General features: G+C 58.4%; 53 protein-coding genes (1 of these 53 only partly in view). 19 read left to right on the top strand and 34 right to left on the bottom strand.

Annotated elements, in window-relative coordinates:
* On the bottom strand, positions 1-1,172 hold the 5' portion of the coding sequence (gene groL, locus B5525_RS35040) for a chaperonin GroEL (protein ID WP_079570443.1). Its footprint begins 481 nt before the window's first position; the window shows 1,172 of its 1,653 coding nt (coding positions 1-1,172); its start codon is at positions 1,170-1,172; its stop codon lies off the left edge, out of view.
* A 143-nt stretch (positions 1,173-1,315) separates the two neighbouring features.
* The gene (locus B5525_RS35045) at positions 1,316-1,633 is read right to left on the bottom strand and encodes a co-chaperone GroES (protein ID WP_079570444.1); all 318 of its coding nucleotides are present in this window, start codon (positions 1,631-1,633) and stop codon (positions 1,316-1,318) included.
* Between the two features lie 243 nt (positions 1,634-1,876).
* Here B5525_RS35045 and B5525_RS35050 point away from each other — a divergent pair, with 243 nt between their 5' ends.
* A complete protein-coding gene (locus tag B5525_RS35050) occupies positions 1,877-2,188 on the top strand; it encodes an usg protein (RefSeq protein ID WP_079574204.1) in 312 nt (103 codons plus the stop codon).
* A 1,395-nt stretch (positions 2,189-3,583) separates the two neighbouring features.
* On the opposite strand, the gene B5525_RS35055 is transcribed toward B5525_RS35050, so the two are convergent.
* Positions 3,584-5,077, bottom strand: a complete 1,494-nt coding sequence (locus tag B5525_RS35055; protein ID WP_172900038.1) for an ATP-binding protein — start codon at positions 5,075-5,077, stop codon at positions 3,584-3,586.
* A gap of 182 nt (positions 5,078-5,259) precedes the next feature.
* On the opposite strand from B5525_RS35055, the gene B5525_RS35060 reads away from it, so the two are divergent.
* The gene (locus tag B5525_RS35060; RefSeq protein ID WP_079574206.1) at positions 5,260-6,126 is read left to right on the top strand and encodes a LysR substrate-binding domain-containing protein; all 867 of its coding nucleotides are present in this window, start codon (positions 5,260-5,262) and stop codon (positions 6,124-6,126) included.
* A gap of 76 nt (positions 6,127-6,202) precedes the next feature.
* Here B5525_RS35060 and B5525_RS35065 read toward each other — a convergent pair whose 3' ends face one another.
* The 8 genes from B5525_RS35065 to dps form a co-directional block, all read right to left on the bottom strand.
* Positions 6,203-7,321 (bottom strand): L-dopachrome tautomerase-related protein, encoded by a 1,119-nt coding sequence (locus B5525_RS35065; protein ID WP_197687876.1) that lies wholly within the window; start codon positions 7,319-7,321, stop codon positions 6,203-6,205.
* A 239-nt stretch (positions 7,322-7,560) separates the two neighbouring features.
* A complete protein-coding gene (locus tag B5525_RS35070; protein ID WP_079570449.1) occupies positions 7,561-8,004 on the bottom strand; it encodes a GlcG/HbpS family heme-binding protein in 444 nt (147 codons plus the stop codon).
* A gap of 74 nt (positions 8,005-8,078) precedes the next feature.
* Complete coding sequence (locus tag B5525_RS35075; protein ID WP_079570450.1) at positions 8,079-8,591, bottom strand: cupin domain-containing protein; 513 nt, start codon at positions 8,589-8,591, stop codon at positions 8,079-8,081.
* A 52-nt stretch (positions 8,592-8,643) separates the two neighbouring features.
* A complete protein-coding gene (locus B5525_RS35080; protein WP_079570452.1) occupies positions 8,644-9,657 on the bottom strand; it encodes a zinc-binding alcohol dehydrogenase family protein in 1,014 nt (337 codons plus the stop codon).
* Between the two features lie 62 nt (positions 9,658-9,719).
* Positions 9,720-11,315 carry a benzoylformate decarboxylase gene (gene mdlC, locus B5525_RS35085; RefSeq protein WP_079570453.1) on the bottom strand — a complete coding sequence of 532 codons (1,596 nt, stop codon included), beginning with the start codon at positions 11,313-11,315 and terminating at the stop codon, positions 9,720-9,722.
* A gap of 29 nt (positions 11,316-11,344) precedes the next feature.
* On the bottom strand, positions 11,345-12,751 hold the full coding sequence (locus tag B5525_RS35090) for an NAD-dependent succinate-semialdehyde dehydrogenase (RefSeq protein WP_079570455.1): 1,407 nt from the start codon (positions 12,749-12,751) through the stop codon (positions 11,345-11,347).
* A 67-nt stretch (positions 12,752-12,818) separates the two neighbouring features.
* Positions 12,819-13,928 carry an enolase C-terminal domain-like protein gene (locus B5525_RS35095; RefSeq protein ID WP_244567693.1) on the bottom strand — a complete coding sequence of 370 codons (1,110 nt, stop codon included), beginning with the start codon at positions 13,926-13,928 and terminating at the stop codon, positions 12,819-12,821.
* Positions 13,913-14,407 (bottom strand): DNA starvation/stationary phase protection protein Dps, encoded by a 495-nt coding sequence (gene dps / locus B5525_RS35100; protein WP_079570457.1) that lies wholly within the window; start codon positions 14,405-14,407, stop codon positions 13,913-13,915. Before dps ends, B5525_RS35095 begins: the two co-directional genes overlap by 16 nt.
* Positions 14,408-14,845: 438 nt before the next feature.
* On the opposite strand from dps, the gene B5525_RS35105 reads away from it, so the two are divergent.
* Positions 14,846-15,928: an L-dopachrome tautomerase-related protein gene (locus tag B5525_RS35105; protein ID WP_079570458.1), complete on the top strand. Its 1,083-nt coding sequence runs from the start codon at positions 14,846-14,848 to the stop codon at positions 15,926-15,928.
* A gap of 216 nt (positions 15,929-16,144) precedes the next feature.
* Here B5525_RS35105 and B5525_RS35110 read toward each other — a convergent pair whose 3' ends face one another.
* Complete coding sequence (locus B5525_RS35110) at positions 16,145-17,701, bottom strand: winged helix-turn-helix domain-containing tetratricopeptide repeat protein (protein ID WP_244567694.1); 1,557 nt, start codon at positions 17,699-17,701, stop codon at positions 16,145-16,147.
* A gap of 157 nt (positions 17,702-17,858) precedes the next feature.
* Between B5525_RS35110 and B5525_RS35115 the strand changes: the two genes are divergently transcribed.
* A complete protein-coding gene (locus B5525_RS35115) occupies positions 17,859-18,161 on the top strand; it encodes a DUF1127 domain-containing protein (protein ID WP_079570461.1) in 303 nt (100 codons plus the stop codon).
* A gap of 383 nt (positions 18,162-18,544) precedes the next feature.
* Here the strand turns inward: B5525_RS35115 and B5525_RS44860 are convergent, their stop codons facing one another.
* Entirely contained in the window at positions 18,545-19,132 is a 588-nt protein-coding gene (locus tag B5525_RS44860) for a hypothetical protein (RefSeq protein ID WP_154073628.1), read from the bottom strand.
* A gap of 12 nt (positions 19,133-19,144) precedes the next feature.
* Between B5525_RS44860 and B5525_RS35120 the strand changes: the two genes are divergently transcribed.
* A complete protein-coding gene (locus tag B5525_RS35120; RefSeq protein WP_154073629.1) occupies positions 19,145-20,272 on the top strand; it encodes a squalene monooxygenase in 1,128 nt (375 codons plus the stop codon).
* Positions 20,273-20,475: 203 nt separating this feature from the next.
* Here B5525_RS35120 and B5525_RS35125 read toward each other — a convergent pair whose 3' ends face one another.
* From B5525_RS35125 to B5525_RS35160, 7 genes are all read right to left on the bottom strand, one after another.
* Positions 20,476-20,889 (bottom strand): hypothetical protein, encoded by a 414-nt coding sequence (locus B5525_RS35125; RefSeq protein WP_154073630.1) that lies wholly within the window; start codon positions 20,887-20,889, stop codon positions 20,476-20,478.
* A gap of 365 nt (positions 20,890-21,254) precedes the next feature.
* On the bottom strand, positions 21,255-22,775 hold the full coding sequence (locus B5525_RS35130; RefSeq protein ID WP_244567695.1) for an adenylate/guanylate cyclase domain-containing protein: 1,521 nt from the start codon (positions 22,773-22,775) through the stop codon (positions 21,255-21,257).
* A 939-nt stretch (positions 22,776-23,714) separates the two neighbouring features.
* Positions 23,715-24,116 carry a hypothetical protein gene (locus B5525_RS35140; protein ID WP_079570466.1) on the bottom strand — a complete coding sequence of 134 codons (402 nt, stop codon included), beginning with the start codon at positions 24,114-24,116 and terminating at the stop codon, positions 23,715-23,717.
* 245 nt (positions 24,117-24,361) lie between these two features.
* Entirely contained in the window at positions 24,362-24,784 is a 423-nt protein-coding gene (locus B5525_RS35145; RefSeq protein ID WP_154073631.1) for a hypothetical protein, read from the bottom strand.
* 35 nt (positions 24,785-24,819) lie between these two features.
* Complete coding sequence (locus B5525_RS35150) at positions 24,820-25,350, bottom strand: hypothetical protein (protein WP_079570469.1); 531 nt, start codon at positions 25,348-25,350, stop codon at positions 24,820-24,822.
* Positions 25,351-25,394: 44 nt separating this feature from the next.
* Positions 25,395-25,751: a hypothetical protein gene (locus B5525_RS35155; protein WP_079570470.1), complete on the bottom strand. Its 357-nt coding sequence runs from the start codon at positions 25,749-25,751 to the stop codon at positions 25,395-25,397.
* Between the two features lie 97 nt (positions 25,752-25,848).
* A complete protein-coding gene (locus B5525_RS35160; RefSeq protein ID WP_244567696.1) occupies positions 25,849-26,709 on the bottom strand; it encodes an SDR family NAD(P)-dependent oxidoreductase in 861 nt (286 codons plus the stop codon).
* A gap of 76 nt (positions 26,710-26,785) precedes the next feature.
* Between B5525_RS35160 and B5525_RS35165 the strand changes: the two genes are divergently transcribed.
* Complete coding sequence (locus tag B5525_RS35165; RefSeq protein ID WP_079570472.1) at positions 26,786-27,733, top strand: LysR family transcriptional regulator; 948 nt, start codon at positions 26,786-26,788, stop codon at positions 27,731-27,733.
* Positions 27,734-28,126: 393 nt separating this feature from the next.
* On the opposite strand, the gene B5525_RS35170 is transcribed toward B5525_RS35165, so the two are convergent.
* Positions 28,127-29,452: an MFS transporter gene (locus tag B5525_RS35170; protein WP_079574216.1), complete on the bottom strand. Its 1,326-nt coding sequence runs from the start codon at positions 29,450-29,452 to the stop codon at positions 28,127-28,129.
* A 661-nt stretch (positions 29,453-30,113) separates the two neighbouring features.
* Here B5525_RS35170 and B5525_RS35175 point away from each other — a divergent pair.
* Positions 30,114-31,529, top strand: coding sequence for an adenylate/guanylate cyclase domain-containing protein (locus B5525_RS35175; RefSeq protein ID WP_079574218.1), 1,416 nt, complete (start codon positions 30,114-30,116; stop codon positions 31,527-31,529).
* A 930-nt stretch (positions 31,530-32,459) separates the two neighbouring features.
* Here the strand turns inward: B5525_RS35175 and B5525_RS35180 are convergent.
* The 4 genes from B5525_RS35180 to B5525_RS35195 form a co-directional block, all read right to left on the bottom strand.
* Complete coding sequence (locus B5525_RS35180) at positions 32,460-33,194, bottom strand: DUF4339 domain-containing protein (protein WP_154073632.1); 735 nt, start codon at positions 33,192-33,194, stop codon at positions 32,460-32,462.
* Positions 33,195-33,529: 335 nt separating this feature from the next.
* Positions 33,530-33,922: a phage terminase small subunit P27 family gene (locus B5525_RS35185; protein ID WP_244567697.1), complete on the bottom strand. Its 393-nt coding sequence runs from the start codon at positions 33,920-33,922 to the stop codon at positions 33,530-33,532.
* A gap of 91 nt (positions 33,923-34,013) precedes the next feature.
* On the bottom strand, positions 34,014-35,279 hold the full coding sequence (locus tag B5525_RS35190) for a site-specific DNA-methyltransferase (protein ID WP_154073633.1): 1,266 nt from the start codon (positions 35,277-35,279) through the stop codon (positions 34,014-34,016).
* Between the two features lie 448 nt (positions 35,280-35,727).
* The gene (locus tag B5525_RS35195; protein ID WP_154073634.1) at positions 35,728-36,327 is read right to left on the bottom strand and encodes a hypothetical protein; all 600 of its coding nucleotides are present in this window, start codon (positions 36,325-36,327) and stop codon (positions 35,728-35,730) included.
* 466 nt (positions 36,328-36,793) lie between these two features.
* On the opposite strand from B5525_RS35195, the gene B5525_RS35200 reads away from it, so the two are divergent.
* From B5525_RS35200 to B5525_RS46845, 6 genes are all read left to right on the top strand, one after another.
* Positions 36,794-37,378 carry a hypothetical protein gene (locus B5525_RS35200; protein ID WP_154073635.1) on the top strand — a complete coding sequence of 195 codons (585 nt, stop codon included), beginning with the start codon at positions 36,794-36,796 and terminating at the stop codon, positions 37,376-37,378.
* Between the two features lie 145 nt (positions 37,379-37,523).
* Positions 37,524-37,652, top strand: a complete 129-nt coding sequence (locus B5525_RS48045; RefSeq protein ID WP_425305337.1) for a helix-turn-helix transcriptional regulator — start codon at positions 37,524-37,526, stop codon at positions 37,650-37,652.
* Between the two features lie 220 nt (positions 37,653-37,872).
* Positions 37,873-38,319 (top strand): DUF2924 domain-containing protein, encoded by a 447-nt coding sequence (locus B5525_RS46840; protein WP_079570479.1) that lies wholly within the window; start codon positions 37,873-37,875, stop codon positions 38,317-38,319.
* Between the two features lie 104 nt (positions 38,320-38,423).
* Positions 38,424-39,716 (top strand): recombinase family protein, encoded by a 1,293-nt coding sequence (locus B5525_RS35215; RefSeq protein WP_244568111.1) that lies wholly within the window; start codon positions 38,424-38,426, stop codon positions 39,714-39,716.
* Complete coding sequence (locus B5525_RS35220) at positions 39,713-40,153, top strand: hypothetical protein (protein WP_079570481.1); 441 nt, start codon at positions 39,713-39,715, stop codon at positions 40,151-40,153. The genes B5525_RS35215 and B5525_RS35220 overlap by 4 nt, the downstream gene beginning before the upstream one ends.
* A gap of 2,037 nt (positions 40,154-42,190) precedes the next feature.
* Positions 42,191-42,403, top strand: coding sequence for a hypothetical protein (locus B5525_RS46845; protein WP_079570486.1), 213 nt, complete (start codon positions 42,191-42,193; stop codon positions 42,401-42,403).
* Positions 42,404-42,611: 208 nt separating this feature from the next.
* Here the strand turns inward: B5525_RS46845 and B5525_RS35240 are convergent, their stop codons facing one another.
* The 4 genes from B5525_RS35240 to B5525_RS35255 all read right to left on the bottom strand — a co-directional run bounded on the left by B5525_RS35240 (position 42,612) and on the right by B5525_RS35255 (position 46,136).
* Positions 42,612-44,162: an MBL fold metallo-hydrolase gene (locus B5525_RS35240; RefSeq protein WP_154073636.1), complete on the bottom strand. Its 1,551-nt coding sequence runs from the start codon at positions 44,160-44,162 to the stop codon at positions 42,612-42,614.
* Positions 44,163-44,318: 156 nt separating this feature from the next.
* Positions 44,319-45,131, bottom strand: coding sequence for an ImmA/IrrE family metallo-endopeptidase (locus tag B5525_RS35245; protein ID WP_079570489.1), 813 nt, complete (start codon positions 45,129-45,131; stop codon positions 44,319-44,321).
* Positions 45,131-45,562: a hypothetical protein gene (locus tag B5525_RS35250; protein WP_079570490.1), complete on the bottom strand. Its 432-nt coding sequence runs from the start codon at positions 45,560-45,562 to the stop codon at positions 45,131-45,133. Before B5525_RS35250 ends, B5525_RS35245 begins: the two co-directional genes overlap by 1 nt.
* Positions 45,552-46,136: a hypothetical protein gene (locus tag B5525_RS35255; RefSeq protein WP_154073637.1), complete on the bottom strand. Its 585-nt coding sequence runs from the start codon at positions 46,134-46,136 to the stop codon at positions 45,552-45,554. The genes B5525_RS35250 and B5525_RS35255 overlap by 11 nt, the downstream gene beginning before the upstream one ends.
* Positions 46,137-46,294: 158 nt before the next feature.
* On the opposite strand from B5525_RS35255, the gene B5525_RS35260 reads away from it, so the two are divergent.
* A complete protein-coding gene (locus B5525_RS35260) occupies positions 46,295-47,425 on the top strand; it encodes a hypothetical protein (RefSeq protein ID WP_079570494.1) in 1,131 nt (376 codons plus the stop codon).
* 1 nt (position 47,426) lies between these two features.
* A complete protein-coding gene (locus tag B5525_RS35265) occupies positions 47,427-49,697 on the top strand; it encodes a ThiF family adenylyltransferase (RefSeq protein WP_079570495.1) in 2,271 nt (756 codons plus the stop codon).
* A gap of 12 nt (positions 49,698-49,709) precedes the next feature.
* Here the strand turns inward: B5525_RS35265 and B5525_RS35270 are convergent, their stop codons facing one another.
* Positions 49,710-50,096: a hypothetical protein gene (locus B5525_RS35270; protein WP_079570497.1), complete on the bottom strand. Its 387-nt coding sequence runs from the start codon at positions 50,094-50,096 to the stop codon at positions 49,710-49,712.
* Between the two features lie 198 nt (positions 50,097-50,294).
* On the opposite strand from B5525_RS35270, the gene B5525_RS44865 reads away from it, so the two are divergent.
* Entirely contained in the window at positions 50,295-50,531 is a 237-nt protein-coding gene (locus B5525_RS44865; RefSeq protein WP_154073638.1) for a hypothetical protein, read from the top strand.
* 56 nt (positions 50,532-50,587) lie between these two features.
* On the opposite strand, the gene B5525_RS35280 is transcribed toward B5525_RS44865, so the two are convergent.
* Together B5525_RS35280 and B5525_RS35285 are read right to left on the bottom strand one after the other, a co-directional pair.
* On the bottom strand, positions 50,588-51,799 hold the full coding sequence (locus B5525_RS35280; RefSeq protein WP_244567698.1) for a patatin-like phospholipase family protein: 1,212 nt from the start codon (positions 51,797-51,799) through the stop codon (positions 50,588-50,590).
* Positions 51,800-53,350: 1,551 nt separating this feature from the next.
* Positions 53,351-53,983, bottom strand: coding sequence for a DedA family protein (locus B5525_RS35285; RefSeq protein ID WP_197687877.1), 633 nt, complete (start codon positions 53,981-53,983; stop codon positions 53,351-53,353).
* 259 nt (positions 53,984-54,242) lie between these two features.
* On the opposite strand from B5525_RS35285, the gene B5525_RS35290 reads away from it, so the two are divergent.
* The 3 genes from B5525_RS35290 (at position 54,243) to B5525_RS35300 (ending at position 56,541) form a co-directional block, all read left to right on the top strand.
* The gene (locus B5525_RS35290; protein ID WP_079570500.1) at positions 54,243-55,196 is read left to right on the top strand and encodes a hydrogen peroxide-inducible genes activator; all 954 of its coding nucleotides are present in this window, start codon (positions 54,243-54,245) and stop codon (positions 55,194-55,196) included.
* A gap of 178 nt (positions 55,197-55,374) precedes the next feature.
* A complete protein-coding gene (locus B5525_RS46850) occupies positions 55,375-55,860 on the top strand; it encodes a hypothetical protein (RefSeq protein ID WP_172900040.1) in 486 nt (161 codons plus the stop codon).
* Between the two features lie 423 nt (positions 55,861-56,283).
* Positions 56,284-56,541, top strand: coding sequence for a hypothetical protein (locus B5525_RS35300; RefSeq protein WP_079574227.1), 258 nt, complete (start codon positions 56,284-56,286; stop codon positions 56,539-56,541).
* Positions 56,542-56,702: 161 nt separating this feature from the next.
* Here the strand turns inward: B5525_RS35300 and B5525_RS35305 are convergent, their stop codons facing one another.
* Positions 56,703-56,912 (bottom strand): hypothetical protein, encoded by a 210-nt coding sequence (locus B5525_RS35305; protein ID WP_079570502.1) that lies wholly within the window; start codon positions 56,910-56,912, stop codon positions 56,703-56,705.
* 73 nt (positions 56,913-56,985) lie between these two features.
* Complete coding sequence (locus B5525_RS35310) at positions 56,986-57,330, bottom strand: hypothetical protein (RefSeq protein WP_079570504.1); 345 nt, start codon at positions 57,328-57,330, stop codon at positions 56,986-56,988.
* Positions 57,331-57,671 lie beyond the last annotated feature (341 nt).

Below are 57,671 nucleotides of genomic sequence, written 5' to 3' on the forward strand. Positions count from 1 at the left end.
TCCTTGACTTCGGTTTCAGTGGCGCCGCCGACGCGGATCACCGCGACGCCGCCCGCGAGCTTCGCAAGACGCTCCTGCAGCTTCTCGCGGTCGTAGTCCGAGGTGGTTTCCTCGATCTGGGCCTTGATCTGCGCCACGCGTGCCTCGATGTCGGCCTTCTTGCCGGCGCCGTTGACGATGGTGGTGTTCTCCTTGTCGATCATCACCTTCTTGGCGCGGCCGAGCATGTTGAGCGTGACGTTCTCGAGCTTGATGCCGAGATCTTCCGAGATCGCCTGGCCGCCGGTCAGGATCGCGATGTCCTGCAGCATGGCCTTGCGGCGATCGCCGAAGCCCGGAGCCTTGACGGCTGCGACCTTCAGACCACCGCGCAGACGGTTGACGACGAGGGTGGCGAGAGCTTCGCCTTCGACGTCTTCCGCGATAATAACAAGCGGCTTGCCGCTCTGCGCCACGGCTTCCAGCAGTGGAAGCAATTCATTCAACTGAGATAGCTTCTTTTCGTTGATGAGGACGTAGGCATCTTCCATTTCAACGCGCATCTTGTCGGCATTGGTGACGAAGTATGGCGAGATGTAACCGCGGTCGAACTGCATGCCCTCGACGACCTCGAGTTCGGTCTCCAGCGACTTGGCTTCCTCGACCGTGATGACGCCCTCGTTGCCGACCTTCTTCATGGCGTCGGAGAGGAACTTGCCGATTTCCGCGTCGCCATTGGAGGAGATGGTGCCGACCTGGGCGATTTCCTCGTTCGAGGTGACCTTCTTGGAGTTCTTGACGAGGTCGGCGACCACGGCTTCCACCGCCATGTCGATACCGCGCTTCAGATCCATCGGGTTCATGCCGGCGGCAACAGACTTGGCGCCTTCACGGACGATCGCAGCCGCGAGAACGGTCGCGGTGGTGGTGCCGTCGCCGGCCGCATCGGCCGACTTGGAGGCGACTTCGCGCACCATCTGGGCGCCCATGTTCTCGAACTTGTCGTCGAGCTCGATTTCCTTGGCAACGGTGACGCCATCCTTGGTGATGCGGGGTGCGCCGAACGACTTGTCGAGCACGACATTGCGGCCCTTCGGACCGAGCGTCACTTTTACGGCGTTGTTAAGAATTTCGACGCCGCGCAGCATGCGGTCGCGGGCATCGACGCCGAATTTGACTTCTTTTGCTGACATAATGATCTCCGTTTTGAACTGTCCCAATCCCAAAGGCCGCGCAACCGGGCGGGTTCTTGATGGATGAGATTTGAGCTTGCGGGCCTCATCCTTCGAGACGCCGGCTACGCCGGCTCCTCAGGATAGGGAAAACTGGCTGGCGCTTACGCGACCTTCTTCTTGGCGGCGGGGACGTCGGTCAGAACGCCCATGATGTCGCTCTCCTTCATGATCAGGAGCTCTTCGCCATCGAGCTTGACCTCGGTGCCGGACCACTTGCCGAACAGCACGCGGTCGCCGACCTTGAGGTCGATCGGGATCAGCTTGCCGGCTTCGTCGCGGCCGCCTGGGCCGACAGCGGTGATCTCGCCCTGCGAAGGCTTTTCCTTGGCACTGTCCGGAATGATGATGCCGCCTGCGGTTTTGTCTTCGGCATCGATGCGTTTGACCACGACACGGTCGTGGAGCGGACGGAACTTCATGCGATCCTCCTTGGCTTTTGATTATTTCTGGATTGGCAGTCGCAATGAGCGAGTGCTAGCCGCACTTCACATAAGCCTGTGACACGGGGGCGCAAGGGCTTCGGCCCACGATGTTTGACTGCAACTTGCGTTTTCTTGGGAAGGAACGCTTGCGGCGATTGCTAGCAGGCGCAGTAGCATGCTGCTAGCGCGTTGATTACCATCACCTATTGAACGTTTTCATTTTTGGCGCGAGAATCATGCATTGCTTTTTCAGGTTGGCCTGGAGGTTGGCATGGTCGAGAAAGATGCAGTTCCAAGGATTTCAGCAAGCAGGTCTTAGGCTACGGACTGACAACAGCGGAAATCGTTTATCGCCGTCCGGATCGTCACTGGCTGCTGCAAACTTACGTCTGGCAGGACTACGATCTGTTTCCGAATTTCCCGGCGCTAAAGGATTTCCTCGCATTCTGGGAAACAAAGCTCGAAGGTCCGCTGTTTGCGGTCACCGTCGCGCACTCCATGATCAAGCCTGCAGAACTACGCGCCGTGGATGGAGTCTTCCGGCTGCACTGATCTATTGTCGCTTCGGCAGCTAGGAAAATTTTGCGTATGAACCATCAGCAAACGAGATCACGAACAGTTCTGCGTAGAGAATAAAGGCTTGTCCAGCAACTGTAGCCATGGCGACCTCCAAGGCCGTAGTGGGTAATCACCATTGGCGATTTTGCAATGCGTCGTATTGATCTGGATTAACCCTGATCGGTCGATCTAGGTCAGCACGGCCCACTTGATCTTCCTTGAGCCTCGCCCATTTTTAAGAATGGGAGGTTCGTCAATAAAGAGACTAGCCCATAGTGGCAGTGTCATACGGCCAAAGCAAAGCCCAGCGCATCAACCCACCAACTGTCAACGAAAGGACCGTCGGTCGATCCGGCGATCTTTTTGTTTTAGGTGGCTTCATCGGGCGATCAAGGCCTCGGAATTATTTCTGGGGTTAAGTGGGTTTTGGAACTGGCCGGCACCTGAACCGGCCACAGGCCCCCCGACTAAATCGGCCTCAGATCGCCCCTGCGCTGGGGCCGTTTCTTTGCCAGGCGAGCCGGTTGAAATGAAGATCGAATTGGAGGGGGACGCCAACTAAGGCGGCCTCTTTCCTAGTGCTTTATCTCTCGAATAACGCCCGCAAGGCGAAACGACGAAGTTTTTCACCCAGCGGTCATATGCTGTCAGCAATTCCGCAGTTCGCTGTATTCGTCCGTAACGGCGCAAGCGGCGGTGGGGCCGGGCCGGCAATATTTTCAAACTAAACCATCATGCTGGTTTCCTTCCCTCTGAAGGCAAGACTTCCCGCGGGGCAGGGTGAAGAGGAACCAGCAAAACTAGGAGACGAGCATGGCCGACGTAACGTACTACGTCGCCCTTCCCTTCGTGGTGAGCTAAGACGGCTCCGCGCCTAGTGGAGTGGTCACCATTGGCGATTTTGCCGCGCGCCGTATTGATCTGGATTAACCTGATTGGTCGATCTACGTCAGCCTTGCTCACTTGATCTTGTTTGTGGCCTGCCCATTTCTGGGTTGGGTTTGATCGATAAGGTTCTCGCACCGGCCAGCGTCAAGGAGAGACCAGTCCCAAAGTGGCAGCGTCAGAAGGCCAAGGGCAAAGTCGAGCGCATCAACCCCAACTGTCAACGAAAGGACTGTCGGTCAATCCGGCGGTCTTTTTGTTTGGGTGCTCGACGCAGTCGGCATGTCTCAAACGAGCCACAACCAGACTCATGCACCGCACCAATGACGAAGCGATGTCCTCCGCGTATGAGGCGTTATGGAATTTCGACGGCGACTATTCACTTCGCTGGGTCGGCTTTCGCCTCCAAAACACCCCAAGCGGTCTTCGGCGCGCGGGGTTAAGATTATAATTGGGTTACGGGATAACGGACCGCCCCTGCCGACAAATGCCGAGCGAATAAGCCTATGCTCCAATGCCGTCCTGCTTCGACATACCTTCCCTAAATCTGGCAAGACGCTCGAGAACAATATTCTTTTCCCCGCTCTGTTCGAGTTTTCCTAACGCGTAGGTTCGGGTGACGCTGAGAAGGAGGTGTTTACCTTGCGCATGACCGGTACCGGTTGAGATGATCGACTTCGCCGACAGGCGAGCGATGATGCTGCTCACGTCGCCCGATGCAAGTTGATCGTCACTGACGATCTCGCGGGCAGCATCGAAACCGAACGGTCCTTGAAATACCGACAATCGCCGAAATACAATACTTTCCTCGTCTGTCAGCGTATCGAAGCTCCAATCCAGAGACGCAGCCAGCGTTCGATGACGCGGGAGCGCCGTTACGCGCCCGAGCATGTGCAGGCTAAAATGGCCATCAAGTAGTTCGGTTAAGATCGGCAGATCGAAGGCGTCCAGCCGGCTTGCCGCCAGTTCGATTGCCAATGGAATCCCGTCAAGCTGCCTGCAGATCCTGGCGACAATCGGAGCGGTTGCCTCGGTGAGTTCGAAGCCCCTCACGCGCGCCGCGGCCCGGTCAGCAAACAGCTCAACAGATGCAAAATTTTGCGTCTGGATGGATCCCAAATATGAACTATCTGGCATCGCCAAGGGACCGAGCCGATGAATTCTTTCACCATCGGCCCGAAGTGGTTCTCGACTGGTCGCGAGCACTTTAGCATTCGGCGCCACAGCTAAGACACTCTCGGCCGCATCTGCAACTGCCGCGACTATCTTCTCGCAGCCGTCAAGCACAATCAAGAATCGGCGATTCGACAGTAACGTTTCTATATCTTTTATGGGATCATTGGTCTGACGGCCGATACCGAGTGAAACTCGGATCGCGTCGGGGACGAGGTTCGGATCCTCGACCGTTGACAGATCGACAAGAACCGCCTCGCTGATCAATTTACGGCTTAGCGCCAAATTCCCAGCGGATAGCGCGACCGTGGTCTTCCCGATACCCCCAGGACCAACGACAGTAATGAGTCGATGACAACTGATGTCATCTAGAAGACGAACTATCTCATCGTCACGACCAACAATTTTTGAAAGCGGTGTTCGAAGACCGCGGCGTAAGGCCGATACGCTCGCGAATGTCACAGGCGCTACGAAGCGATATCCTCGTCGCTGATCAGTTGCCACATAAACATGCCCGGTGCTGGCCTTAAGCGCGCGGCGAAGGTTGGCGATCGCTGTCCGGAGGTTGCACTCTTCAACGTGGACGCGGCCCCAAGCCCGGAGCATCAACGTCTCTTTGCTCACAACTTGGCCGGCATTTTCGACAAGCGCGAGCAAGACGCCGTAGGCCCGAGAGCCGATGCGTAACGGTGTGTCGCCGTGCAGCAACAGCCGGCGAGATGGAATAAGCCGAAACGGCCCAAAGGACACCTCGCTGTCGTCGGAGGCTAAGCTCGTCGCTGGGGGAGCGTCGGCCACTGCCCGATTGGAAGTTGCCGATTGCATCTGTACCTGGAGGACCGCGGCCGTCCTAGTCGCCTGCCGGCCCCCAAACGTCCGAGTCATAAAGTTCATGAGAGCTCCGTCTTAAATCGGCTTGATCCAAGATGCCCCAAGGACATATCGGTCCTTGCCCGCAATAAGAGAAGCGCATAGTTTTAATGGACCCAGTAACAAGGCGAATGAATATGCGTTTGCCCGATCTCGACATCGATCTGTTACGCGCCTTCGTTGCCGTCGCTGATTCCGGAAGCTTTACCAGCGCGGCGGAAGCCGTGGGCCGCTCACAGTCGGCGGTAAGCCAGAAGATTCGGAGGCTTGAAGAGATCGTCGAATTTCCAATATTCGAGCGCACGAGTCGCTGGCTCGCTCTCACTAGCGCAGGCGCTCAGCTCTTACTTGGTGCGCGTCGATTGCTGGATCTGAATGACGATGTCATCAGATCGCTTCGTTCCCCGTCTGCTAATGGCAAGTTGCGGGTCGGAATCTGTGAAGATTTTCTTCCTCTGCAGTTATCCCGTCTGTTAGCGCGATTTCTTCGACTTCATCCCGGCGTCCAACTCGACGTAAACACCAGTCTTACCCACGATCTGCTCGTCGCATTCGACGCAGGCGAACTCGATCTCGTTATCGCGATCAGACAGTTCCAGGAGCGTGGGCGAGTTATATGGCGCGAGCCGATGGTATGGTTCGCTGCTTCTGATTATCGCCTCGACCTGACACGGCCACTTCCATTGGTAATGCTCAGAGCCCCCTGCACTTATCGAGAAGTGATGTTCAAAACATTGGATGCTGTACAGCAGTCATGGGAGACCGCCTGTACGGTGAGCAGCTTGGCGGGGGTACAGGCAGCCGTCGCCGGGGGACTGGGCGTCACCACATTGGGCCGCTCGTTTATTCAGGAGGGCATGCAAACCCTGACAATGCCAGCTAACTGGCCGGCATTGCCTATGACTGAGATTGTTCTGATCGGAGATGACACCGCGGAAAAATCGCTAGCGCAACCATTGGTCTCATTCCTATTGGAAGGGCTACAGGCGCCATCAATTCTCTGAGGTTACTTCAAATTGGCGGAGGCATGACCTTCGCCGCGCCGACACTATTAAAAATATCCGACGTGAGCCCTGGACATCATTTCTTGAGAAGGACGGGACCTGCATCAATCTTGATGCGGAAGAGGGCGTATGGCTTTTGCCGCAGATCCTTGCCCTCGTTGAACTGCGCCGAGCGATGCAATTGATTAGCGGTGAAATAGAGGTAACCATTGCTCGCAACTGATAACGTATCGGGCCAGAGGATCCTGGGATCGTGTGCAATGGTCTTCCATTCACCATCGGCCTCACGTTGCCGAACACTGTTGCGCTCGTAGTCACCAGCGTAAATTCGCCCTTTGTCATCCGCTTCGAGACCGTCAGACGCGCCCTTTTCACCTAGATCAACTACAGACTGAGCGACTGCGTCGTCATTGGACGACCGGTCTCGTAGAAGGGCGGTCGAGACCGAAAAAAGGTGGCGGCTGGACAGTGGGCAGTAGTAAAGGGTGTCGCCGTCTGCGGAAATTGCAATTCCGTCCGACGCGACGTTGAACGGCGCTAGTGCCTTGCCTCTCTCGCGGACCGCTAGGCGCTCACCCTCAACAACGGGGATGAAAGCCGGATCAGGCGATGTCGAGGCATGCCCAGTCAATTTGCGCCAGCTTTCACCGCTATCGAGATCGACAACAATGATCCCGCCGGGACCGCTGACCGACGAATCCGTGATATAGGCAACACCGGCTTTTCCCTGGCGCAGATCGAACCGGACGTCGTTTATGTAAGTAGTCGGCAAAATGGTTTGCGGGGAAAGAACGATCGTCTTGACTACTTTGTCGGTGGCGATATCGACAGCGATTAACTTTGCTCCGCCTGCAAACGGCGTCGAGAATTTTGGCGCCGCGGTGTCTAGAATCCAGAGCCGGTTCAGCGCATCGATCACGACGCTCTGCACGCTGCCGAGCGTCTCGCCCGGACGATTCGGGTCGAAGATATTGATCGCGGCATTGGGATACGCAATGACCTTACCGTCCCTAATCTCACCAACGGTGAAGGCAACCTCGTCACCCCAGCGTGGAAAATTGATAAAGATTCGCTCATCTGTCGTGACCGTCACGCCGGTCGGCATCGCGTCATGAAACTCGAAAACCTGTTCAAGTTTTCCGATCGCACGATCGGAAGCTAGCTGTTTAACCGCTGGGGCTGAAGATCTCGTCATGGTCTTTCCGTGAGTTGGAGAAGCGGCCTCGGACAACGGGCCGAGAGCAATCATTGCGCTTACTAGCACTACTAATCTGACCATCACCGCAACAACCGTTGAAGCGTAGCTGAGTACGTTCCAATTACGTTGCGGCTAATCCACCACGGCGAGGTTTTTTGTCTCGCGCTCGAACCGCTCAAAGTAATCGCTATGGCTAGCCAAGCGAGGTCGAGACGGACACATCCCGCCGTGTTCATTTAGCTGTACTCCTTCTGCAGCGCAGCTACGACGGCGTCACGTCCTGCTTGCGCCACGGCGACGTCCTGTTCCGTCGTTCCCGAGCCAACACCAATGGCACCGACAACCTGACCGTCAAAGACTATTGGAAGTCCGCCGCCCAGATTGACAATGCCTCCATGGCTGGCGGAGCCGAGATTGATCCCGAATTCGAACGGAATCGCACCGGTAGGAGCACCGATCGAAGCCGAAGTCTCTGCTTTCGCAATACTGGGCTTTTGGGCAAGCACGGCAGCGCCCTCCACCCTAGCGAAGGCCAGCAGACTCCCGCCAGCATCCACAACGGCGATACATTCGGGCGCGCTGATTTGCCTCGATTTCGCGACCGCCGCCTCGATCGCGACCGCGGCGCCTGCATACGTCAGTTGTCGTTTGTCCTGAACGAGGGACGTTTTCGCAATCATGGAAATTCCTTTCAACGCTTGGGAGAGCCGAAAAGCTCGGGACGTCGTTGCATCGTTTCAGTGAAAAGTCGCAATTACTTCGCTGTCGCTGCGATCGATGGAGCGCCATCGATCCAGTCCTGTCTCTGGGGTGCAAAGAAATCGATATCGATAGTATCCTCGGTGCAGACGAACTCGTGGGGCGTATTTGGCGGGATCACCAGAACCATTCCGGCCGACATCACGAACTTTCTGTTTTGTGAAACCACTTCGCAGCGGCCTTCGGTAATCCAAGTGATCTGTTCATTGGAATGGTGATGCAGCGGAAACACGCCTCCCTTCTTTACCGTCCACTTCACGAGCGTCGATTGCGTGCCATTCAGGTACTGGCGTTGCACCAACGGCGAGATTTGTTCTATCGGCTGGGCACTGAGCTCGTAGAGAGATGGCAGTATTGCGGAGTGGCCGCTGGGAATCGGCTGCGTGCCTTTTCCTGGTGCATCAGTTACCGCTGGCGCTGCGGACAGGGCTCGCGCCGGACCATCCTGCGCCACAGCCGCATAGGGCGCCAATACAGTGGCTAGTATAATACCCAGATGGTATCGCATTCTATTTCCTTTCGGGCGAACGAACCGAGCAGAGCTTCCATTAGCCATTACGTTAAAAACCCGACAACACAACTTTTCCGAACGAACGACCGCTCTCGACCAGAGCGTGAGCCCGCTTGAGATTGGCGACACTCATTCGTCCAGCATCTTCGGTCAGTGTCGTCCGAAGGATGCTTGCATCGACGAGGTCTGCGACCTCATTCAGGAGCCGGTGCTGCGCGATCATATCCGGCGTGTGATACAGAGACCGAGTAAACATCAGCTCCCAATGAATCGAGACGGATTTTCGCTTGAGGCTAACGATGTCAAGTGACTTGGGATCGTCGATCAGCGCCAATCTGCCCTGAGGAGCGATAACCGCTGCGATTGACGAGAGATGCTGACTTGTTGCGGTCAGACCTGCGACATATTCAACCTGATCGATACCAATGCTCTTCAGAGCTTGATTGAAGGGCTGGTGGTGATCAATCACATGGTGTGCACCCATCTCGTGGCACCAAGCGATGGTTTCGGGACGAGATGCTGTCGCTACAATTGTTAGCCCCGTTAACCGGCGCGCGATCTGGGTCAGGATTGATCCGACGCCGCCTGCTCCGTTGATTATCAGTAGAGTTCCGCCCTGCGTCTTGGTGCCATAAGGTACTCCCAGACGATCGAACAGCAATTCCCACGCTGTTATCGATGTGAGAGGCAACGCGGCGGCTTGGCTGAAGGAAAGCGTTGTCGGTTTGCGTCCTGCGATGCGTTCATCGACCAGATGCAATTCGCAGTTTGTCCCCGGTCGATCGATTGCCCCGGCATAGAATACCTCATCGCCCGGCTGGAACAGCGTCACACCTGATCCGACCGAATCCACCACACCGGCTGCGTCGAAGCCAAGAACCCGCGCTTCACCTTTAGGAGGTACCGCGCTAGCCCTGCTCTTGACGTCGGCGGGATTGACTGAGACGGCTTTAACCGCCACGCGCAAGTCAAGCGCACCAGGAAGCGGTGTCGGCAGATCAAGATCGACGAGAGAGTCCTCCGCGGCGATGGGCCGTGGAATCCGATAACCAATCGCCTTCATTTTGAAATTCCCTTGCACTGCATCGTTCGAGCCTTGATCAGCATCGGTGACAACGTATGCGGCTAGATGAGAGGAGGTACCGTCGGATCGATCTCGACCTCTATCAGATGCGGGCCCTTCGCCGACATGCCGCGCCTTAACGCGTCGCTGAGGGCGTCGTGCTCGCTCACCCTCTCGCCGGAACAGCCGTATCCAGCGGCTAGCGAGACGAAGTCTAACCCCGGCAAGTCGAGGCCGGGAACGCCTGGCGTGTCCAATTGGTGCGCAAAGGCCTTCAATATATTATAGGCGCCATTGCGCGGTATGACGAATACGACTGGCAATTTATGCTGCACGGCTGTCCAGAGCGCTTGTATGACGTAGTTGGCCGCACCGTCACCGACGATATTGACGATTTTGCGATTGCTTCCCTTGTCGCGCTCTGCCAGCGCGACACCAACCGCAGCGGGAAGGCCATAACCGAGCACGCCGCTCGACATTGAGTAGAATGACCGCGAACGGCTGGTGGGCAACCGCTGGCGCAGCGCTTTCAGCGTCGACAGCGATTCCTGAACTAGAACACTGTCATCAGGACGCGTCTCATTTATCGCGTGGTAGAGGAAGTCCGCTGTGATCTTCACGCCCCGAACTGGAGCGGCCAGTTTTGGCCGGGCGGGAGGAAGCACACGATCGGACTTGGCGACAAGCTCGGCAAGAACGGCGCAAGCCCGACCCGGATCAGCCAATATGCTCTGCCCAACAGGGGCACGTCCTGCCTCGCTCGGATCGTCCGTGATGTGAAAGAGCCGTGATCCGGCGGGTATATAATCGCCCGCGACATAAGGGTAATACCGAAACACCGGAGCACCTATGACCGCGATTACATCATGACCTTCGAGCTGCTTGCACAGCGGTCCGATCGCGCTGGTGAGCATGCCCTGATAGAGCGGATGGGTTTCCGGGAACCCCGGCCGGCCTTCGGCAGGTGCAGCCCATACTTTGCAGCCCAGGCGCTCAGCTAACCGAACCGCATCGTCCCAACCGCCACTTTGATCGACGGCACCTCCAATGATCAGTACCGGCGAACGGGCTTCCGACATAGCTTCAACCATTGGCGCCAGGTATTTAGGATCGGCGCCCAAGTGCCTACTGACTGAACGGATCTCAGGCAGTTGAGGACAGGGCCGGTCGACGTCGTCCATCGGAATGGAAAGGAAGACGGGACCGGCCGGCGGCTGCACCGACATGGCGTAAGCCCGCATCAGAGCACCCGGGACATCCTCAGGCCGCGCCGGCTCATAAGCCCACTTCACGAAAGGCTTTGGCATTTCGAGCGGCTGCGTGTTCGTGAGATAGGGCTCGATCAGCAGCATTTCTCGCGTCTGCTGCCCAGCCGTAATGATAAGGGGCGCACGATTGTACCAAGCACTTTCGATGTTACCTAACGCGTTACCCATGCCGGCGGCGGTATGCAGATTCACCAGCACAGCTTCGCCGGTCGCCTGCGCATAAGCGTCGGCCATCGCTACTGCGGGAGCTTCCTGCAACGCCAGTACATAGCGAAAGTCCGCAGGAAAGTTCTTCAGCAAAGTCTCCTCGGTAGACCCAGGATTGCCGAATATCGTGGTGAGCTTCAAACGGCGCGCCACCTCGAAGAAAGCCTGTTGAACGGTCAGCATCTTGAAATCTCCAATTCTGGTTCGACGGGCTAACCGCCCTGATTGACCCCGGGTGGCGGGGCGCCGACGGGCGAAACACTGACCAATCGTCGATTGACGAACTCGCCAAAGCCCAGCTCAGACAACTCGCGGCCGTAGCCGGAATTCTTGATTCCCCCAAAAGGAAGTTCGGGCGCCGTCCAAGTGGAATGATTGACAAACACCATCCCGCTTTCGACACGCGCAGCTACTTTCTTCCCTTGTTCGATATCAGCGGTGAAGACCGATCCTCCAAGGCCGAACGGTGTCGCGTTGGCCAACTCGATCGCCTCATCTTCGGTTTTCACCACGTAAACGCTTGCGACTGGCCCAAACAGTTCCTGTGAATAGATCGGGTTATCCTTTGTGATGTCGGTCAGGATCGTCGCTTCGATGTAGAAGCCCGGTCGCGCGATCCTGTTGCCGCCGATGACAACCTTCGCACCGTTCTTTTTTGCGAGGTCGATCTGATGCAGGAGGCCCTTGAGCGCTTTCTCCGAGGAAACCGGACCGAGCTTCGTGCATGGATCGTTGGGATCGCCGACCTTCAACGCACTCATTCGAACCTTAAGCCCCTCTAAAAATTCCTTACCGCGTTGCTTTCCGACAACAATAAAACGCTTTGCCGCAACGCAGCTCTGACCTGTATTGTTCATCCGCCCCCACAGCGCATTGTCGAGAGTGGGCTCCAGGGGCGCGTCTTCGAGCACGATGAAGGGATCGCTTCCGCCCAACTCCATCACCGATTTTTTTAGGTTGCGGCCCGCCCGCTCCGCGACGGAAGCGCCAGCTCTTTCACTGCCAGTGACCGTCACACCACGGATCCGAACATCGTCGATCAGACGGCCGACCTGATCGAAATTCGCAAAGAGATTGGTGTACACTCCGGCTGGAGCGCCAACTTCGTCAAAGAGCCGCGCGAATGCCGTGGCCGATTGCGGGACGCTACCGGCGTGCTTGATCATCACCACATTACCAACCACCAACTGCGGCCCCGCAACCCGCGCGAGTTGGTAGTACGGGAAGTTCCAAGGCTCGATCCCGAGGATGATGCCGAGCGGCAAAGTCTCGATTGCGTTACCTGGCGCATCTGGAACGGCCTGCGGTTTCAAATAGCGGTCGCCATGTTTGGCGTAATAATCAAGAATGTCCGCGGAAAGCGCGATTTCGCCGCGTGCTTCCACGAGCAGCTTGCCCATTTCTAGCGTTGCATATCGGGCAAACTCCTCCGCGCTATCGCGCAGCCTACCGGCAACGGCGGATACTATCCTTGCGCGCTCTACAACGCTCCGATGCCGCCAATCTTGTTCATAGGTCGCTTGTGCGCGCCTGACCGCTATTTCCAGATCGGCGTCCGAAATATCAGGAAAAGTCTTAATTACTTCGCCATTTGCCGGGCTGACAGTCTGATAGGTCATGTCGCTCTCCAGGATCGGGGGCCTTATTCGGTCAGCGAACATTGCTGATCCGCCACTAGCTCGGAGGCTAGATGTCGATGGCGTACTTGCTGACGCCCTTCTCATTCCAATCGATGCCGGTTCCTGAGCGAGCAGATGCCGTCACCTGACCACCTTCCGGCTCGAGCGGCTCGGCGAGAATCGGGTTCGCCCAATCCACCCATTCCAACCAATGTGCTGTTGGTGTCACCCGCAACAGATGAGCGGCGATTTCAGGATAGAGATGATTTGAAAGCTGAATGCCGGCAGCACTGGCTATAGCGGCGGCACGAAGCCATCCGGTGACACCCCCAATTCGCATCAGATCTGCCATGGCATAGTGCACGGCACCGGCAGCCAGGAAGGTGAATAGATCCCGCGGCCCGTAGTAATTTTCACCCATCTGCAAGGGCGTGCGGACCTGATGCGCAAGCTGGGCGTAGCCTCGAACGTTGTCATATGCGATCGGCTCCTCGAACCAATACAAGTCCTCATCATCAAGCTCGTGACATCGCCTTATCGCATCGCCAAGGCCAAGCGCTTGATTGAAGTCCACCATCAGGTCGATATCGGTCCCCACCCCTTCGCGAACCGCTCTAATCGCTGCGAGGTCGTCCCTCACATGGGTGTTGCCAAGGCGGAGCTTCATGGCCGAGAAGCCTCCCTCGGCCTGCAAAGACCGCGCTTCTGCGGCGATAGTGCCGACTTCGTGACGCCAAAGACCATTGCTATTGTAGGCGCGGACGGGGCCCAGCGTACCGCCCAGAAAGACCGCTAACGGCAGATCAGCTGCTTTCGAGAATGCGTCCCAGGCCGCCATGTCGATGGCCGACATCGCGATCGTCGAGATTCCAGAGACTCCAACTACGTTCAGCGCTTTCATGGCGCCTTCAAACGCATCGAATGGCGCGATCGATTTACCGTTGAGGGCTTCGCCGAGGTCGCGCACTTCGGCAACAACGGCCGAAACTGCAGAAAGCCTATAGGGCGCAACATAGCTTCGGCCCACAATGCCGCTGGTGGTCTCTATATCGACGAGAACCAGGGGCCAACGATCAAACCGTCCAATCCCAGCAATCACCGGTCGTCGTAGCGGCACTAGGACGGCGCGAACTTTCACATTCTTGAACAAGATGGGAGCGATCATCTGCTTGCCCACCGATGTTCGCTTTGGAGATGAGCCTCGACGAACCAAAGCCACTTGTCGGTAGCTCGTGAGATCTCCGTGAAGATATCGGCAGAGTCTGCGTCGCCAAACTCTCCACAGAACTCAATCGCCGCGCGCACGTTCTTCCCAAATACAGCTAGCGCCGCACTAAGTGCTTCAACGTGTTCGTGTCCACTTGAGGCGTTTGGGTATTCCGGAAGTGCTGATCGAGCCGCCACACTTCGTGCCGTACCGCTAACAATCCCACCGACCTGAACTCCGCGTTCCGCGATCAGATCGACAAACTCCTCTACCTGCTCGTTGATCCGGTCGAACAGCTCATGCAGAGCAATAAACGACGGCCCTTTAATATTCCAGTGCGCCTGCTTGCACTGAGTTTGGAGATCCACCGCATCGGCTAAACGGGCATTGCACAGCTCTGCAACAGCGGTTCGCGTGTTTTCAGATAGATCGTTCTTGGTTTTGTACACGCTCGTTCCTTTCGGCGCGGAAGCGCGCCCAAGACTTGACGCGCATATCTCAGCCGAACTTGGCAAAGCCGTCACGTGGGTACTTGTGGTTTTATGAGAGGGCATCCGAAGTTCTTATCTGGCCGAATTTCATTTTGATCCACGCGGCGCTGACAGCAAAAACTTCGCGAAGGGCCGTGGCTGTTGCGATACACGTGATTTTACCGCCACGTGAAGTTGCGTCCCCGGATGTGAAGATTTGTGAACGAGGCGTTCACAGACATTTGAGGATCGTTAGCCGCTGCCAATTTATCGGCGCCGCCGAACGGGGCGGCCCTATACTTCGATTTGAATCGCGGTGAAGCTGAACGCGAAGTTATGTCGCGCCCTTGGGCGACGCACAGGCTGAGAGGTCATTGTCATGCCGCCTGGTCGACACCGCGCTGCGGAGATGTGGTCATGAAGAAGATCATGCTTGGGGCGGCGCCATTGGCCGCTAGCGCCGGTCTGGCGACGGCCCAGACGAACGCACCAACCTTATCGCTCGTTGCTGAGAGCCAGGCGATGATTTGGAATGCTGTCACCCTCGACCGGGGCCGCATCTTTGTCAGTGGCCCGCGCTGGACGGGCTCCCGCGGCCCTCAACTGGCGCTGCTCGACGGGAAGGGTAGGGCTGCGCCGTTTCCGGATGTGGCCTGGAACGACTGGAGTCCCGGCAAAGACCCCGCCTCGACCTTCGTTGATGTCAATGCGCTGCACCGTGCGCCCAACGGCGATCTCTTCGTGGTCGATACCGGCAGCCCAACGTTCGGCGGTGCTCCGTTGCCCAACGGAGCGAAGGTCGTGCGTATCGATCTCGGGACCGATAAAGTCATTCGCATCTATCGCTTCGCCGCCGACGTTGCCCTCCCCGGCGGCTATATCGACGATATTCGGATTCATGGCGACACGGCTTATCTTACCGACGCGGGAAGACCCGGGCTCATCGTGCTCGACTTAAAGACGGGAAACGCACGGCGCGTTCTAAGCGGGGCGCCATCCGTGACGGCTTCCAACCGTCCAATCGTCGTCGCTGGTGAAGTGGTGCTTGCGCCGGATGGCAAACCGCTCAAGGTCCACAGCGATCCAATGGAGCTCAGCCCAGACGGTCGCTATCTCTATTTTGGACCGTTGAATGGGCCGTGGTCACGTATCGAGACGCAATGGCTCGATGACCCCCGCGCCAACTCGGCCGATCATGTCGAGCCTTGGGCGGAGCTTCCGCCGGTTGGCGGAACCGCGATGGCGCCGAATGGCGACCTATATTTTACCGATCTGGCCGAAAACGCTGTGAAACGGCGTACTTTCGACGGTCACATCCAAACCATCGTCAGTGATCCGCGTTTGCACTGGGTTGATGCGCCCTATCTGGACAGCGAAGGCTCGCTCTGGCTGCCCGTGCCGCAGCTGGACCGCATCGGCATCTTCCACGGTGGGAGATCGAAGATTGCTTGGCCGACACAGCTGTTTCGCCTCACCTTCAACGGCACCCCGACTAAATGAAATAGAGCTTACGCGGTGACGAACGGATGCCTCAGCTAGCACCTACCCGCCGCCTGCAATCCCATTCGCGGATCAGACGTTATGGAACGTCGATGTCCGCTCTTCTCTCAACAGCGGACGTTGATCCTGGCAAACATTAGGTCCGCTTTGTGCCATAACCGGACTCATGCGCCGCAGCCGAGCGCCGCCATTCGATCCCTCGTGGACGTCGGAGAGCTACTCGGGCAACCCTGCTTTCCGAAGACCCTCAATAAACAGCTTTACGTTTGATTCCCGGGCGACAAACGCCGATATTGTAAAGGCGGGATCGATCTCAAGCACACGCGCCGCCGCGTCGTGCGCCTCAGCGTCACGTCCGAGATGGGCGAAGGCGGACGCGAGGCAGCGGTAAGTTGCCACAAAGGAGGGATTCTGACGAAGGGCTTTCTTCCCTGCCACGATCGCCTCGTCAAAGCGGCGAAGCTCAATAAGGGCCAGCCCAATGCCACTAAGCGTCATGTATAGCCGCGGGTCTACCGGGCTCACGCGAATGGCGCGTTCAAAGCTCCGGATTGCTTCCTCCGGCAGTCCCGCAACTCTATAGACCTCGCCTCTGTTGGTCCATGTGATCCATGAATTTGGGTTGAGCGCGACCGCCCGGTCAGCCATTTCGATCGCGCCTTCACTATCGCCGACCATATGCGCCAAGGTTTGGGAAGCCCTTGCTAACGTTTCCGGATCGCCATCATCGATGCTCAATGCCAAACGAACAAGCCGAACTGCTTCCTTGCGGTCGAACTGGGGATCGTTGCTAAAACCCCAAACGACGTTGAGCAGGTGGCAGATACCTGCCAGAATCGCGGCCGAAGCAAACCCGGGGTCGAGCTCCAAGGCGCGATGAGCCAGCCTTATCGCCTCGGCCATCCCTTCGCGGGTCGCCAGATAGTACTGCGGCATAGCACGGAGATAAAAATCATAGGCGGTGAGGTTCTCCGGTCGCCGCCGCGTCGCAATCGCGATTTCTGTTTGAAGCATCTTTGGCTCGATGGCCGAGACAACGGCGAGCGTTACTTCGTCCTGAAGAGCGAAAATGTCCGTCAGATCACGCTCGAATCTGTCCGCCCATAGATGCGCGCCTGTAATCGCATCAATCAACTGCCCTGTGATCCGAACTTTTCCCGATGCCTTGCGCACAGCCCCCTCAAGGACATAGCGCACGCCAAGCCTGCGCCCGACTTCCTTGATATCGACGGCTTTGCCCTTGAAGGTGAAACTCGAGTGACGTGCGATAACGAACAGAGACTTAAAGCGCGACAGCGCAGTGATGATTTCTTCCACCATGCCGTCGGCGAAATATTCCTGCTCGGGATCGCCGCTCATGTTCTCAAACGGCAGCACGGCGATGGAGGGTTTGTCGGGGAGCGCAAGGTCGGGTTTTTGAAGTTCTACCTGGTTGTCGGCGGCTGCTGCGTCTGCCGGTTCCTGCGCTTCCCGGACTGCTCCGACGAAACGGAAGCCCTTGCGCGGTAGTGTTTTGATGAAGCGCTGTTCCTCGCCGGAATCGCCGATTACAGTCCGGGCGGCATTCAGGCGCGTTGTCAGCGCCGCATCGGACACGATACGCCCATTCCAAATGGCGTTGATGAGGTCGTCTTTACTGACGACACGCTCCCTGTTGCGGATCAGGTAGTCGAGCAAGTCGAATACCTGTGGCGCGACGGAGACGACATCCGTCCCCCGATGCAGCTCGCGCCGGTCGGTGTCGAATGCGTACTCCTCGAAGAGATAGCGCAAGCTTCCAATCCCTTGGGCAGCCTCCGATTGTCGAGGCTCTAGCATCGGTTGCAACGCAAAGAATAAGCCGTCGGTAAGGAAAATGTAAGCCGAATGTCAAGCGCGCCCCCCAATGTCTTGGCACCCTCGTCTGAGTAAAAACCCAGGAGATGCCGCCATGAGCACGACCTATGGTGCGACAGGGTTGGGACAGACGGCGGCATCGACGCGGCGTGTCTCCAGCTTCTTCAAGAGACATTGGGATGCATTTCAGGAACGGCGCAAAGAACGACGCAAACGACAGAGGGAACGCGCCGAGTTGTGCCGCCTGAACGACTGGGAGCTCATGGATATCGGCATGACGCGCGGTGAGATCGAATACGTCGTCTCGAATCGACATGCCCGGACGCACCATTCCTCGGGGCCGACTTCCGCTTTGGGTCGGTCACTTAAGGACCCCTCGTCTGAATGCAAGGGATAGTGCCATGCCAGCCGATTATTCGCACCGCTTTCCGAGAGACCTCGACCTCGCGATGCGCGCCTTTCAAGTCGATAGTTCCTGGTATGAAAACTATTGGCTAAAGGAGCGCAAGCCGCGGCCGGCCGGCATGGTCGCTCGAAATCTTCCGACGGTAGTGTCCTGCCTTCGCCTGGCTTGTGATCGCGTGGCCTCGGTCCGGCGGGCGGTGTTAGCGATTGTCCTCCGACCAAAAACTCATCCTGAAATATAGTACAACAGTACTGAATCTGAATTTCGCTTCCCTAGACCTGGATGGCAACATCACCGCGCGCGGGGAAGGCCTGTTCAGGATGCTGAATGGCATCACCTGAATCATACTCGCGTCCGCTAAGGGTCAAAAAGCGCTACTTTGACCGCGCGCCGGTCAGTTCCGGTCTTCCCCAATGAACAGACATCGGCAGCACCGGTCGGCATGTCTCAAAGGTGCCAGTAACCGACATCAGTACGCGGAAATTCGTCAAGCGGTCGCACTCGTGAAACCAGATCAGGTATAGTTTGCCGCCTCCGCGCGCCGCGCTCCTCGGCAACAAAAGCGCGCGAACATCGGTGTCTTTTGCCAAATCTAACCGACAGCGAGGCGCCAGGTGCTCCGCAGCCAACCACAGTATGGCGGCACTACAATCGTAACACCCTTTGTCCGTGCTGAAATCACAACGTAACGGGTTCGTCCCCCTCATGGGCGGCAACGCCACATGGATGAGGAGAGCGCGATGGCAGCTAGAAAGATCGGTAAGCAAGCCGTAGTGATCGGCGCCGGCATGGCCGGTTTGGCCGCAGCGGGCGCGGTTGCCGACTATTTTGAACGGGTGATCGTGCTGGAGCGTGACCGCCTGCCGAATCAGGCGGTGCCGCGACCGGGCGCGCCGCAATCCCGGCAGCTGCACGGTTTGCTGCCGGGCGGCCAGCGGGCGCTGACCGATCTGTTTCCGCATTTCGAGCGAGAATTGCTGGATGCCGGCTCAGTGCCGCTTCGAATGCTAGGCGAGCTTCGTGTGGAGATGCCGGGTGTCGGTCCGCTCCCGTCGCGCGATTTCGGCTGGCTCTTCTATGGCGCATCCCGTCCGCTAATAGAGTTGATAACGCGCCGACAAACCGAGAGGCTTTCCAATCTGACGGTGCGCTCGGAGTGCCAGGTGCTTGAGATCACCGCTACGCCCGATGGCACCATGGTTACAGGCGTCAGGTATGAATCCGCCGATGGACGGCAGGCAATCCTCGCAGCCGATCTCGTTGTCGATGCGTCCGGACGCGGTGCGCCGACCTTGGCACTGCTCCGTTCATCTGGCCAGCCGGTACCGGATGAAATCGTCATTGGCATCGATCTCCATTATACGACGACCACCTTCGTGATTCCCCAAGACGCATCCACCAATTGGAGAGGCATAGCCACTCACCCCCACGCGCCGGAACGCAGCCGCGGCGGCTATATGTTGCCGATCGAAGGCAATCGCTGGGTTCTGACGCTCACGGGACGGCTCGGCGAACGGCCACCGGCTGAGCCGGACGGATTTATGGACTATGCCCGGCGGCTCGAGACGCAGACGATCTACAACGCCATCAAGCACGCCGAGCGGCAGGGCGGATTCGAACGCTATGCCTATCCGGCCAGCGCATGGCGCCGTTTCGATCGGATGAGCTCGTTTCCGGGTGGCCTGGTGCCGATCGGCGATTCGATCTGCCGCTTCAACCCGGTCTATGGCCAGGGCATGAGCGTGGCGGCGCAGGAAGCTCGCCTTCTGAACCAGCTTCTGAAGGCCCGAGCGACGAAGGCCGATCCGCTTGCCAGGCTGGCACTAGCGTTCTTTTCCGAAAGCGTGCCGTTGGTCGAGGCGCCGTGGAACATGTCGGCGGTCCCGGATCTCATCTATCCAGAGACGCGCGGCGAACGCCCGACAGATTTCGAGAGCAGGCTCAAATACAACGACGCCCTGATTCGGACCGCAATGCACGATGCCGCCGTTCACCGGTTACTGGCAGAGGTTCAGCAACTGCTCAAGCCGCCAAGCGTCCTCCAGGATCCAGCTGTCGACCGGCTCGTTCGGCTTGAGCTGTTCCAAATGGCTCGCGAATAACATTTCTGACCCCGCGCAAGCCAACTTATGTCTGCAACGGGTCAAACTGAGACCTCGGGGCCTATCCGAGCTAGGTCCGCTCTTCCCCCAACAACAGACGTGAGGCGACTATGGCAGCATGTCCGTTTGGTGCCATAAGGCGACGACCCAGAGCAGCATCGCCAGAGATAGAGAGGGCAGGCGGCGATCATCTTGGTCTTTGCTTATTTCTCGAAGCTTCGAACGGCCATTGAGCCTTCATCCATGCGGATTAGGTAGCCCTTCTTATGGTCCTCTGTGACGTACAAATCCCAATGGGTCTGGCCATATGTTAGAAGAGAATCAAATGTCAGCGTTCCGGTGCAGTCACTATCAAGCGTGTAGGTCCCTTGCAGCTTTTCGCGGCCAATTTTGCCACCTCGGCTGGATGACTGTTTGCCGGTGAACTTGCCAGCGCCGTCAAAGACGAACATGCCGTAGTGTACGCGCTGGACGCCGGGCTCAACCGCTTCAATGAAGCCCCGTCCTGTGAAAATGAATCGTCCGTTAAGACTGCCGATAGAGCAGGCTTCTTCAGCGAACGAATCCTGGACCATCAACGAAACAAGGATCAAAACCATCGCGAGAATGATGCGCATTTCGACTCCTTTTGATGGTTCGAAGCATTCCATTCGAAGTGGTGCTGACTTGGCACCGCTGCACGCAAATCCCTGAACGCTCGTCGCAGAGAGCGTTGAGCAGGATAAGGCGGCTCTGCTTCCAGTGTGACTATGATCACGCCCCGATGCCGTCCCCCTGCTCCGGAAAAACCCATCGTAGCGGCTCAAAATCGTTTTCGGAAGTAACGCGCGCGCCAATGTCCGCCTTGCGTGGCGTCGTTTTGACGATGTCCGCGTCACGTCCGCTTTCCCTCTGATAGCGATCGGGAAGCAGACATCGGGGCATGTCTCAAACGTGCCAATAACGGAAGTGGCCTGAAGGCTGGTAGAAACTCGGCATCTTTCTATTGAACGACGAACAACCGCCATTCGCCAGGTACGCCCTTGAGGTTGTACGCGCCACGATCGACGAACTGAAGTCCCGAGCCCGCGACCAGATCTTTGGTCGTGCTCGATACCATCACCTCGTCCGCTCCTGCGATCGCGGCGACGCGCGCCGCGATATGCACCGCGATTCCGCCAACGTTGCCGCCAATCAGCTCACACTCGCCGGTATGCAGTCCAGTGCGGACCTGTAGACCCAGCGGCTGTATCTTTTCGCGCACCGAGCGGGCGCAACGCATGGCGCGCGCCGGGCCGTCGAAGGTGGCAAGCAAACCGTCGCCTGTGGTGTTCACCTCGTGGCCGCGGAATGCAGTCAATTCTTTTCGCAACACCGCGTAGTAGTTGCTGAGCACCTCGTTCCATCGCGCGTCACCCAGTTCGACGGCGCGTTCGGTAGATCGAACAATATCGGTGAACATGATGGTGGCGAGCACCCGGTCAGGTTCGAGAAGCCGGTGTGTGCCAGTTATGAACTCCTCGATCTCGTCTGCAATGAGATCCTGTGTCTCCTGATCGAGCACCAGGTGATCAGTGCCGGGTATCTCGACATACTTGGCACCGGGGATGTGCTCGGCCAGGTAGCGGCCCATGTTCACCGGCACGAGCTTATCACCGGCTCGATGCAGTATCAGCGTTGGGGCTTGGATCGTCGGTAGCAGGTGACGGACGTCTATCTCGTAATTCGCCTCCATTAAGGCGCGAACTGAACCAGGACTCGCTGCTGCACGCTCAATTCTAGCAAACCATTGAAGGAAGACGGGGTCATCGCGCCGGCTCGGCGCGTTCAGGCGTACCAAGATGCCTTCTCCCCAGTGCGCAATTAGTCGGGCCAGGAACTCATCCAACGCCTCGCGGGTCATCATCCAAGGTTCGCTCTTCATCGACGCAAAAGTGCCAAACAGCACCAAGGCGGAGGCTCGCGCCGGATAGGTGGCAGCAAACATCAGGCACATCGGGCCGCCTTCCGACCAGCCATAGATCGTCGCGCTCTCAGAGCCTGCCGCGTCCATCACCGCGCGCACGTCACCGACCCGTTCTTCCAACGACTGCTCGGCGACCCGGTCCGAAAGCCCCTGGCCGCGCTTGTCAAAGGTGATTACCCGGGCGAAAACAGTGAGTCTCTTGAGCAGATGTTCATAGCTCGGCATCTCCCATAGCAGTTCGACGTGCGAGATGGTGCCTGGGACCAGCACAATGTCTCGGGGACCATCGCCAAAAACACGGTAGGCGATGTAAGCATCGCCACTACGGGCATATTTGATCGGGCCTTCCACGGTCATCCCTTTGGCAGCGGCGTCACGCTTGCCGTCCGCCGGAAGCAGTGTAGTCCCAAACCCGACATACAGAAGGCGCTGGGGCGGCCCCAAGGTGCATCTTTTGGTGGTTGCTGACGTCCGCTGGGGGGCAAAAACGGAAGTCGCGGCCTTGCGGCGGGATGTCTGCTTTACCCCGGAGCGGACATCGTCGGGCTGTCTCGGCATGTCCGAAAAGTGCCACTAGGCGACATTCCCGAACGGTATGATGCGAAGTAGGCCGCCAACAAAGCTGGCTGCCGTCAATTCTGCACGTTATTTCGTTACTTCAAAGCTAGGCTGCTGCAGTACCAAGGGATTTCACTGCTTCTCCACCCCATCAGAAGTCCTATCTCTCTGCACTCCTCATAGGTTTTGAAACCAGCGACATTTCTGCAGGTTGGCGACAGCGCCGGCCAGGAAGATACCGAGCAGCCGTGCCAAGGGTCGTTTCCGGACCTAAAGCTTGTAACGCACCCGCCGACACAGCTGCCGGCGATGTTCGCAAGCTTCGCCAGTTTTTCGGAGTCAGAGGTCGATGCCGCCAATATGGTTTGAACGGTCGTTGTCGATGTCCGGTGGTGTACGGCACTACGGGCAACCGCCTGCGGTCTCAACTTTGGCCTGACTGTCGGCGCATCGACAGTGACGCTGGGAAGCGTGCGCGTAGGGTTGGCCGTGGATGTTGCGGTTTGCGACACTGCCGGACCGCCAAATCCGCACATCAACAGGGCAATGCAGAAATTCGCGACAGATACACGCGACGAGAACCACATGACGATGCCTCCCTGCGCTCGGAATTTGATTTTATTCGCTTTCTTTTGAATCTGCAAACTCTGACCCCGGTCGCGGTGGGTTAACCGCAACGCCACTCGGTCCAAGTTCGCACTCTAGCACATCATTGCCGAAGGGGGGCTGCGCGTAGCGGCAAATTCGTGCTGCTCATGTCGCATTTGGGTCAAACTCGGAAGTCGGCCCGCTTGAACGGCATGTCCGTTCTACCCCCAACAGCAGACGTCGTCGGACCACCGCGGCATGTCCGGGTTGTGCAGCCAAAAACGGACATGCCGAGATCAGTGGCGAATGGCTTCCCAACCGACATCGCAGTGAACGGGATCGTCGATCCACCTAATTTGAATATTCCCAGTAATCGTCTGGAATAGCGCTTCCCATGGCAGCGCGCATGGCATCCCGAAAAAGCTTCGCTGCGGGCATTGGACGAAACGCTATTGTACGATCGACAATCAGTCCCTCGTCGTTTTCTTCGATAAGATCGAAACTTTCCAGTTCGTACCCCTGAATTGTTCCTTTCCACCTCAGTAAGGTTCTTCGGTTATCTAGCTTCCACTCGCCCGTATAGGCGCCTTCTCGCAGAGTGGTCGAGGCCGCGAAAATCTTAGCAACTACCGCGCGACCTTCTGCGGTCCGTATCAACACAGGACTGTGAAAAACAACATTTGGAGCGAGAAGTTTTTCGTAGTCAGCTACCGTAGCGTGACCTGACTCACGCAATTTTCGAATCGCATGCATGGTGATAGCTCCTCGGACCGATTGAGACCTGAACCTGCTTCTCCGTGATCTTTGCTGCGCCGCTCCGTCAGCTCGCCTCGTTTATGCCCTTGAGGCAGGGGAGGCACATGATAGCAGTTCAAGCCAGCGAAGAGGATGCCCAATGTTCCCTTTGGGACTGACCGTCCCGAGGGGATGGCGGGCGGCACGCGCGTGACGCGTGCCATCCACCATATAATTCTACCGCACAGTCATGGGATCATCATTTACCCACGCTGCTCACTGTCCTTGCGCCAACCGAGGAATGTCAGGATCCAGCCTATTGTGACAACCGCGCTCGTTGCCAGCAGCGCCGGGTCGCGATACTGGGTGAAGAGCGTCAATAGCGCCGCAATGATGAAAGCGCGCACGAACAACGTTATTACATAAGCGCGCGACACTTCACGGACAATCATGCCGACTACGATCAACCCGAGCGAGAAGAGAAATACTCCACCGATGCGGAGCCCGAGGTCATCATAGACGTGATTGCTGAACAACAGTTGCATCGTCAGCTGTGGTACGAACATCAGAGACAGACCGACCGGAAGCGTATAGCCAGCGAGGTAATACAAGCTGAGACGTGTTCTCGGTAGTTCATAGCGTTTGGCAGACGTAGGGTTCACAGAAGTGCTAGATAGCGCAATCATGGCAGTTCTCCTTGTTTGATCACAGATGCTTGGACTCAAAATCCCGAATTGACACGGTGGACAGATTGCCACTCGCGCGCTCGATCGACGGCCGCCAGCGCATGAGACCGAAACTCTCGAGAGGTGCTCGTAAGGGCTTCGACGGCTTTGACAGAGTTGGTGAATGCCTTTGCCAAGACTCCCCTGCCGACCGTCCCGAGTACAAGACCCAGTAGCCATCCCTTCAGGTTTTTGCCGTCCCGTACGACAACAACATCAATGTCGGTGCTGCCGTCTGCGCGGCGCGTGAAGGTGTAAGTGTGCCCCGATAAGCCACCCCACACATTGGAGTCGGTGGTTGTAAGCACGACACGGTGGGGATCCGACCAGTCGTAGTGCAGGCGTTCCCAGATGCCTCCCGAGCCTTCAGTGACGTCGGCTTCCAACAGGCCCCTCTGATGCACTTTGAGGTACTCGTCGGCACTGTTGCCAAAGAGCTTCGAACGGCCGGGACCAAAGTTGGTGAGCGCAGCGATGTATTGCTCCGCTGTTGTAGTTGTCGTCCGATGGAGATGAATAGTTGACATGCGAGCCTCCTGTTTCGTTTGTTCAAGGCGTGCCCCGATCTCATTTAATTCGAGACAGGATTGCTCCTGTGCACGAGGACGCGATCACCTTCGCGGCTAATTTCGATTCCGCTCACTGGTGCCGGTGTCGAGAGAACCACCCGCTGCCCTGGTGAAAGGATAGACACGACTCGAATTGGCGTTCCGGCTTCGCTCTCTGCCAGCGTCGTGACAACGTGAAAGCCATCACGCTCGACGGTGTAGTAAGCGACACCCGATACCCCGCCGAGGTCGATGCGCTTCGCTTCGATTGGACGCAGACTATCGGCGTGGGCTGGCCCGACGAAAGCAAGTGCGACCGCCGTGGCGAAAAGTGCCTTGCGAATTTGGCTGGTTGTCTGATGAAGGCGGGTCGTAAACATTTGCGTTCTCCTCATTTCAGGTGGTTGATCAAAATCGTTTGCTTAGAGTTTGGAGCCCGCCGCCGTACATTCGCCGAGAGCGGATCTCCGGTGATGGCTACGCGCTCAGGCGTCCGCTCTGACGGGCGTTGTAGCGAGGTGCGGGAATGGAGCTTGAAAGCTTGCCGGACATCGTGCGGCGCGCCTCGTCGAAACGGTCCCACTCGATCTGGTTCGGCAACGACGGAATGGTCACGGCTTCACCAAGGTCGAGACCGGCCAATGCAGCGTCGACCATGTCGTCGGCAGACATCACGATCTGGCCCGGGAGCTGGTGGACGGGCTTGCCCGCTATGTCCCAGAACTCCGTGGCGGTGGCGCCCGGCAGAACGGTTTGAATGCGGAGGCCTTTGTCAGCGAACTCGTGAACAAGCGACTGGCCAAGTGCCAGTACGAAAGCCTTGCTGCCACCATAGACGCCGTTCAACAGTTCCGGCGCGATCGCAACAATCGAGGATACGTTGATCAACGTGCCGCCACCGCGAGCAACAAATCCAGGGACCGCCGCATAGGTAAGGCGCGCGAGTGCGGTGACGTTCAGATGGATCATATCCTCCATCTTGTCGACGTCGGCATCGACCAACGGTAGCGCAGAGCCCACGCCCGCGTTATTGACCAGCGTGGTGATCCGGGCGTCGCTACGCAAGATCTCCTCGATGCGCCGCAGATCAGCCGAAGAAGTGAGATCGGCCTCGACCGTTTGCACGCTTCGGCCGGTTTCATTGCGGAGACGACGGGCCAGCGTTGCGAGCCGCGCCTTGTTGCGCGCGACAAGAATGAGGTCGTAGCCGCGCTTCGCGAGCCGGTCGGCATAGATCGCGCCGATGCCGCTCGATGCGCCGGTAACGAGGGCAGTGCCTTTGGCTTTGGTCGTCGTCATTTTCATCTCCTGTGCATGGACCGTTCCGTGATCGCGCATCGGAGATAGACCCTTTCAAAACGGCTGGGTATCTGGCAAAATCGAGATGTACCCTTCCAGAAAATGGAAACATCCAATGGATCGTTTCGAGGCTATGTCGATCGTTCTGGCGGTTGTCGAAGCCGGCAGCCTGTCGGCAGCGGCGCGCCGTCAGAAGGCGCCGCTTGCGACTGTGAGCCGAAAGGTGTCCGAGCTCGAAGCGCACCTGCAAACCAAGCTGTTCACCCGATCGAGCCGAATGCTCGTCCCCACCGACGCGGGGCGTTCCTACATCGCTGCCGCCAAGCGGATCCTCGCAGATCTAACCGAGGCCGAGCGCGCCGCTTCAGGCGAGTACACGACGCCTCGAGGCGATCTGGTCGTGTCGGCACCTATTGCTATGGGCCGCCTGTATTTGCAGCCGATCATTGTGGAGTTTCTGGCAAAATTTCCCGATGTCGACGTCCAGCTCGGCCTGCAGGATCGCCCGGTCAATTTCTGGGAAGAGCAAATCGACGTTGCCCTTCGGATTGGCGAACTTACCGACAGCAGCCTGATCGCGGTGAAGGCTGGAGAAATTCGTCGCGTGATGTGCGCGAGCCCGGACTATCTGAAATCTCGCGGAATGCCTCGATCACCGGACGACCTCACCACCCACGAATGCATCACCTATCCGGCGATGCATTCCCCCTCACTGTGGAGGTTCAAACGCGACAAGACGGAATATGCCGTGCCAGTACGATCTCGGCTCGTTGTGAGCAACACCGAGTCGGCCTTGGATGCCGCTCGCGCGGGCCTGGGACTCACGGTGGTGTTTTCCTACCAGGTTGCCGAATTGATTAGATCGGGTGGGCTCATACCGGTACTTCAGGACTTTCAGCCGCCGGCGCGACCCGTCAATTTCGTCTATTCGCCAAATCGGTTCATGCCGGTCAAATTGCGCGCATTTCTTGATTTGGCGGTACCGCGCTTCAAGGCTCGTCTCGGCAGCATGCCCAAACAGTTCGAGTTACGCGAGCGCCCGGACCGCACCTCGCCCAAATAAGACAAACGGTCAAGTTCTCCACTCGACGGACGCCGTTGTCGTTTATCCGACGGCTTCAATTGATCTCCTCCAACGTGGGCAGCGCTACCTCGCGCGGCTGAAACGTGCACGGAACACACGCGGTGTGCAGGCTGAAAATGTCTGCTAAGGTCAAACTCGGACCTCAAGACGAGTCGGAGCGAGGTCCGTTCATCCCCGAACAACGGACATGTGGCAACCGCTTCGGTAGGTCCGTTTCGTCCCGTTACTGTTGCAAAAGTCGAAAATCGAACCATGCCAAAAATCTCGCGAAAGCTGATTCTTAGACTCTTCTACCGCTGCAACGCTCGATAGCGCCGATACGGGGAGTCTGTGGTCGTTTTCATGCGAAAAAATATGGTCCCTCATTTACTTCTAGTGCGCTATCGCGATTTCACCCGAAACTTGCTCGCGCCTCGCATCGATCCGCAGCAGCACGACAACGATGGCGCCCACCAGCGCGCAACCCGCGAGCAATAGAAGGCCCGCGGTAAAGCTGCCAGTCAAATCCTTCAGGTAGCCCATCGCGTAAGGACCGGCGAAACCGGAAAGATTTCCGAGCGAGTTGATCGCGGCGATGCCGGCGGCGGCCGATGCTCCCGTCAGAAAACTTGCCGGTAGCGGCCAAAACATCGGGGGTACCGCAGAGACGCCGATCTGTGCAAAACAAAGCAACGCCATGACGATGACGGGGTTGGAAGCGATACCTGCCAATCCGATCCCTACCGTGGCCATCAAAAGTGCTGCGGCGACGTGACCTTTTCGCTCCATGGTTCGATCGGAATGACGACCGAGCAGCACCATGCCCACTGCCCCGAAAACAAAGGGCAGCGCCGCGAGCAATCCTGTCTGGGTATCGCTAACGCCAAAACCCTTGATGATGGTCGGCAGGAAGAACGCCACGCCGTAGCTTGCAGCATTCAGGCAGAAATACACCAGAGCGCACAATAAAATGCGCGGATCCGTGAGCGCCTGACCTAAGGATAGGTGCTCGACTTTCTCCTTGTTTCGCTTCTCGGTGGCCTGCACGTTCTCCAGCCACGCGATCTCATCTCGTTGCAGCCAGCGAGCCTGGCGCGGGTAATCGGTTAGGTAGATCAGGACGCCGATGCCCACCAGAACCGACGGCAACGCCTCGAGAATGAACAGCCACTGCCAGCCTTCTAACCCCCAACCCGTCACGCCGAGCAGCATCCCGGAGACAGGCGATCCGATGATCGACGAAATCGGGATCGCCAACATAAACAAGCTGATGACCTGGGCGCGGTAAACCGCTGGGAACCACAAAGTCAGATAGAAGATGATGCCCGGAAAGAAACCCGCTTCGCAGGCGCCCAGCAGTAAACGGAGAGAATAGAAGGCGCCCGTCGTCGGAATTCCGGTCACTGCCGATATCGATGGGATGAACGCGAACGCCGCAGAAACAATCCCCCAGGTAATCATAATGCGGGCGATCCAAACGCGCGCGCCGACTCTTTCCAAAAAAATGTTGGAGGGTACTTCAAACAGGAAGTACCCGAGGAAGAACAATCCCGCGCCCAGTCCGAAGGCTGCTTCACTCAAACCAAGCGCCTGGTTCATGTGCAACTTGGCGAAGCCGACATTGACGCGATCGAGATAGGCCACAAAATAGCAAACGATCAGGAACGGAATTAGCCGCCACATAACCTTGCCGATGACACGTTTCTCTATGTCTTGCATGGCGCAGCCTCCCGTCATGTGTTTACAGGCCCGTTCAGAAATCCGGGCCGAGTGTGTAAAAATATGATGGTCGCGGACGATTAGTGCAAATGGCTTTTATCTTAAAACCAGAGTGGTGCACTGCGGTCGATGGCGAAATGGCCAGTTCGAACCCAAACAGCGTGCACCCTTCAAATGAAAGGGGTGAAATAACTGCTTCGGCTGGGCGCTCGATGTCGGGTTCGGGTTTCCAGACATCGGCCCGCAAGACCAGGAAGTCCGCTTCACCCTCGGAAGCGGACATCGTCCGCTGGACCGCTCATGTCTGAAAAGTGCCAGAGGCGGACATCACGATGGGCATATTGGTCCACACGCCCCGCGCGATCCCGATGTGCCTCGATCCACTTTTTGATGGCATACCGGAAAGCAGCGATGTACTGCGGCAAACCGCCACGTATGCAGGATCGAGTTAGCCGAAGCCGTCAGCCAAGCATGCTCGTATATTGCCTCTTCCGGACGATTTGACCGAGAGCAAACATCCGTATCTGCGAATCCAGAAACGACGGCGCGAGAGAAAAGCTCACGGAAATGGCACGGCGAATGCCCCGCCGCTGGCATTATCACCGCGTTCAACGAGATCGACGCCGCCCGTGTACTCGTCTGATGGAGATGCACTGTGATGGTGTGCGAAACCCAATCTCTGTTCAACGAGCTGCGGCAGTCGGTTGATGCAAAGGCGATGGACGCCATTGAGTGGCTAGTCGTCGAAGCTCCTGACCACAAGCTATGCCGTATTAACGTGCTGGATTTTGCGTCGAAGGCTGGCCTCGATGAGGAGCGCGCCATTGCAGCGTTTCTACACGCCACGCAGCTGGGCCTATTCGAGCTATCTTGGAATGTACTCTGCCCCGCCTGTGGCGGGGTCATCAACACCCATGCCACGCTGAGGACCGTGCGCCGCGAGGAGTACGTATGTGAGCTCTGTTCGGCGGGGTTCAAACTCTCACTCGATGAATTGGTTGAAGTGGCGTTCACGGTGACCGCGCGCGTGCGTAGGATCGCGGCCCACAGTCCGGATACACTTCCCATCTGGGAGTATTTCCGCCAGGTTCTTTGGAGTTCGGGGGTCGATCTTCCCGAAGCGTTTGAGCAGGCAATGGAGAACGCTATACTTGATTCAGTCGAACTGCCGGCCGGCGAGAGGGCTCAATTATCGGTACCCCTTCCTGCGGCATATGTGGTCGTATTTGAGCCGGTGATACATGCGGCCCAATTTCTCGATGTGAGCGGTGAACCGACGAGCGAGCGCCAGAATGTTTCGGTCGTTTATAACAATGTGAGAGCCCCAACCGAGGCCATACGGCTGCGTCCAGGGACATTGCACCTTTCGTTGGAGAATCGCACCAATATGCGGATATTGCCCACGGTGTGGGTTATGGGTACCGCGGTCCACAATCTTCTTGCCCGCCGCAAACCCTTTTTAACTGCAAAGCGTCTGCTGAGTAACCAGACTTTCCGCGACCTCTACGGCACCGAAACGCTCGATGTCGACCAGCAACTACAAATCACCAACCTCTCGTTTTTGTTCACCGATCTCAAAGGCTCCACGGCTCTCTACAGACGGCTTGGTGACTTGGCTGCCTATCATCTAGTCCGCGCGCACTTCCAGATCCTGACTCGAATCGTCGCCAATCATGGGGGCGCAGTCGTGCGGACAATCGGTGACGCGGTGATGGCAACTTTTCCGACCCCCGACCGGGCGGTCGCTGCGGCGCTCCACATGCGCGAGGCGATGCTGAGCCTTAGTAAAGAGCATAAGGGGGAAGAGCTCCTCCTCAAAATAGGGATTCATGAAGGCCCATGCCTGGCCGTCATCCAGAACGGTCGTCAGGACTATTTTGGCCACACCGTAAATATCGCCGCGCGGGTGCAGGAGCTGGCGGTCTCGCGCTCGATCGTCGTGACTGCACGCGTGGTCGAGAATATGCAGACATCCATGCTGCTAGATGCCAATAAGCTCAAGCCGGTGGCTAAGGGAGCGGCGTTGCGCGGCATCGCTGAGGAGATGATGCTTTATGAGATCCCGTCAGTGGGATGAACGCCTGATCGGCGAGGAACTATCGGACCTATTGCGAAATATACCGAACCGTTGCCGATGTCATAGGAATGACCGCTTCGGGTCAATCGCGCCAGTTTGATCGCGTACCGACAGCGTCAGCTCTACCCCTAAGAACAGACGTCGTCACCGTCCATCGGAACGACCCAATGGGTAGAGTCGAGGATGGGCGCGGTAGCTTGGGCCATTCGGCAACGCTCCGTTTCCCATCCCCGCTCATCGAACCGGACGTGCCCGATTAAGGCATCCGGCTCTCCGACTGGCTTCACCGTGAGGCACACGGAGAGCAAACTAACCGCACGCGGCTTCGGCGCAGTGAGTAACTCTCCTTCGCCCCTCGACACAGCAATCTCCGGCGGCGCCTGTCGTTAATGGTGTTTGCAGGCTCATCGCCAATCACCACGACCTAGCCATCTTCGAAAGCGCACCAGAAGTCGGGGCCCTTTCCTCAGCCAGCATTACCCGGCTTCAACGGTCATACGACCCCGTCCGACTCCCGCCATGGCCGCCGCCTTTCGCGACGTTGAGGCCGCTACCCTCGCCCTTGACGGGTCTCCCCCGATTACCCGAACCACCTTTCCGACGTGCCGTGCCCACTACCCCGGCGGATCGAGCGGGTGCGCGTGTCGATTGCTTCCCCGCTCATACAGCCTTCCCCAAATGGCAGGAGGGTCGGCATCCGCATTGTCACTTTCGAGGCCTGCTCAGGCTTCACTCACGTTACGGCCCGCCGGATTGCTCAACCGCCTAAAGCGGCCTTTGTCACGAGGCTCCAGCCCTGCCGGTTACCCGGCCGAACCGCTCGTCAGCTACCAGATCAATCGACAACTCTCTGGGTGGAATCTTCCTCCACTAGTGATCCGCGCCTTCGGGGCGCACTGCCAACAGGTGACATCGCGCGCCGCCCGCGCTCTACCGGGACTGAACGCGTTCGGTGAGAAGTTTCCAGAGGGCTCCTTCGCCGAGTCGATCGGCAACACCGCGGAAAGTAAAATACGGAATGAGGATCAGCAGCATCAGTATGCTTACGGCGAAGGCCTGCGGCAACGTGCCACCTGCCATTTCGCCCAAGACCTCCTGGCTAGTCCGCCCGTGGAAATAACCGACAATAATTTCCTCGACGACTGTCAGAGCAATTAGAACCACAACGAACAGCACAGATTTCTTGAGGATGTCGGCAAGCAAGACGCTGGCGCCTCCTTTTCGTTCTCCGATCTTCAGTGCATGCAGAACCAGAATGAACTTGCCAAGAACAAGGGCTTTCACGATCGCAATGCCAAACGATGCGAACGCGATTCCATCACTTTGAAGGATGGTCGCCTTATAGAACATCAGTGAGCCAAAACAGACGTATAGATAAGAAGAGATTGTCAGGTATTCGATCAATTCGTTCCGCAAGCGTTGTGAGACCGTCGCTTGTTTCGGAGCCAAGTCCGCTCGACCTGAAACCGCAACCGAGGACGGCTGTGCTGCTGTCCGGAACAGTTGTGAGAGGGCGGGAACTGCTCTTGCGTCCGTCCATTCAGTCATGCCCTCCGTCCAGACGAATCGGGACTGGCCCGCGCGCCTGATCTGTCTAGCAACATCCTCCAACGTCGTTGGGCCGACAGTCTCATCGTCTTCAATATAATACCAGTCGGCTCTCATGGATGGGTCTTTCCTGGCCAGCCAAAAATCGCGACCAACCTGGGCTCTGTATCAATTGCTCACGTAAAAACACGCCCCTAACGTCCGTCGACAGCCTATCGCGGGACCAGGGCCAAGACACCCAAAAAAATTGCGGTGAACCCGCACTGCCGGGCTGGCGTCGATGTTCGAGAAGGGTCAAAGTCGGAAAAGACCGGTGCGAGCATATGTTTTCCGCTGTGCTGCAGAAAGCAGACATTCTGCCGGACATGGGGCTCGGCGCCATTGAACCACCAGAGTAATGGCAATCTGCGACCCGGGATTTGCAATAGGTCTCGAAGCGCCACGTGAAGCAGTCAGTTTTCCTGCCCAGCTCCACCAAAGAGCGGAAGCTGGTCTTGGGGCAGCGCTGAAATCCGGCTCCGGCTTGCGGGCGTGAAGCCGAACTCAGATGCGATGCGCATCATGATCTCCGCTTGCCTGTTGGCGATCGAAAGATATGGCGATTGTATCGGAAACCCGGTGGGCGATTTCACCATGGTCCCATATTTTTGAATCTGTTCCATCGCTTCGGCCCACATCCCGTAGGCCCCGCAGTAGGTAGCGAGGGCCCCGCGGTCGAGATTGGTTATCAGGTTTAGCTTCGACAGCTCGCCCGCCAGGCGCGCCCATTCGCGCTGCGCCGCAGGACTTAGCTCGGGCGGACATTCCGGCAAGGACGGTTCAGGCCGGGGTTCATGCGCGTTCAAAGGACGCTTTCCTGGATTACCGGTCAAAGCCTTGATCCTTGTCGGTTTGGGACGACGACCACGCATCAATAGGCCGGATAGAACGAGATAATCACGACACGGGCTCCGTTCGTTGAGGTGCCTGGTCGAGGGCCTCAAAGTCGGCGCCGTCGCTCTCGCGTTTGGCCGGTTCACCGGTGAAGGCCTGCCAGCGACGGACCGCAAGATCGACAAACAGCGGATCAATCTCGATCGCAAAACAGACGCGTAGGCAGGATTGCGCGGCAATCAGCGTCGTGCCGCTTCCCAGGAAAGGTTCGTAGATCGCTTGGCCGGGGCTCGAATTGTTCAACATCGGCCGGCGCATGCATTCCACCGGCTTTTGAGTGGCGTGCTTCGTCTCGGCGTCCTGGCTGCCGCTCGGGATGGTCCACAGGGTGGTTTGCTTGCGGTCCCCGGTCCAATTGCCCTTCTTCCGGACAGCGTACCAACAGGGCTCATGTTGCCAGTGATAGTCCCCCTGGCTCATGACCAGCCGTTCCTTTGCCCAAATGATCTGCGCCCGGATCGTAAAGCCGCTCTTGAAGAGGCTTTCTGCAACGATGGCGGAGCGTAGGGCTCCGTGCCAAACGTAGGCTATTTCGCCTGGGAATAAGCTCCACGCAGGTGCCCAGTCCGCGATCTCGTCGTTGAGAATCTTGCCCTTCCTGGCCGAGTGATTGACGCCCCGCCGGTGACGCCACTCGGGATCGTATTCCACGCCATAGGGCGGATCGGTCACCATCAGCTGAGGCAACGTTCCCGCGAGCACCGCGGCCACCGTGGCCGCATCCCGGCAGTCGCCGCAGCCGACCCGATGCGGTCCTAGAAGCCAGACATCGCCTGGTCTCGAGATCGCCACTTCCCCGAGAGCCGGGACTTCGTCCTCAGGAACTAATCCGGCTCCGTCGGCACCTAGGGCAGCCGCCAACTCCTGCTCGCTGAAGCCCAGGATCTTCAGGTCCGTACCAAGCTTGCCGAGATCGGTCAGCTCCAGTTTCAGCATCTCGGCGTCCCAGCCCGCGTTCAGCGCGATGCGGTTATCGGCGAGCATGAGCTGCCTGCGCTCGACGTCATCGAGATTCCTGAGCGGTATCACCGGGACCTGGGTCAAGCCGAGGAGCCGCGCGGCAGCAAGCCGGCCGTGGCCGGCGACAACGTCGGCATCCTCTCCGACCAGAAGTGGATTGGTGAATCCGAAGGTTCGGATGCTGCCGGCGATCTCCGCGACCTGCGCCGCACTATGGGTGCGGGCATTGCGCGCCGAGGGTATCAATCGGTCAATCGACCAGTACTCCACGCGAAGCTCGTCTTCTGCCTGCCGCATGATCTCGCTCATCCTGTCCTCTCAGCGCTGTCATGACGTACCCCTCCCCCCCGGGAATTTCGCGACACTTTTTCGGAGGCCGGATGGCTGTCCAAGGTGTCGAGAAAATAAATCCCGCAAGGCGGCGCCCACCTGGCCGAGCACCATTGATTTGCCTGCGCAAATTCTTGGTTTGCCGTTTGAATTCTTTGATTTCGGGAAAATAATTCAAAGCTCTGGGCCCAAGAAAAAAATCTGCGCATGAGATGAGGTGCGGTAGCGGGGCGGCTTCTCTCTTGCGATTTAAACCCCCTACCCCCTAGGCGATCAGTCCACCTCTGATTTGAAGTGCTTCTATTGCGTTCACACTTTGAAAGTATCCAGCCAGCAATGGACAAGCGCTTGCCGCACCCTGCAAGTTTGGCGAGGCGCTCGCGTTCTGGCGATCGAACATGGGCTGCAAGGAGGCGTTGATGATCGTTCAAATCCGCCTCCGCCTCTTGAGCATTTGCTCTGCCGCGAGACGGGCTGCGATGAGTTCGTTCCTTCCCAATCTGCCGTCTGCGTAGGCGCGGCAAAGCCGGACGACAATATTGTCGTCGAGTTCGGACAACCGCTGAAGGACTCCAAAACCTTCATTGCCAAGCATCTTAGCGATCTCTGCCTCGTAGAGGCCGCGTTGGCGTGGCTTAAAATTGGAAGAGAAGCCCACGGGCGATTTGCCGACCTCGCTAGCTAAGATTGGGGAGGATTTATTAGGTAGGATCTCTAAGTAGGATTCGTCGACATTTTTGTCCGGCCTCGAAGGACAGTTCTGTCTCGGGGCCGGGACAGCTTTGTCGTCGTCCTCCGGGAGAAATATTGGTGCATATCTACACGAGCCTTGGGTTCCGCGAGCGACGCGCGCATAATTACGGGTTTCGAATTTCAAGGTCACTCGATGGACCGTTTTGACGGTCTTTCCGAGCTCCTGCGCCATCAGCCGCTGGCCCGGCCAGGCATCCAGCGTCACGCAGTTAAGTCTGTCCATGATGATATAGGCGAGGCACTTTTCGGCCGGGGTCACCTTCGGGTCCGACATGACGCGCTTTAGCCATCGATGCTTTCGCCGACTAACCTGGTCTAACAGCGTTTCCTGTGGCTGCGTTTCCACGAACATCCCTCTGTTTGATTGCGATCTGATTTTCGCACGAGGGCGCCCAACAAGAAATTGCGAAGAGGATTGCTTTGATTGGATTGCGACTGATCTTGTCGACCAAATCAGGCAGGAGGTAACGCCGGTGTTCTGTTTGGCCAGGTCAGGAGCGCACTGATTCGGCCCGTCCCGCGTGTGTAAGTCCAAACCTGAAGCGGTCCGAGTTTTCTCAATTCCAATCTCGTTTCACGTGAAAATTCTAGGTGGAAATTGGAGATCAGTGTTCTTCATCTGTCATCGCCCATCTTCTTTTTGAAAAATACGCATAGAATTCCGGAGCGGTTGAATCGATTCGATCGGAGCTAACATGCACTCCTGCTGCGAGACCTCCCGAGTACCTTTGGAATGCGATTTGCGGGAGCTTGAAAGTTTGAGAGGATTGACCGAACACAAGGAAATCGCGATAGCGCGCGCGATGGACTACTGTGTGAAAAACCGGATCTGCCCGCCCGAATGGCTCGTGGAGGCGGCCGCTTCTCTTTTGATCGACTTGCTGAAGCATGAGAGGCCGACCACGCGGGGAAGGACAGCGAGTTGTATTGCACGTCTCCGGCACGAAATGTGGGACGTCGAACGCTGGGACGCGGTTAAAACCGTCCGCGAGATACGCCAGCGGTGCAAGAGAGAGCAAACGGCTCAAAAGGCTCTTCCGGCCGCAGCGGTGCCCGAGAGTCATAAAAAGCGCCTGCTCAAGTTTAGGAAATGGTTAAATCAGGGGACATTCAACTGCGCGGCAAAATTGCTGGTGGGGCGTGAAGCACTCGCGAGCGCTTCGACCATCAACGCTAGCTATAAGAAGATAGAAGCGACGCGAAGTGGACCTACGCCTCCCGCAGGTGCCTGGTTCGACGACCCCTTTCTGAAACAACTTGGGCTTCAGGGATCGCAGGAGCGTACGACGGGCAGGAATATCCTCGATATTTCTGATCTGACGTAAAGGAATTCAAATCCTCAAACTGTCGCCAGAGCGAATCAAGGCGACAGGATGGGTGATGACGACCAATAATCCTACGGACAGGCTATGGGCGGGCGAGGCCGCCGAGTATCTACATTTGAGCCGTTCGACACTGGCCAAATGGCGGATGAAGGGTGAGGGACCCCCCTACCATCACTGCGGTCCGCGCCTCATCTATTACCTGCAGCATGAAATCGACGCTTGGCTGGTCGCCTGCGATGAGAGTGCTCGGCTTCGCTCGGCGGGCGCCTCGTGAGCCCGGCCGTGGCCATCGCCAGATGCCCTCCCAAACTAGCTGGGACTGATGCCGCCGAAAGCGACCGACTAATGGAAATCGGCGAAATTCTGGCCACCGGCCTGTTGCGGTTGGAAGCCCTTAAGTCCAGTCGAAAGTCGGCTGAAAGCGGAGAAAGTTCGCTTCACTTCACGCCCGACCAGAGCGGTGATGCGGCAACTTGCTCTGCCGAGGTTTGCCCATGACCGATACGGTTCTCGCCCAATTGGCCGCCTTAAAGGACGCGCCCGCCCAGGCGCTGAAGGCCAAATGGCGACAACTGTTCGATACCGACCCGCCTCCCTACAACCGGCGCTTTTTGGAGAGCCGGCTGGCCTATCGCATCCAAGAGTTGGCCTATGGTGGGCTGAAAAAGGACACCATCGAGCGGCTTCGGGTGCTCGGCAAACAATACGACGGCAAGCCCGGCGGCAGGCCGAAAGCCAGCAGCCCGCGCATGCCGATCGCCGGGACTCGGCTGATCCGGGAATGCCAGGGGATCGAGCACTCCGTCACCGTGCGCGGCGACGATTTCGAATTTCAGGGACGACCCTACAAATCCCTGTCGGCAATTGCCCGGGAGATTACGGGGGTACGCTGGAACGGCTGGGTGTTCTTTGGGCTCAAGAATTCCCGGAGCGCGTCGTGAGCAAGGCGCGTCGGCCGAGCCGTTCCGTTGGCACTGACAACCCTACCGGCGGTGTTGGACGGCAGCAGGCGCCCGGCGGCACCGGACGGCAACCGAGCCGAAAACTGCGCTGCGCGGTCTATACGCGCAAGTCGACCGAGGAAGGCCTCGAGATGGAGTTCAACTCCCTCGACGCCCAGCGGGAGGCTTGCGAGGCCTATATTGCCAGTCAGCGGGCCGAAGGCTGGTTGCTCGTCCCCGACCGGTACGACGATGGCGGTTTCTCCGGCGGGACGCTGGAGCGCCCTGCTCTAAAACGCTTGCTGACGGATATTGAGGCCGGTCGCGTCGATGTGGTGGTGGTCTACAAAATCGACCGCCTGTCACGGTCGCTGATGGACTTTTCCCGACTGGTGGAGGTCTTCGACCGCCAAAACGTGACGTTTGTTTCGATTACCCAGTCCTTCAACACCACCACGTCGATGGGTCGCCTGACCCTCAACGTTCTCTTGTCCTTCGCCCAGTTTGAGCGCGAGGTCATCGGCGAGCGCATCCGCGACAAGTTCGCGGCGTCGCGCCGCAAGGGGATGTGGATGGGCGGCTGGGCGCCGCTCGGCTATGAGGTCAAAGATCGAAAGCTGGTCGTCAACGAGCGGGACGCAAAGCTCGTCCGCTCGGTCTTTCAGCGGTTCCTGAAAACCGGCTCCGCCACGATCCTGGCTCGCCAACTGATCCAGGAGGGCGTTCGCAACAAGTACGGCAAATTGATCGACAAGGGCATTCTCTACAAGTTACTCAATAATCCCGTCTATATTGGCGAAGCCGTCCACAAGGGGACATCCTTCCCCGGCGAACACTCAGCCATCATCGATCGCAAGGTCTGGGACAAGGTACAGGCCCAATTCCAGCTCAATCCACGCAAGCGCTCGGGCACCGCACGATCACAAACGCCATCCCTGCTGAAGGGGCTGATCTTCGGTCCTACCGGGGCCGCCATGTCACCATCGCATACCCGCAAGAATGGCCGGCTCTATCGGTACTACGTCAGCCAGACTGTGTTGAAGCAGGCCGCCTCAGACTGCCCGATAGGACGTGTCCCTGCTGCAGAAATCGAAAAGATCGTTATCGACCAAGTCCGCCGCTTGCTTCGATCTCCCGAGGTCATCGTCCAGACATGGCGTAGCGCGCGCAAGGCGTGGAAAGCGCTCACCGAGACCGAGGTGAGAACAGCCCTGATCGAGTTCGATCAACTTTGGACCGAGCTGTTTCCGGATGAACAGACGCGCATTATTCAACTCCTTGTCGAACGGATCGACGTGGGGACCGGAGGTGTCGATATCAGATTGCGCATTGGCGGTATTACCTCACTAGTCGGCGAAATGATCGGCAACGGAACAACGCAGCAGGACGCCGCATGACTGCAGCTTCCCACCTCCCCAAAAATCGCATCAGCAAGAACGGCGATACCGTAACCGTCCATATACCTGTCGTCTTCCGGCAACGCGCCGGCCGAAAGCAAATCATTGGCCCGCCAGGTTCCGTACCTTGGTCACCGGCGCCTCGCGTTGACACTTCCCTGCTCAAGGCCATCGTTCGTGCCTATCGTTGGCGAGAACTGCTGGAGAGTGGCAAGTACTCATGCGCGGCTGATCTGGCCAAGGCCGAAAAGGTCAACGACTCCTACCTCAGCCGCGTACTCCGGCTAACTTTGCTTTCGCCGGAGATCGTGGAAGCAATCGTTGTCGGGCGGCAACCAAGTACGCTGCAGGTCGATGATCTCTTGAGGCTGCTGCCATCCTTGTGGCGGCAGCAAAAATCAATTTTGGGCTGGCAGTTACCGACAAGCACTCGCTAATAAATTCGATGTCCGCACGCAGACGGTCCTTCGAGTAGTAACCACGTTCCATAACGATCTGTCAGTAATTACGGAGTTTGCTCTCGTAACGCTACATTGCGGTGAGAGATTCGTATGCCAGTCGCGCGATACATAGTCTGGGTTGGTACATCGCTTTTGGTACTACTGTTCGTGGCAAATTGGTTCCTTCCCCAACCCCCGCCAGAGCCAGCGCATGAGGCAAGCGATAAGCCGGTTATCCGGATAGCTTCAATTCAGCAGCCACCCGAACGTGTGGTCATTGACACCAATCAGCCGACGATAGTCCCGCCACCGCCACTGTTCGAAAGCGCAGGTTCAGGCAGTCTGTCGGCGCTGCAATCGTACGCTTCTGTGGACCCGTCCCCGATGGTGGTCGACTCAGCCCAAAAGCGGCCGAAGGCAATTAAACGGCGGGAGGCAGGAGTTGCTACTTACCAACCAGCCCTGTCGAACACCCCTGCGGTCGCGCGCGGCGGCTCGCCGATAGCTGCACAGTCAACCAGGTTATCGTTCGCGGAGATCATTTCTGGACAGCTTTTGAGAAACCTCTTCAACCTGCATTGACCTCTCCGCGAACTACGTGTCGCATCCTGGCGCGAGGTTCAATGCGCTCAGCAGCCCCGCAAGGCCCTCGGGGCGCCGACATGGCCTGAGGTCGACGACTGCCTTCGAAGGTTCGACATTCTTGCTCTTCTTTGACTCCTGTCCCCTCTTTGATTGCGAGCTCTTGATGCGTTTGTCCTGTGGGTCCTTTGTGACCTTAATCGAATTCGGGTCATGCCAGTGGCGGCTAGCAATCTTCGGGACCGTTGTAGGCAACGGCAATGAGGGTTCCGGGGTTGCCTTCGCAAAGCCTGTGATTGGCTCAACGGGGATCACCTTGCGCACGTAAGCGATTTCAAGCTTGTCAGCCTTCGTCAGGGTGTCCTGCGGAACGCCGGAGCCAGCGGTCGTTTGATCCGGTAAGGGTTCGATGGCCGGAGGACGCGACGCTGCCGTCCCAGCCTTAATCGCTATTGCCGCTAAGAGGACCAGACAACCAATTGGGGGCCCCACTATCCTCATTGCCAATCCCTCAAACCGAGCAGCTCGGTCGTCGTAAGCTCGGGATGGATTCAGGCTGTTAAAGGGCAGGCTCGGAAAAGATGGAGGAACCGCAGAAGTTGCTTGTCGTACGGTTAACGCAGCTCAGCGCTGTCAGGGTGCTGTGAAAGGCCTAACCTTGTTGGCGTTGCGTTGCCATCGGTTCTGTGTGCATCGACTGCTGAAGTGGCCTCTTCTGCAGTCGCCAGGAATTCTGAGCGCGTGCTAGCTCGTGCCAGCGCTCCGCTTGAGCAATCCATTTGCCTCTATTCAGCGGTTCTAACCTTACCCGCTCCAGGCAGTACATTTCCATTGTCGAGCAATCATTTTCACTCATCGCTGGATCCTCCTGCCGCCAGTTTATTTCTTCCCTTTGCGTCAGAGTCATTATGATTCTGTGGCAGAACGATTCTTAATCGGTTCCACCGAGGCTCGGCCTCGATAGAAGGATTTTATGAGTTCGCGAGCCATGCATCCGCTCATCAAGGTCCGATTAACATTGCTACGGCGATAGCGACGCGAAACGCGACATGTCGAGATTGGCACAGGTTAAACTTCTGGAAATCAACGCGTGTGACGGGAAAGCCAAATCGAATCGCAATAGCTATGTTCGACTACGACCGCAAAGAACGGACGACCTGGGGGCTGACCCTGACACAGCCAATTACTTAGAGCCGCCTCGGCGGCTCTTTTTTTCTTGTTGAGTCCCGCCGCGCGGCAACAGGCCGATACACCAAGTTCGCCGATCTATTTTTCGAATGATCTCGCCAGCCGATTGAACAAGGCCGCCCACAAATTGGCGGCGCGGTTGGGGTCCTCAGATTGGCAACCGTTCGCAAACCATTCGACCGGCCGCGCAAATGCCAGTAACGAATCGAAAATCGTTCTTGCTCACATTGTCGTCGACCAAAGGGGTGAACTGGAGCGCAGATCATGAGTAGGGAAGCAGTGCTAGAGAACGTACGGCGATTCCGCACGATCGCTTCGTTATACCGACAAACCGCGGCCTTCCGACCCGGTCAAAGCTGGTCCTTGCTGGGGCAGGCAAAAGATTGGGAGTATCGCGCATTGGCGGAGTTGGAATCCTACTTTAACGGCTCAGCGCAGCCAACCAGCGCGCGGTTGGAGATCGCTATCGCCGCCTAAGTGTTTTCTCGGCGGAAATCGTGTTTATCCCATAGGTCCGCGTGAGCGAGATTTTCAGGCCTTCGCCAAAAGCGGATGTTCGCCGATCCAATGTTATGGAACATGGAGCCCGACTGACAAGCTTTGTGACCAAACCTTATCAGTCGTAAACTGACGACGGGGAAGCGCAGTCCGTCATCGAAAGCGACTGCGACGGATGCGAGATCGACTACCACTTCTCGACTTCCGAGACTTGCGCCTTTCCACTCGAAGGTCCACTAACTTCCGCAAGCAATCGCTTCTCGGTCACTGCGACGAAGCGGTCGTCGAGTGCCGTCCTTACTCTTCGAGGCGGCCTCTTTAGACCCACGTAGTCCGCGCGATCCACTGTAAGGAATGGCGTCGCCTTCGACGCGTAGGTGGTCAGTTCTTCGTTGAAATTCCGCTCTGCGCCGTGATGCGGCAGCATTAGACGACCGACCAGGCTGGCGACGGGGGCAAAGGATCCTCTCCACTGCGCGAACGCATCTTTGCGGTTCAGCGGCGCGTCACCCGTGAGCAGCCAACCAGACGAGCGGACTTTCTTACCGTAGACAACACGGTCGGAATCCGACGTCCTCGGTCCTGCATATAACGACATTGAGGTGCCGTTCGAATTCATACCGCAATATAGCTTTTTTACGCTCTTCAGACCGACCCGCGTCCGCAATTTGTCGACAAGCGCTCGGTTAAAAGACGGATCGTCGGGATCGAGCTTCAGCAGGCGGCGGCACTCGGCGGCGATCTTCTCGCGGTTGAACCTCCACTCGTGGGCATGGGGCAAGAAGATCCAATCCAGAGCTCTGCCATACGACGTCATTTCGAAAAACGAGCCAGGGTCGGCTACGATCACGTTTATCTTTCCCGCTTCCGGCGGATTGATCTGGACCGGCTTTCCATTCACATCGAAAAATTCGAGAGTCAAACCATCGCGGTCAGGTGGATGCGGCGTCGGCAATACAGGTAGGCCACCCGCCCCCTCTCCAGTAGGCGGCAGCGGACCGTCGGGCCGAATGAGGACAAGCGTCTCGACCCCTTTGTCGCCGAAGTAGCCGGCCGGATCAGCGGCGGCACGGATCAGATTGCCGCTATCTCGGCCAGCCGCCGCCGCCCTGCCGATGGTTGCGACGACCTCCCGGGGCGATAGGTAGGGCGCCACCACCATCTTCACACTGGTCGGAACGCCGACGCTCCCTTCGAAAAGCGTCTCGAGTCCGTTAACGTGATCGGCGTCGAAGTGCGATACGAACAGGGCATCGATGTCGGGCGCGTGCAGGTCGGCACGTGATCTGGCTAGAAAAGCCTTCACACGGCTAGATAGCATGCTCTTCTTGCGCCACGAGCCGCAATCGTAAACCCAGCGAAATCCGGGCGTCGCGAAACCCAAAACGCCGGTGTGAAAACCGCCGTGCCCGACCGCTTCTTGACGAACGGATGCGAAAGGAATCAAGAATCTCGTTGCCTCCTTGGCTTCACGTTCGAGATCGACGAGAGGCTTCCTCCTAACTGCCGACATTCGCACTTCCTCATCAAAGATCACGTCGGCTGACCGAGGTGCTAGCACCTTCAGACGGCCATAGATCGCAGATAAGGCGGTCATGAAAGCGGTGTTGCTGACAGTCCGCGTGACTTTGTTTTCGATCATGAGGCGTGGTTCAACCTGCCCCGCTCCCAATTTTGCGTGCAGCAAGTCGAGGACTCTGCCGAGCTTGAAGCGGAGTACGTCGATCTCCGAATCCATTCGCAATCTCCCCTGGTCTGGGCGGCTCGCAGAAGCTCTCGTTTCGAGCTCTTCCGCCGGTTTAATGAATCTCGCGGAGAGCATCGGGCAGTAGTTGCGCGGGAGCGTCTGATTTCCGCGGAGAGACCCATCAACCGATCCTCTGGTAGGTATTGGTTAATGATCTCTTCGTCTGTAGACGGACGACGAATCCCTCTCATCCATCATCTCTGCGTCGGTAAATGTGAGCAGCGTGAGAATTTCATCGTTAGGCAGCGGAAAAGTATGCTCGAAAATTTGATAACGTTCCGCGCCACGTCGATCGAACCAGGCGTCGGCGTCGATCTTCCTCGGACGGGCCTGTTCGACCTTGGAGCCGTATAGCGTCTCGAACGCATAACTTTCCCGATCCAATTCGTCGCGCGGAAACCAATGATCGGGAACGCAGGGAGGCCGCAGAAACCATCTCCGCCCCTTCTGGCCGTGGCAAACCAGCATGGCGTGAAACCTGTTGCTCTGAACAAGGCGTATCGCGGTCGCCGTACGACTCGCTTTGAATGCGCCGGCAATTTCGCCGACCGTCTTCAGATTGAGAGACTTGTACTGGCTCAACACCGGAGCAAGGATGTACGCGGGAAGAAGTAGTTCTGATGCGAATTGATCTGCTACGAATTCCGGACTCGTCGCACCTTTCCGAAATCCGCCGAAGCTGCCGATGTCGCTCGATCGGCAAACGAGAAGCTGACCTCGGTGGTAGGTCCAGTGTCCGATCTCATGTGCGACGGAAAATCGCCGTCTTTGTGGGATCTTCGTGTTGTCGACGGAGATAATCGCCTTGTCGCCACACCCGCAGATCCGAGCTTCGCAGGACTTCAGCGGACGATATTTGACCTTTGCGCCGACGCTCCAGGCGACGGCCTCCAGATCGATTTCCTCCGGCCTCTCGATTCCCAGTGACCGCAACAACCGCTCGGGTGCCGAGTAACTCATTACGATTCCTCTTCACCCTCCCCGGGAATCGCTCCTAGTTCGATGAAGTCGGCCAGGATTCCTTCTGCATCGTCCTCCAACGAACCCGATTCATTGCGGGCAGCCATGGTAAGCTTGCTTGCCGCCGCTCTGTTGCGCGCTAGAATCCCCTGAAGGCCAGCTTGAGAAGTAACACCCACCGGCTTCAACGCCGGCTTCCTGGAATCGGCCTCCATCTCCTGTCGAACCAGCGCCATACGCCTTTTTCCTACGATAAGTTGCGCCCGTTCGAGGGACTTGCGTCCGGTCTCGCCGACCGCGGCCAAATCGACGCCATCTTCCATCGCTTCCTTCAGAAGCTCCTCGTCAGAGATCGAGAAAAGATCGTCCATCACGAAGTCGTCCATCCGGACCACCTGGTCCATTGCCTTCTTGATCCCGTCACCTGACATTGGGGTTCCTTTCGGCATAGTCGTTTAGCCGGCGTCGAACGAAGCGCCTCTTGGTATCGAATTCCTTCTGAGAAAGCTGCAGGAGCTCCCTGAGTTCCTGGCCCTCGATTCCGTCGATCGTTCCCTCGAATAGCATCTCGCTCTTTTCGTCACCGTCAAAGGCCGAGATGGCCTCGGCGATCATCTTCTGGGCGTCCATGGTCGAGGCGGCAGGATCGGCCGGCTTGGTCAAATCCGTCAATCCCGAGGGGCCACTTTGCTGCGCCTCCAACTTCTCAGACAGGTGCACATGGCCGTTGGTTCCATCGGCCTCGGACGCGATGCTGCGGATCGCATTTCCGAGAAAAGTCGTCACGGCGACGTTCCTCGGACACTTTCGGCGGCCCTCAAGGCTTCGGACCAGCGCTTCGTTCTGGAGTTCGCCCCATTCGAGGCGGCAGCGCTTGGAAAAGTACATCGCCGCCTTCCTGAGGCGCAGCCAATCCAAAGGGGTGAAGGCGGCAATCAGCGCCCGCAGCTCGTCCGGCGAGTACGCCTCGCCGGCGGGCTGATCTTCGGCTGATTCCTCCGTCACGGCGTTCGGCATTCCGTCCCTGAAATTTCGTCATCACTGGCTTAGGCGCAGCCCACCCGCCCCACGCGGACAAAGAAAAATCGGTGTCCGCGTGGGCAGCGGTGCGCGCCTAAGTTGATGATGACACAATTACCGCCACCTACAACCAGAGAGTTCAAATGACCGCGAAGATTACTTTCTTTCCCCTCGGTAACGCCGATACCACCCGGATCGACCTGGCCAATGGCCAGACCGTCCTGGTCGACTGCGCCAACATGCGGTGCGCCGACGACGATACCGACTGCAGGTGCGATCTGCCGGTGCTGCTCCGGCAAGCCCTCAAGGACACCAACCGCGACGACTACGACGTCGTCTGCTTCTCCCATCTCGACACCGATCACGTGAAGGGGGCCACGGACTTCTTCTGGTTCCGGCACGCGTCGAAATACCAGGGTGGCGACCGCATCAAGATGAACGAGATGTGGGTCCCGGCCGCGGTAATCACCGAAGATGGCCTCGACGGCGATGCCCGCGTCATCCGGCAGGAAGCGCGGTACCGGCTGGAGAAAGGCGAAGGCATCAAGGTCTTTTCCCGCCCCGCGCGGCTCCACGATTTCCTGGCGGACCGCGGGCTGACGGTGGCGGATCGCGCCCATTGCATCGTCGACGCCGGCCAGTTGGTGCCGGGGTTCAGCAAGGCGGGCGGCGCCAAGGCCGAATTCTTCGTGCACTCGCCGTTCGCCTGGCGGGTCAACGACCGGGAGGTCGAGGACCGCAATCAGGATTCCATCGTGTTCCAGGTCACCTTCGACGAGGGCGGCAACGAGACGTACGCGATCTTCGGATCCGACGTCGACTACGACACCCTGTCGAAGATCGTCCAGACGACAAAGAAGCACGGCCGGGAAGATCGTCTGCTCTGGGACATCCTCAAGCTATTCCGCCACTGCTCCTACCTGTCCCTCGGCCCGGATCGCGGCGCCGACGAAACCATCGCCGTTCCGGATGTGAAGTGGCTGTTCGAGACCCAGAGCCGCGACGGATGCATCGTCGTCTCGCCGAGCTACCCGATCCCGGCTAAGGGCACGACCGAGGACAAGGACGTGCAGCCGCCTCATCGTCAGGCGGCCAATCACCACCGCCGGGTCGTCGATGACAAGGCCGGCGACTTCAAGGTCACGATGGAATCGCCGAACACGGCGTCCCCCAAACCCCTCGAAGTCGAGATCACCAGCCGCGGCACCCGGCTCAGCGTCGTGGCGCCGACGATGATCGGCACCATCACCTCGACCGCGGCGCGGGCCGGCTGACATGCTCCACCAGTGGCTCGGTCAATGGGGCGAGGTCTGCGATCCTCCCGATCTGCAGATCCCGCTCGCGTCGCAGCTCGTCCGCCTGCTGTCGACCCATGGCGCCGGCGTCGCCGAAATCCTCGGCGCCCGCCGGGCGGGCCGCGCCGAGGTGCTGGTGCTCGACGTCCAGACCGCGCGGCCCCAGCGTCCTGCCTATCCGCTGAACCGGTCCGAGCCCATCGCGATCCTCTTTCCGCAAGAAGGCGCAGCGCCGATCGTGTTGGCGTTGCGGACCGACTTTCCGGACACGCCCCATCAGAACTGGGTGCCGGAGCAGATCCCCGCGTGCCTGTGCGTCGACGATCGACCCTGGGTGGAGGCCAGGCTGACTTACACCGCGGGACAGCTCCTCTTCCGCATCCTGAACTGGTTCAAACTTGCCGGAATGGGTGAACTGCACGAGACCGGACGCGCGCTCGATCCCTATTTCACCGGAGTAACCTTCGAGATCATCCTGCCTGCGTCGGTTTTCACCGAGGTGCCGGCCGACAAGGCCAACCTCGTCGGTTTCATCCAGGCCGGCAAACGGCATCCCGTCATCATCGCTGAGACGTACTCGCCCGAGCGTCACGGGTCCATCGCCGCCGGCGGCATCGTCATGACGACCTACGCGATCCCGCCGCAGAACATGCGGCGGCTCCGTCACGTCCCGACCACGTTGGACGAACTGGTGCGCGAACTCCGCGAACACGGCATCGATCTTGTCGCCGACCTCGGCGGCAAGATCGATGGATGGGCCGGCGTCCAGCAAAGGGACGTCTTCCGCCTGACGTCGAGACTTGCCGTAGTGCTGAAGGTGCCGGTGATCGACCCGGCATCCGGCACCGTCACGCGTACGGACAACCTGGCCTTCGTGACCAACCAGTCCCTCGGCGAGGTCGGCGTCGCACTGGGCCGTCTGCTCGAGAACCGATCCGATGTCGGCAACCAGCAAGGGTTCGTCCGCCAAATCGTGCCGGTCGTGCCGGTTCCGGATCGCCTCGCCTCGATCGCGCTCTGTACGGCGGCCGTCCATGTCGAATTCAATGCGGAAATGGCTGCGGCGATGTCCGGTCTCGCCGCGCCCGACGGGCGCAAGGCCGTGATGGTGGGGGCCGGATCCATCGGATCGAATCTTTCGGAAGCGCTCGTCCGCGAAGGGCGGTTCGACTGGACCGTGGTCGACAAGGACTATCTGCTGCCGCACAACCTGGCGCGACACACGCTGACCTTGCAATCGTCCGGCGCTTTCAAGGCGGATCATGTTGCCGCAAGGCTGCGGACGCTGCGATCGGGCGTCTCATGCAAGGCGATCGTGGCCGATTTCCTGGACGACCACGATGACGAATTGACCGAGTCGCTTCGCGCAGCCGACATCATCATCGACACCTCCGCGTCCGTTCCCGTGGCCCGGGCAATCGCCGACCTGGAGGTCGATGCGCGCCGGGCTAGCGCGTTCTTCAACCCGGCCGGCACCGCGGCCGTGCTCCTCGTCCAAGACCGGGACGGAAAGGTTGATCTTCGCGCGCTGGAGGCGGCGTATTACGCGCAGATCTTGACGAAGGAGGTACTCGCCGACCACCTCTCCCAGTCGGCCAACGCGATTCCCTATGCAGGGGCCTGCCGCTCCGTGACCAATCGCATTCCGGCAGCAAGGGCCATCACCCTGAGTGGTCTGGCGGCGACAGGATTGTCGAAAGCCATCGATCGCGACGAAGCGCTCGTCCAGATCTGGTCGCTTGCGGAAAGCGGCGCCGTCGAGGTCTGCGTCCGACACGTGGTGCCCCCGCGGCTCCACGCATCGCTGTGGCAGATCTTCGTCGACCCCGAGGTAGAACGACGCCTCAAATGCATGCGCGCCGAGCGGCTACCGAACGAGACCGGTGGCGTGCTGATGGGCGTGGTCGACGTCGCCGCCAAGCGCATCGACGTCGTCGATGCCTGGGACCAGCCGCCCGACAGCCGCGGCTCCGCCTCGCTGTTCGAGCGCGGAACCGGCGGCCTCAAGCGGCGCGTCTTCGACGCAATGGAGCGCACGCTCGACCAGGTCAGATACGTCGGCGAGTGGCATTCCCACCCACGCCATCACTCCACGAACCCCAGCGACATCGACGTCGCCCAGATCGCCTGGCTGACGGACAGCCTCGCCTCCGACGGTTGTCCCGCATTGATGATCATCGTTGGAGACGACGATATCCGCGTCTGCATGGGGACGACGCTGGAGGCCCTCAAGGCTGATCTGTCGAAGTAGCCCGGCAGACGTTCAGCGCGGCCACGACTTCTTGGCTCCATAGCGCTGGCGAAGCGTGTCGCCGTTGGCATCGAGGATGCCGCTCTTCTTGGAGAACAGACCTTCGACCCGCGAAGATTCCTTGGTCGACTTGCCGATCAGATTGATCACTTCGTACCCGCCGGTATGATCTCCCGTCGAGCGGATGATGACGTCGCCGGTCTTCGTCGTCTTCAGGTGTATGCCCTGCTCATGCAGCAGTTCGCGGATCTCCTCGCGCGGATGATCGTACTTGTTGTCGTAGTCCGAAGAACAGATCGCCACATCCGGCTCGATGTGGTTCAGGAACTTCTTGGTCGTGAACCCGTTGTCCGCGCCGTGATGTGCCAGGATCATCACGTCGACCTCGCTTCTCAGCACACGCTTCCGGCGAAGCCTGGCGCCGATGAGCGGAGACTCAATACATCCAGGGTCTCGAACATGCTTCGGCGAAGGCCTTTCGGGATACGCTGTACAACCCGCTCCACATCAGCGAGAACGCGAACGACAACTCGACCGTAAAGCTTTTTCGGAAAGGCAGCTTCGGTATTCGGCGATCATCTCCAGGCATTCCTCGCCGTGGCCGTAATCCTTGTGCGGATCGTAGCCGGGACATTCGATCTTCATCGGCCGGATCAGGTTCAAGAGATCCGGGAGTTCGAATTTGTTGCAGTGATCGGCATCCCAACTGGTGATATGCAGAACGTCGGCGTGATCGACGCCACACTTTTCGGTCATCTCACGCTCGACCTGATCGCGGCTCTGTTCCGTCAAGCGGGCCTCGATCATCGTGAAATGGCCGTCGGCGAAATATGAGAACGACGATCCCGCGGATCCCAGGTGATAAGCGCGGAATCGCGTCCGGATTCCTCTCATGACAGGTCCTCCCAATAGTGCGATGTCGGAAAGCCCGCCGCGACGTATGTCGTGAGCGTGGCATCGGCGATCTCGAATCCGTGCCGAGCCAGACCGTCGAATCCGGGACCGGAAAGAGCCCTAAGGTCGGTCGGGTGCTGCAGAGCCCTGGCCGCCTGCTCGTCAGTCTGGAAGCGATCGTAAAAACCGATGGGCCGGGTGAGATCGTTCTTGACGTCCACCGTGCGCACCGAATTGCCCATGCGCAGCAGCACGCCGTCGAGTGTCTTGGATGCAATATCGGCGATCAGCACCCTCGAGCGCAGCGCGCGGATCTGGTCGCCGGCGACGTCGAACAGGCGCGGACTGGACAGCTTGCCATCGAACAAGGCCGCCAGCGGCGAGCGGCCCGGTGCGCCCAGCGGGCCGGATGCGTCGCTGCAGATCAGGAAGTCGCAGTGGCGCAGACCCTTGCCGGGTTTGGTGATGGCTTCGAGGCCCATGTTGTCGTAGGCGCCGCCGTCCCAAAGCCGCACCTGTTTCCGGGATGGCGCACGTGCGCGCAGCTGCTTGCCGGTGGCCGGATCGGTTTCCCACCACCCTGCGGCCGGCAACGGCAGTCGCATCGCACCGATGACGTAAGGGACCGCAGCGGATGCCGCGGCCGCAATTGATAGCGGCACGTCCGGAGCGTAGTGCCGGCCGAAGGTCCAATCCCCCATCTCCCGCTTGGCGAACCGCCAGTTCTTGCCGGTCTCGATGCAGGTGGTGTTGATGAGCCAATGCGGGGCGTCGGGCAAATCCCCGAGCGCGCCCGAAACTCCCCAGTTCCGCTCCAGAAGTCTGGCGAGCACGGATGCCCTGTCGCGGACAAGATCAATTTTGAACTCCAGGAGTCCGCGCCAACCGATGGCTTCGAGGCTGAACAGATCGCCGGACGTCATCTTGGCCCGGACAGCCGGATAGATCTTCCCGAGGAAATCCTTCGAGGACGGCCATTTCATTCCAGCTTCGGCCACGACGGCGGCGGTCACCAAGCTTCCACCCGAAACGGTGGAAACCACCGATACCCGCTCCAGCAGACCTTGCGCGGCGAGACGTTTGAGGACGCCCATATGAAAGGTGGCAGCTCGGACGCCGCCGCCGGATAAAGCGAGGCCGATGCGCCGGACATCGCCCTCAGGGGCGATCGACGCCGGCTTGCCATCGGCAAAACTGTCATCTGTCACGAATTCGTCCTCACCCCACAGCGTCGTGCGCCAAGCTTTCCTACGGCGCCGACATCTGTTCAGGCGCGACTTAAAACCGACGCGGACAACAAATCTTTAGCTGAGATGGCTGGAGACCGACTGGTTCGACAAGCCGAGGAGCGGAAGTCACGACGGGTGGGCCAGATCGCACTCAGAGAAACAACCGCTCTCAGGCGGCCGTCGCGATCGAACCGGAGATTTGCGGCGGTTTCGCTCTCGGAATTGAGATATCCGAATTTTGGAGACGAAGTTCGAGAGCGGATGCTCTTGCTCGCCCGAGCGGACCTGCGGAACACCATTTCATGAGAATTCATAAGCCGCTCGAAACACTCGACTTTCAAGAACCGTACTGAACGCGCGGAGTCCAGAGCTTTGGAGAGAATTGAACCATTCGGAGAAGAATGGGTGCGCTCTGCCGTCGAAACGTCCGGAACCCAAATGAGAAATCCCCGCTAATACTGGGCTCAATTGCCAGCATCTTCGCTCGGAGAACAGGCGGCTGCGGCCAAGCTGGCGGAGGGAGAGGAACTGGGATCGAACCTTCTCCACGTAGTCCGCGGTAGTCGGGGGTGCTCAGGCGCATCAGGGCGCCCCTCGGATCGGGCGGCCGGAGCCGACGGCGCCCAAAAGGGCTCTCGAGGCGCCCACAGCGACGGCGGCGAGCCCCAGCCATATGGGTGCCCTCAGGAGCCCACGAGCGCCTGATGCCTCTCCGGATGCTCAAGACCCAGAGCGGGCCTCCGCAGGCCGGATGGGCCGCCATCGTCAGATATCGCGCCTTCCCATGACGTCCGCCAAATCAAATACCCTTTGTTCAAAAGTGGCCCCCTTCGGAACGCAGTAGCCGTCGACCGCAAGAAACGATCGAACTAGTCTCCCCCAACGTACAATCTCCAATCGAAGCGGCCGCCCTTGCGAAGCCTGACCGTCAAACATGAAACCGGGTGCTTTACGTAGAGACATTCGTCGACCGGCATCTCGGGCCGGACGTCAAATCACGTTGCGGCTGGCTTAGTGGGAGGTGTTCCGGGTGGCTTCTTTATTCGGCCTTTGCCGAGACACTCCTCGCACTTGGCAGGATAGATTTTGCGGCCCGGCTGCGTCGGCTGTTTGACCTTCTGTAACCCTGTGCCATCACAGGCGGGGCAAATAGCTTCGGCCACACTCTCACGCGGTTTTTTCACAGCGACCAATCATTAAAACAAAACAAAAAATTGAATTCATTTGCGCGAAGATAGCGCCTAGTCGCAACAGCGCAACCTAACTCGCTTCTTAACCTAACCGGTCAACGTTACCGCCGCAGAAGAAGGTCGTGCGTTGTCTTCAAAAGAGGCCGCGCAGGGGGCGGACCTGCGCAATCGCCAAGTGTGCTTTGGCACCAATAGCTGACATGACCGACCCGGCAACTCAGGCCCGAAAAGTACCAGACTCGGAAGTGACCCGGTACGAGGCGCATGTCCGTTCTACCTTAAGAGCGGACATCGTCAGGCCACCCCGGCATGTCCGAAAGGTGCCAATACCGGAAGTTGGTCATCCGCACGAATGATCTGACATAGCTATCTCCGCTCGACGGCGTAGCGTGACTTCATTTCGTCGAATGAAAATTGAGAGTGCATATCCTGCCGCAATAAATAGGCCCAGTGAGATCATACTCAGCGCACCAGAAATCTTGTAGAATTCGCCGCCCACTGCATAAGCACCGAAGCCGAAGAGACACGCCCAGCAGACTCCACCAGCTATATTGAAGAAGAAAAAGCGACCTGCCGGCATGCTATTGGCGCCCGCAAGCAAAGCAGCAAACATTCGTAGCACCGCAATGAAACGCCCAAAGAACACCACGGCGTTCCCATACCGAAAAAAAAGATATCGGCCGATCAGCAATCGATCCTCATCGAGGCGGATGTACCAGCCGTATCGGCGAAGAAAGGGCAAACCAAGCCGACGTCCGACCATGTATCCCAAACCGTCCCCGACAATCGCACCTGTTGCAGCTGCTAGTACAACGACAGCGATGTTGATCTGACCAGTGGTGGCGGCAAGGAGTGCAGCAGCAACAAGGATAGTCTCTCCGGGGAGAGGCACGCCGGCACTTTCGAGCGCAACAACACCAAAGATGATCCACGGGCCATAGGTTGGGATCAAGCTAATCAATGCATCGGACAAAGAAGCAACTCCATCTTTTGGGTTTTAGATCCGTGTAGACGCACGACCCTCGCGGCGAATTGCCACGATGGTGGATTCGAAATGTTGACGATATTTCATGGTGCTTCACCAAATGGTGAGATGTTCGCAAGCGACTGATTTATCAGTAGCCGGCGATGGAAAGATCAGCTGCCGGCTCTTATCTCGTGTGTGCGGAGGGTCCGCCATTCCTGGCCATTGGTCCAATGGATAAAAACGCACAGCTTCATTGGACATTCCGATGGCCATTCTGCCCAGTCTTCAACAACTCCGCTTTCTGTGTGCTCTGGCCGAGCAACGCCATTTCGGCCGTGCTGCGGAAAATTGTGCCGTCACCCAATCTACGCTGAGCGGTGGGATCAAGGAACTCGAGGCAAGGCTGGGCATCACGCTGTTCGAGCGCAGCCAGCGCCAGGTGATGCTGACGCCCTTGGGGAAAGAGATCGCGACGCGCGCCCAGCGCCTGCTGGTCGACGCCGAGGAGATGGTCGGGTTGGCCCGCAACGCGCAGGAGCCATTGTCCGGGCCGCTCCGGTTCGGGGTAATCCCGACAGTCGGGCCGTATGTCCTGCCCTCGCTGCTGTCGCATCTGGGCACTGCGCTGCCGAAGCTCAAGCTGTACGTGCGGGAGGCTCCGACCACAGTCCTGCTGGACAAGCTCGCGAGCGGAGAGCTCGACATTTTGCTGGTGGCCATTCCTTACGGACTTGGCGATGTCGAGGCGATGGAAATGGCGGAAGATCCAATCGTCGTTGCGATGCCGCGCAACCATCCTCTTCGCCATCACAAAGTGGTAACCCGTGATGACCTGGCGCGTGAGCAACTGCTCCTGATCGAGGACGGGCATTGCCTGCGCAGCCAATCGCTGCAGGCATGTCGGATCGTGGATCCGGTGCGCAATGAGGTCTTCCAGGCGACCAGCCTGCGAACCCTTGTCCAGATGGTGGCTGCAGAGCTTGGCATCACACTAATGCCCCAGATCGCGGTGGCTTCGGAACTCGCTTCAACTCGCAATGTTGTGATTCGCCCGCTCTCTCCAGACAAGCCGTTCCGCACCCTGGTCCTGGCCTGGCGGCCGACCACCTCGCGCGGCGCTGAATTCAGGATGCTCGGAAATCTTATCCGAGAGTGTCTGACGGGTACCAAGAGAGCATTTGCGCCTGACCAGGACATTGAAGCACTGGCAGCGCGCTGACAGCGTGCCAGGCCGGCATCCATTGTGGCGATGCCTGGGTGCTGGCCGGGCGCCATCGGCTGCTCCGATTAATGCCTTCGAAATTTCCCGTTAGCTATTCGGAGCCGGGCGACCACATGAGGGCCGGGCGAGAAGTTCGATGATCACTGATGGCTCTGCCCGTCGAAAGGAACGATTCATGACTGGACGAAAACCGATGATGGTATTGGCAACCGCCCTGCTTGCCGGCTCTCTGCTCGCGACGGGTGCACAGGCACACGGCGGTGGCGGCGGCGGTGGAGGTGGAGGTGGAGGTGGCGGTGGACACGGGGGCGGCGGCTTTGGTGGCGGCGGCTTTGGCGGCGGCTTCCACAGTGGCGCTTTCGCTGGGGGATTTCACGGTGGCCCCGGCCCTGTCGTTCAAGGATTCAACAATGGCGGCTTCCACGGTTTTGGCCCCGGCCCCGTCGTTCGAGGATCCAACAATGGCGGCTTCCACGGTTTTGGCCCCGGTCCCGTCGTTCGAGGATTTCATGGCCACGACTACGGACACCACCGCTACGGCTACGCTTACGACTATCCGTACTACGATTCCTACTACGACAACGGCAGTTGCTACGTTGTTCAGCGACGGGTGCACACCGCGCATGGCTCGCGTCTGCAACCCCGCCGGGTATGCGGCTGATCGACCGTCGCGCATCGATGTTGATCGCGGTCTGAAACGTCAACTGACTGCTTAAGCGTCGATTGCCATGAGATGACCTCAGCGCGGTCCCGCGCTGAGGTCAATTTTTGCGGGATGCGCCCCTGGTGGCGATGTCCATTTTGGCTCAAAAGCTGAATAGCTCAAGGCGAGTAAATGTTTTCTGGTCTTCCCGGAAGGTTAGGCGCGGTCTGCCGATTTGCGACGATTGCCAAGCCCTTCGGGGCGACTTTCGCTGGTGGTTCCGGCAAGCGTTAACCCGCGCCGCGGACATCAAGCTTAATAGCGGCCTTTGATTGCGGTTTGGCTCCGAAGTGAAGACAATTCGAGCATGAACGACCATGATCGGGCGGTAAGGTACCGCCGCCTCGCACTCGGCCACCCTGGGGAAAGTCGGTGATGGAAATGGCCATGGAGTTCAGCCGTATCATTGGTCCCGTCGAGGACATGGAAATATGGAACGCGAGCAGCGCCGGCTTTTCGTTCGTGATCAGTTATGAGAGGCGGAGCGGCCCCGGCTTTCACGGACACACCGGCTTCGTAGCGTCGTGGCGGCCGATCGATCAGAACAAGGGCGCCATCAAGATCGGCGGCTCGCCCTTCAAAACATTCGCTGAGGCCGAAGAAGCCTGCGAGGCCATGCTGGGACACCTGACGCGATAGTTATTGCTGCGGCGTTAGTAGCAAGCCTCCGGGCCCGCTTCGCGCGCCTAAGCGAGGCATCCGGATTGAAGCGCAGCCTCACGAACGGCGGGGTTGTCTTTTTCTGTCATGTAGATGACCGCCACAGAAATGTTCGCTGCAGAAAAACGGATGGATAAAGCCTACTGTTGAGGGAACAGCTTGTCGGTCGCTTTGTCCAAACGCTTCTTCTCGCCGCGTGCATCCGGCAAATGACCAACTAGGTCGCCATTCAACTTGTAAATGTTCGAACCCTTGAGATCGTAAAGCTTTTGACCTTTAAGGCCGAAGACTGCGTCGTCCATGACTATGCCGACATGGACGCCTTTGCTGTTGAATATATTGCCGTTCACGACCCGACCTCCTCTCGAGGCCCCTTAGCAAGGGCTGCGCTTGTTAGCCGGGAATAGCGAGACAAACCGCGGCTCATTTCTTCGCCTTCGGCAGATCGACCCGATCCTCCCGAAATTCAGAAGGCCCCTTCGTCAGTCGGTGCTTCCGTTGAGCACGTTCTTCGGGCGGCGCAGCGGGATCGATCATCTTCTTGATCGCGTTTGCTGCCAGCTCCTGAGCGCGCAGCCTCCGGCCGGGCTTGTTGACCGGTTTCGCTGGCGTCCTGACCGTGAGCCCCAGCTCGACCAGGCGGCGGACGGCCTCTGAGAAATTAGGGACCGGTTTTTGCTTGGCGCGCCAGCTCTCAACTGCCGCGACCATTTCATCGGTAAAACCGAGAACTTTCTTGACTGGGTGGGTCTCCGGCCTACCAATCATTTCGCATATGCCTAATTTTACTTTCGCATATGTCACATATATCAAATTAGCAAGCCGAGGGGAAGCGTGAACTTCCGCCTCGGCTCTAACCCCGACCATACAGGAGGCCCTCCAATGGCCAAGGCTACCCGCGCGCATAGCACGCCACCCACAAACACGTCTGCGACCGGGAGGGCGCAGCTATGACCCTCGAACGTCCCATGTTCCCGCCCGTCGACCCGACGCGGCGGTGGCTTTTATCAGTTGCGGCCGGCGGCGCAGTTGCCGCCGCCGCGAGCGCAACCACGGCCCAAGCCAATGATACGCCGGACGATACGGATCCTCTGCGCGTAGGATCGCTC

It is taken from the genome of Bradyrhizobium erythrophlei (genome assembly GCF_900129505.1).
GTDB lineage: Bacteria > Pseudomonadota > Alphaproteobacteria > Rhizobiales > Xanthobacteraceae > Bradyrhizobium > Bradyrhizobium erythrophlei_D.

Coding starts and splice junctions, on each gene's coding strand:
- B5525_RS35045 (WP_079570444.1), bottom strand. CDS start 1,633: ATGAAGTTCCGTCCGCTCCACGACCGTGTCGTGGTCAAACGCATCGAT.
- B5525_RS35055 (WP_172900038.1), bottom strand. CDS start 5,077: ATGCAATCGGCAACTTCCAATCGGGCAGTGGCCGACGCTCCCCCAGCG.
- B5525_RS35060 (WP_079574206.1), top strand. CDS start 5,260: ATGCGTTTGCCCGATCTCGACATCGATCTGTTACGCGCCTTCGTTGCC.
- B5525_RS35065 (WP_197687876.1), bottom strand. CDS start 7,321: ATGACGAGATCTTCAGCCCCAGCGGTTAAACAGCTAGCTTCCGATCGT.
- B5525_RS35070 (WP_079570449.1), bottom strand. CDS start 8,004: ATGATTGCGAAAACGTCCCTCGTTCAGGACAAACGACAACTGACGTAT.
- B5525_RS35075 (WP_079570450.1), bottom strand. CDS start 8,591: ATGCGATACCATCTGGGTATTATACTAGCCACTGTATTGGCGCCCTAT.
- B5525_RS35080 (WP_079570452.1), bottom strand. CDS start 9,657: ATGAAGGCGATTGGTTATCGGATTCCACGGCCCATCGCCGCGGAGGAC.
- mdlC (WP_079570453.1), bottom strand. CDS start 11,315: ATGCTGACCGTTCAACAGGCTTTCTTCGAGGTGGCGCGCCGTTTGAAG.
- B5525_RS35090 (WP_079570455.1), bottom strand. CDS start 12,751: ATGACCTATCAGACTGTCAGCCCGGCAAATGGCGAAGTAATTAAGACT.
- B5525_RS35105 (WP_079570458.1), top strand. CDS start 14,846: ATGAAGAAGATCATGCTTGGGGCGGCGCCATTGGCCGCTAGCGCCGGT.
- B5525_RS35115 (WP_079570461.1), top strand. CDS start 17,859: ATGAGCACGACCTATGGTGCGACAGGGTTGGGACAGACGGCGGCATCG.
- B5525_RS44860 (WP_154073628.1), bottom strand. CDS start 19,132: ATGCGGAAACAGATCGGTCAGCGCCCGCTGGCCGCCCGGCAGCAAACC.
- B5525_RS35125 (WP_154073630.1), bottom strand. CDS start 20,889: ATGCGCATCATTCTCGCGATGGTTTTGATCCTTGTTTCGTTGATGGTC.
- B5525_RS35130 (WP_244567695.1), bottom strand. CDS start 22,775: ATGCCGAGACAGCCCGACGATGTCCGCTCCGGGGTAAAGCAGACATCC.
- B5525_RS35140 (WP_079570466.1), bottom strand. CDS start 24,116: ATGCATGCGATTCGAAAATTGCGTGAGTCAGGTCACGCTACGGTAGCT.
- B5525_RS35145 (WP_154073631.1), bottom strand. CDS start 24,784: ATGATTGCGCTATCTAGCACTTCTGTGAACCCTACGTCTGCCAAACGC.
- B5525_RS35150 (WP_079570469.1), bottom strand. CDS start 25,350: ATGTCAACTATTCATCTCCATCGGACGACAACTACAACAGCGGAGCAA.
- B5525_RS35155 (WP_079570470.1), bottom strand. CDS start 25,751: ATGTTTACGACCCGCCTTCATCAGACAACCAGCCAAATTCGCAAGGCA.
- B5525_RS35160 (WP_244567696.1), bottom strand. CDS start 26,709: ATGCGCGATCACGGAACGGTCCATGCACAGGAGATGAAAATGACGACG.
- B5525_RS35165 (WP_079570472.1), top strand. CDS start 26,786: ATGGATCGTTTCGAGGCTATGTCGATCGTTCTGGCGGTTGTCGAAGCC.
- B5525_RS35170 (WP_079574216.1), bottom strand. CDS start 29,452: ATGCAAGACATAGAGAAACGTGTCATCGGCAAGGTTATGTGGCGGCTA.
- B5525_RS35180 (WP_154073632.1), bottom strand. CDS start 33,194: ATGAGAGCCGACTGGTATTATATTGAAGACGATGAGACTGTCGGCCCA.
- B5525_RS35190 (WP_154073633.1), bottom strand. CDS start 35,279: ATGAGCGAGATCATGCGGCAGGCAGAAGACGAGCTTCGCGTGGAGTAC.
- B5525_RS35195 (WP_154073634.1), bottom strand. CDS start 36,327: ATGTCGGACCCGAAGGTGACCCCGGCCGAAAAGTGCCTCGCCTATATC.
- B5525_RS48045 (WP_425305337.1), top strand. CDS start 37,524: ATGAAGGGTGAGGGACCCCCCTACCATCACTGCGGTCCGCGCCTCATC.
- B5525_RS46840 (WP_079570479.1), top strand. CDS start 37,873: ATGACCGATACGGTTCTCGCCCAATTGGCCGCCTTAAAGGACGCGCCC.
- B5525_RS35220 (WP_079570481.1), top strand. CDS start 39,713: ATGACTGCAGCTTCCCACCTCCCCAAAAATCGCATCAGCAAGAACGGC.
- B5525_RS46845 (WP_079570486.1), top strand. CDS start 42,191: ATGAGTAGGGAAGCAGTGCTAGAGAACGTACGGCGATTCCGCACGATC.
- B5525_RS35240 (WP_154073636.1), bottom strand. CDS start 44,162: ATGGATTCGGAGATCGACGTACTCCGCTTCAAGCTCGGCAGAGTCCTC.
- B5525_RS35245 (WP_079570489.1), bottom strand. CDS start 45,131: ATGAGTTACTCGGCACCCGAGCGGTTGTTGCGGTCACTGGGAATCGAG.
- B5525_RS35250 (WP_079570490.1), bottom strand. CDS start 45,562: ATGTCAGGTGACGGGATCAAGAAGGCAATGGACCAGGTGGTCCGGATG.
- B5525_RS35260 (WP_079570494.1), top strand. CDS start 46,295: ATGACCGCGAAGATTACTTTCTTTCCCCTCGGTAACGCCGATACCACC.
- B5525_RS35265 (WP_079570495.1), top strand. CDS start 47,427: ATGCTCCACCAGTGGCTCGGTCAATGGGGCGAGGTCTGCGATCCTCCC.
- B5525_RS35290 (WP_079570500.1), top strand. CDS start 54,243: ATGGCCATTCTGCCCAGTCTTCAACAACTCCGCTTTCTGTGTGCTCTG.
- B5525_RS46850 (WP_172900040.1), top strand. CDS start 55,375: ATGACTGGACGAAAACCGATGATGGTATTGGCAACCGCCCTGCTTGCC.
- B5525_RS35300 (WP_079574227.1), top strand. CDS start 56,284: ATGGCCATGGAGTTCAGCCGTATCATTGGTCCCGTCGAGGACATGGAA.
- B5525_RS35310 (WP_079570504.1), bottom strand. CDS start 57,330: ATGATTGGTAGGCCGGAGACCCACCCAGTCAAGAAAGTTCTCGGTTTT.